Origin of the sequence: Leisingera sp. ANG59 (genome assembly GCF_013317235.1) — a bacterium.
GTDB lineage: Bacteria > Pseudomonadota > Alphaproteobacteria > Rhodobacterales > Rhodobacteraceae > Leisingera.
In genome coordinates this window covers 1-57,239 of sequence record NZ_WLCM01000026.1, presented here as the reverse complement: position 1 = coordinate 57,239, position 57,239 = coordinate 1, and the positions used below count along the sequence as shown (strand labels likewise).

The window sequence follows — 57,239 nt, the reverse complement described above, 5'->3', positions numbered from 1 at the left end:
CTGGTGGAGGTGAACGGCGGGAAACCGGTGTCATGATGCGGTTTCAGGGCAAGGTTGCGCTGGTCACCGGCGGCCGCAGCGGCATCGGTTTGGCGATTGCCAGGCGGCTGCGGGACGAGGGCGCGCGGGTGTTCACCGCGCAGCGCGGCGCGGATGCGGAGTTCGAGGCAATCCCGGCGGATTTCACCGACCCGGACAGCCCCGCGCAGGTGGTGGCGGAGGTTGCCAGCAGGGCAGGGGGGCTGGATGTGCTGGTCAACAACGCCGGCATGATGCAGGAGGCACGCGTCGAGGAGATGACCCTCGCCGACTGGCAGCGTAATCTGACGGTGAACCTGACCGCGCCGTTCCTGATGATCCATGCAGCGCTGCCGCATCTGCGTATTTCCCGCGGCAGCATCGTCAACACCGGCTCTATCGAAGGGCTGGGCAGCAACCCCGGCCACGCCGCCTATTGCGCCTCCAAGGCCGGTCTGCACGGGCTTACCCGCGCGGTGGCGGTGGATCACGGGCACGAGGGCATCCGCTGCAACGCGGTGGCACCGGGCTGGATCGACACCGAACTGAACATGGATTTCATCGAGGGGATGCCGGATCCGGAGGCCTTCCGTCGCGATATTGCCGGCATTCACCCGGTGGCGCGCACCGGCAAGCCGGAAGAGGTGGCGGCGCTGGTGGCTTTCCTGGCGTCAGAGGATGCAGGGTTCATCACCGGCCAAGTCTACACCGTCGACGGCGGGCGGATGGCTAAGCTGAGCCTTCCCTAAATCGAAGGTGGCTGGACATAGAAAGCCCCCCCCTGTTCACCTTTGTAAAAATACTCCGGGGGAGCCGCCGCAGGCGGCGGGGGCAGAGCCCCCAGCCTCTATTCCTTGCCGGACCGCCATTCCTTCCACATCAGGTAGGTATTGGCGCCGAGCGAGGCAAAGGGTTCCGGCGGCAGTTTGGGCGGCATCGGCTGGGCCAGGAAATGGCTGGCAATCTGTGATCCCCCCTGAAGAACAAATTCGGCAATGCCCATGCCCTGCAGCGTGCCGCGGGCAATGCCGAGGCCGTTCTGGCAGCAGGCGGAATAGACGCTCTGGTCCAGCTCTCCGAATGCGGCGGAACCATTGCGGCTGAGGCAGAGCATCCCGGCCCAGCGGTGTTCCATCTTGACGCCTTCCAGATGCGGGAAGCGCTCCCTGAACTTGCGGTCCTGCACCCATCCTGCGTTGCGCAGGCGCATTTCGCTGGTTTCAATGGTGGGGTGGAAACTGGAGCAGGTGCGGACCAGGATGCGGTCGCCATAGGAGCCGGAGATCCGCCGCACGGAGGTGCCCATGGGGTCCGCAGGCGTGACCGACCAGCGCGGCGCGCCCCCCAGGCGTTTGATCTGCTCTGGAGCCAGGCGTTCGGTCATTGAGGCATAGAGGCAGATGTGCATCAGGCGGCGCTGGTAGAAGCCGAAGCTTTCCAGATGGCCGTTGTTGGCCAGAATCACGCTGCCGGTGCTGATGCGGCCCTTTGGGGTGCTGACAACCCAGCCGTTGCCCTGTTTCTCAAACCCGGTGGCAGGGGAGTTTTCGAACACGCTGACCTGCCCGGCCAGATACGCCGACAGGGCGCGGATATAGGCGGCGGGCTGGATCATCACCGTGCCCGGCGCATAGAGACCGGAGGTGTAATGCGGGCTGCCGGTGCGCTCCTGCATTTCCTGCCGGCTGAGCAGCTGATGCGGTTCGCCCAGCCGCTCCAGATGGGCGGCAAAGTCGCGGTTGTGCTTGTCGCCGACCATGGTGGCGGCTGCGTTGATCTTGCCTACGGGGTCGAACATCTCCTGGGGCAGGGCGCAATCCTCGGCCACGCCCTTGGCGAAATCGATGGCCTTGCGGTTGAAGGCAATCGCGGCCTTGTCAGCCTCCAGCCCGGAGCCTGCGTAGTTGTCAGAGGCCAGATCATGCGGCAGGTCGATCATGAAACCGGAATTACGGCCCGCAGAGCTTTCCGCAAAACGGCCGGCCTCCAGCAGGGCCACCTTCAGCGAGGGGTCCAGCTGGTGCAGGCGGCGGGCGGCGGACAGGCCCGCAAATCCGCCGCCGATGATGGTCACATCGGCGGTCAGGTCGTGGTCCATCACCGGCAGCGGGGCCTGCGGCGGCAGGATGGCATTCCATCCCGCCGCGCCGGTCTGCCGGGGCAGGCGTTTGGCAGTGTAGGCGGTCAATCCACGGCCTCGTCTGCGTCGTCGGCCAGGTCGATCCAGATGGTTTTCAGCTGGGTGTACTGGTCGTGGGCATGGACAGAGTTGTCGCGGCCGCCAAAGCCCGACTGCTTGTAGCCGCCGAAGGGGGTGGAGATATCGCCCTCGCCAAAGCTGTTCACCGTTACCGTGCCTGCGCGGATGGCGCGGGCACCGCGGATCGCCCGCTTGGCGTTGGCGGTGAAGATCGAGGCGCAGAGGCCGTACTGGGTGTCATTGGCGATCCGGATGGCCTCGTCAAAGCCGGAAACCTCGATCACCGACAGCACCGGGCCAAAAATCTCCTCGCGCGCCAGCACCGCGTCATTGCCCGGCACTTCGACCACTGTGGCCTCGACAAATGCGCCGTCATGCGTCTTGCCGCCCAGCACCACGTTTTCGGCCTGCTCCAGATAGCCGCAAACCTTGTCGAAATGCGCCTTGGACACCAGCGCGCCCATGCGGGTTTCCGGGTCCAGCGGGTCGCCGACGTTCCAGGCCTTGGCGTGATGCGCGATGCGCTCCAGCAGCTCTGCCTTGACGTCCTTGTGCACGATCAGGCGCGACGAGGCCGAGCAGTTTTCGCCCATGTTCCAGAAAGCGCCGTTAACGATGTGGGCGGCTACGCGGTCCAGGTTCTCGGCGTCGTCCATCACGATTGCCGGGTTCTTGCCGCCCATCTCCAGCACCACTTCCTTGGCGTTGCTTTCCGCCGAATAGGTCAGGAAGCGCTTGCCGGTCACGGTGGAGCCGGTGAAGGAAACCATGTCGATATCCATGTGGCGGCCAATGGGCTCACCTACCTCGGCGCCGCCGCCGGGCACCACGTTCAGCACGCCGCGGGGCAGGCCGGCTTCCATCGCCAGTTCCGCAACACGCAGCGCGGTCAGGGTGGTTTCCGCAGCCGGTTTCACCACCACGGAGCAGCCTGCGGCCAGCGCCGGGCCGATCTTCCACGCGAGCATCAGCAGCGGGAAGTTCCAGGGCAGCACCAGGCCGACCACGCCGATCGGTTCGCGCACCACCATGGCGACGTGATCGTCGGAGGCGGGCGACACCTGATCATAGATCTTGTCGGTCGCCTCGGCGTGCCATTTCAGGCAGTGGATGGTTTCAGGCACGTCGACGGTTTCGCAGTCATAGATGGTCTTGCCGGAATCCAGGCTTTCCATCACCGCCAGTTCATGGGCGTTGCGGGTCATCAGCTTGCACAGCCGGATCAGCACGTCCTTGCGCTCGGAGGGGTGCAGGCGGGACCAGCGGCCGTCGTCGAAAGCTTCGCGCGCCTTTTCGACCGCGACATCTACATCTGCTGCACCGCAGGCAGCGATATCAGCCAGTTTTTCTCCGGTAGCCGGGTTCACGGTTTCAAAGGTCTTGCCGGACGCGGCCGGGCAGAATTTGCCGTCGATGAACGCGCCCGTGGGCAGGTCCAGATTGGCGGCGATGGATTTGTATTCGTCCTGAGTAAGCAGCGACATGGATCAGCCCTCCGCCTGGATATCTGCGATTTTCTGTTTCAGCACCCGCACGACCTGTTCCAGCGCGCGTTTGTCGTCCTTGTTCAGGCCTTTCAGCGGCGCGCGCATGGCGCCGGCCTCGATGCCGTTCATGGTGACACCATGCTTGATGGTCTGGATGAACTTGCCGCCCTGTTCGAGGACGCGCATCAGCGGCATCATTGCCGACATGATGCGGCGGCCCTTGGCAAAGTTGCCCTCGATCACGCAGGCATTGTAGAGCGCGACGTGTTCCTTGGGCAGGAAGTTCGAGCCGCCGCAGACCCAGAAGGGCGCGCCCCAGGCAAAGAACTCCAAAGCTTGGTCATCCATGCCGCAGCCCAGCTGGATATGCGGGTAGTCCCGCGCCAGCAGGTGCACCCGATTGATGTCGCCGGAGCTCTCCTTGATGCCGCAGAAGTTGCGGGAGCGCCCCACCCGGTCGAGGAACTCCTCGCCCATCATGGTGCCGGTGCGGTGCGGGTAGTTGTAGAGCATCACCGGCAGGTCGGCGGCCTTGTCGATCGCCAGCGCATTCAGCGCGTTTTCGCGGTCGGTCGGGACCGAGTAGGGGGGCGAGGCCAGCAGGATGCTGTCGGCCCCAATGTCCTTGGCGCCCTCGGCCAGCGCAATGGAGTCGCTGGTCAGCATGGCACCGGTGCCCACCACCAGTGGCAGGCGGCCCTTGAGCCGTTCATGGGTGAAGCGGGCCAGTGCGATACGCTCTTCCACGGTCTGGGCATAGTTTTCGCCGGTGGAGCCGCCAGAGATCAGGCCATGCACGCCGTTCTCAACCAGGTAGTCGATCACCTCGGCCAGCGCGTCCCAATTGACGCTGCCGTCCTCGAAATGGGGCGTCACCACAGGGGTGTATATCCCCTCAAACCGGAATAGTGGGGTCATCTCGTCCTCATGCAGGGGTTTTGCGCGCCACCGTTCCCAGCGGCACGTCAAGCCCGGCGGGCATGACGAACAGCTCGATCTGGTCGCGCGACAGGTTCCAATGCTCAATCGCCAGCTGGCCCGCCGCCGCCTCGTCGCCGGCTTCGATGGCGGCGATGATGGCGTCGTGCTGGTTGCTGGCCTCATCCAGGTTTTCCGCCATGCGGGCGTCTTGGGGGCGGTAGAAGGTCATGCCGATGCGGGCATGGTCGATCAGCAGCCGCTGAAAGGACGGCAGCAGATAGATGTTGTCGGCCATTTCGCCGGTGATCTCGTGAAAGCGGTTGTTGGCCATCGCCCGATCGGCGCTGGAGCCGGTTCGCAGGGCCGCCTTAAATTCTTCCTGCGCCTCTTTCAGCTCGGCAATCTGGGCGGGTGTCGCGTGTTGGGCAGCCAGCTGCATCACCGCGCCATAGATCATCGGCGCGGCCAGGAAGAAATCGCGCAGGGTCATGTGCGACATCTCGCTGACCCGCGCGCCGCGGTTTTCCCGCAGATCGACATAGCCCTCGCCGGCCAGCTGGCGCAGCACTTCGCGCAGCGGGGTGCGCGACAGGCCCGACTCTTCGGACAGTTTCGCCTCGTCCAGATCGGCGCCGGGGCGCAGCTCCAGCGTCATGATCGCGGTCTTCAGGCGGCTGTAGAGCGCAGCTTTGCGGTTCTTCGAGGCGTCTTTCATTGGTTTGTCTCCTGCCGCGCTGCGGTGAGGGATTCTCTGGCTTGCGGGCTCTATGGCATAAAAATACATATTGTGTACACAGAAAAAATGTGGTGTGTGCAATTTGCGGGCGCTTCACGTCTTGCGGCAGGCAGGGCAGGGGGCATAGCCTGTCCGGGCCGCGAGGGCCGTGCAGCCAGGCCCGCCCAGCGTTTCTTGTCAGGCGGGTGACCCATGACCAAAACCCAGCATTTCGCCTTTCTCCTGGTTGAGGAGTTTTCGCATCTGGCGTTCTCCTGCGCGGTGGAGCCGCTGCGCATCGCCAATCTGGTCAGCGGTCAGGATCTTTTTGATTGGTCTTTCGGATCGGAGAACGGCGAAACCGCGACCTGCTCCAACGGATCGGTGACGCTGGTGCATTACGGGTTCGACGCTGTCCCGAAATGCGACCGTCTGTTTGCCCTGTCGGGGATCCACATGCGCAAACACGTGACCAAGCCGCTGCTGGCAGCATTGCGGCGGGAAAAGGCGCGGGGGGTTGCGGTGGGCGCGCTGTGCTCTGGTGCCTGGGTGCTGGCAGAGGCCGGGTTCCTGAAGGGCATGCAGGCGGCGATCCACTGGGAATACCACGACAGCTTCATGGAGGCGTTCCCGGAGGTGAATCTGGTGCGCAGCGTGTTCGTGGCCGATGAAAGGCATGTGACAGCTTCCGGCGGCACCGCCACGGCAGACCTGATGCTGCATCTGATCGAGCGCGAGCACGGGTATGACCTGGCGGTCGCTGTGGCCGACCAGATGGTCTATAACGCAGTGCGCAATGCCACGGCCGAGCAGCGGGTATCGCTGCAGTCGCGCAACGGCATGCGCAATGCGCATCTGGCCCGTGCCATCCAGATGATGCAAGACCACATCAGCGATCCGATTTCGCCCGTACGCATCGCCGAGGAGATCGGCATCTCCACCCGCCAGCTGGAGCGATTGTTTGGCAAATACCTCAACACCTCGCCCAAGAAGTATTCGATGGAAATGCGGCTGGAGCGCGCCCGGAACCTGTTGATCCAGACAGAGGCTTCGGTGACCGATGTGGCGCTGTCCTGCGGCTTTGACAGCCCCGGCCATTTTTCGCGGGTCTACAAGGCGGCCTTCAACGTGACCCCGATGCTCCAGCGCGGCCGGATTGATTGAGGCGCCCGGAAGCCGGAGCCGGTTCCGGTTATCAAAAATCCGCTCTGGCCTTCAAAGATGTTTTTCCCATATTGGAATGAAGACCGTTCACCCGAGCCTGCAGCCAGGAGCCGCTGATGTCCCGCCGCCACTACAACCTGCCGCCGCTCACCACCCTGGCGGCCTTTGAGGCCGCGGCACGGCATCTGAGCTTCAAGAACGCCGCACAGGAGCTGTCCGTGACCCCTGGGGCGGTCAGCCATCAGGTGAAAGCGCTGGAGGCGGAACTGCAGGCGCCGCTGTTTCAGCGCAAGCACCGGGGCGTGGAGCTGACAGAGGAAGGCGAGGCGCTGTTTGAAACCCTCGCCTCCTCGTTCTCCAAGATCTCGCTCAGCTTGAAAACCATCCGCGACCGCCAGACCGGCGACACCGTGACCATCGGCTCCACCTCTGCCGTCGCCTCCCTGTGGCTGTCACCCTCGGTGGTGCGGTTCTGGCGCCAGCACCCCGACGTGAACGTCAACCAGATCGTAAACGACCGGCCGCTGCGCAGCATGCCGGATGTGGATTTCTACATACGGTACGGGCGCGAGCGCGATACGCGGCTGGAACAGACCGAGCTGTACCGCGACCATCTGGTTCCGGTTGGCAATGCGGAACTGGCGGAGCGGCTCACCGGCTGCCCGCTGGAGGTTCTGGCGCAGGAGCGGCTGCTGCATCTGGACTCCGATGACCGCAGCTGGACCACCTGGGCAGACTGGTTCCAGCAGCTGGGTTATGACGGCCCCATCGCTTCCGGCGTGCGGGTCAACAATTATGCGGTGGCGCTGCAGGCGGCGCAGGACGGGGTGGGGCTGGTACTGGGCTGGCAGCGGCTGTTGAACCCCCTGCTGGCAACCGGCCAGCTGGTGCCGATCGGCCCGCATGTTCTGGCCGCGCCGCACGGCTTCCATCTTGTGGGCCGGCCGGATGCGGAACTGTCGGAATCCGCCCGTTTGCTTCGCAATTGGGTCATTGACGAGGTCAATCGAAGCTCAGGTGAATCCAGCTAATCCCTGCGCGAAAATTCCTGATATTGAGTGAATCTGCTCTCTCCCTTCAATGGCGCAAAACGCGCACATCTTTTTCCTGCCTTGGAGAGACCCAGATGAACAAGCATGACTCGCTTGCCCCGGTGATGGCTCCGGTCAACGTTGCCAACGGCCTGCCGAACGCCCATTACGTCGACCCCGCTGTCTTTGCCGAAGAAAAACGCTCGGTGCTGTTTGCCAACTGGTCCGGCATCGGATTTGGCAAGGACGTGCCGGAGCCGGGCTATGCGAAGCCGGTGAATTTTCTGGGCATGCCGCTGCTGATCGTGCGCGACAAGGACGGCGAGATCGGCGTGTTTCAGAATACCTGCCGCCACCGCGGCATGATCCTGGTCGAGAAGGCCGGCAAGATCCGCGGCGCCATCCGCTGCGCTTATCACAGCTGGTGCTATGGTCTGGACGGCCGCCTGGTCTCCACTCCGCACGTCGGCGGCCCCGGCAACAACAAGCATGAAGACATCAAGCTGGATGAGCTCGGCCTGGTGCGCATCCGCTCCTATGTCTGGCGTGATGTGGTGTTCGTGAACGTTGATGGCTCCGCGCCGGAGTTCGAAGAGGTCCATGCAGGCCTGCTGGAGCGCTGGAAGGAGTTTGAAACCCCGGTGCATCACGGCGGCGAAGACTCCGGCTTCAAGCTAGAGGTGAAGACCAACTGGAAATTGGCGGTCGAGAACTACTGTGAAAGCTACCACCTGCCGTGGGTGCATCCGGGGCTGAACAGCTATTCGCGCCTGGAAGACCACTACAATATCGAGGTGCCGGGCCACTATTCCGGCCAGGGCACCCTGGTCTACCGCCAGATGAAGGGCGAAGACGGCAAGGTGTTCCCGGATTTCGAAGGGCTTTCCAGCAAGTGGGATGAGGGCGGCGAATATGTGGCCGTCTACCCGAACGTCCTCCTGGGTGTGCAGCGCGACCACGCCTTTGCGATCATCCTGGAGCCGGTCGACACCGAAAACACCGTGGAGCACATCGAGCTCTACTACGCGAAGTCCAACGAGGACACGCCGGAGCTGGAAGAGCTGCGCACCGAGAACGCCAAGCTGTGGAAGACCGTGTTCGAGGAAGACGTCTTTGTTGTCGAGGGCATGCAGAAGGGCCGCCATGGCGAGCTGTTCGACGGCGGCCGGTTCTCCCCTGCGATGGACGGGCCGACCCACAATTTCCACGCCTGGGTGGCAGATCAGGTGACCAAAGGCCGCGAGGCATGAGTTCTTTCCTGAAAGACGGGCTGGCCAGGAATTTCCTGGCCGGTGCTTGGGTCGAAGGCGACGGCGGTGCGCGCATCGCGGTTGAGGATCCGGGCAACGGCAGCCATGTGGGTGACTGCGCGCTGGCGGGCGAGGAAACCCTCGCCAAGGCGCTGGACGCGGCGCGGGCGAGTTTCGAGCGCGGCGACCTGGCGGCCATGAAGCCCGCCAAGCGCGGCCAGCTGATGCAGCGCATTGCGGCGGAAATCCGGGGTATCGCGGACGAAGGCGCGGAGCTGCTGTGCCGGGAAAGCGGCAAGAGCCTCAGCGCCGCCTATGACGAATTCGAAGAGGCCGCGCAGTATTTCGAATACTACGGCGGCATGGCCGACAAGATCGAAGGCAAGTCGATCCCGCTTGGCCCGGACTACGCCGACTACACGGTTTATGAGCCCTACGGGGTTTCTGCCCAGATCGTGCCGTGGAATTTCCCGGTGTCGATTGCGGCGCGCTCCTTGGCGCCTGCGTTGGCCGCAGGCAACTCTGTGATCATCAAATCGCCAGAGTTGGACCCGATGGCGCTGGCAATGCTGGGTGTGGCGCTGGAGCGCGCGGAGGTACCGGCAGGCGCGGTTTCGATCCTGAACGGCGTCGGTGCAGAGCTGGGTGCGCGGCTGGTGGAAAGCCCGGCGGTGGACCAGATCGTGTTCACCGGCTCGGTACCGACCGGCCAGGCAATCCTGCGTGCCGCCGCCAACCCGGTGACGCCCGCGCTGATGGAGCTGGGCGGCAAATCCGCAGCGGTGGCCTTTGAGGACGCCAATCTGGACACGCTGATGTCCTCCTTGCAAAGCGGCATCTTCTATAACGCCGGCCAGGTCTGCTCCGCCATGTCGCGGGTGCTGGTGCACCGCTCGATCTATGAGGAAGCCGTCGAACGCGCCGCCGCACTGGCGGGTGGCCTCAGCGTCGGTCACGGGCTGGAAAACCCCGGCCTGACCCCGGTGATCTCGGCGCGTCAGCTGGACGGTATCGAAACTCTGGCAGCCACCGCCCGCCAAAGCGGCGCCCGCGCGGCCTCGGGCGGTGCCCGGCTGGAGCGCGAGGGCTATTTCATGGCACCCACCATCCTGGCGGACGTGGACCCCTCGTCCCGTGTCGCGCAGGAGGAGATCTTTGGCCCCGTCACCTGCTTCACGCCCTTCGATACCGAGGCGGAGGCGATTGCCATGGCCAACGGCACCGAGTTCGGGCTGGTGGCCGGCGTTTTCACCCGCGACCTGGCGCGGGCACACCGGGTGGCGAACCGCTTGCGGGCGGGGCAGGTGTTCGTGAACGAATGGTTCGCGGGCGGCATCTCCACCCCCTTCGGCGGCGTCGGCAAGTCGGGCTTTGGCCGCGAGAAGGGCTTGGAAGCACTTTATAATTATGTGCGCACCAAGAACATTGCGATCTCGCTGAAGGGCTGAGCGATGGAGCGCGTAGACCTCGACCGGGCGCTTCTGCAGGCGCATGAGGAAAAGGACAGCGCAGAGCTGGTCCGGCTTTACACACTGGCCGGTGACATGGCGGAAGAGGCGGGCAATATCGACGCCGCCTGCTTCTACCTGACCCACGCATTCGTATTTGCGCTGGAGGCCGGGCTGCCCGAAGCGAAAGTGCTGAACCGCCGTCTGGCGGAGCGGGGCCGGGCGCATCCGCTGGAGCTCTGACAAAAGTTTCAGGCTGTTGCCCCCGTGGGGGCAATGGTCTGTTTTGGCCGGCAGGGGAGGGCCGGCCAATCTGATTACCGGCACATGCCACGTTCGCTACCGTTCACGCGGCATGTGCCAGAATTTTTGATTTCGCATGTTCTGGGAGCCCAAAACCGGATTCCGTTTGCGGGCAGCATGCTTGGAGGGAGAAAGACTCATGATCCCCAGCAAAATGGCGGCGGTCCTGCTGACCGGCCACGGCGGCATCGACAAACTGAAATACCGCACCGACGTGCCGGTGCCGCAGCCCGGACCGGGTGAGGTGCTGATCCGCGTTGCGGCGGCAGGCATCAACAACACCGACATCAACACACGAATCGGCTGGTATTCCAAGGCAGTGGATGCCGACACCAACGCGGGCGGCGCAACCGGGTTCGACAGCGTCAATGACGATGACGCCAGCTGGTCCGGCAAGCCACTGGAGTTTCCGCGCATCCAAGGAGCAGACGCTTGCGGCCATATCGCTGCGGTGGGAGAGGGGGTCGATGCCTCCCGCATCGGCGAGCGGGTGCTGGTCCGCAACATGCTGCGGACTTACGTCGACTACCGCCCCTATGAATGCTGGACCTTCGGCAGCGAATGCGACGGCGGCTTCGCCCAGTTTGCGGTGGCGCCTGCGCGCGAAACCCATGCGGTGAACTGCGACTGGTCGGATGCGGAACTCGCCTCGATCCCCTGCGCCTATTCCACCGCAGAGAACATGCTGCACCGCGTCGGCCTGGGCGCAGAAACCGTGCTGATCTCCGGCGCGTCGGGCGGCGTTGGCTCTGCCGCTGTGCAACTGGCAAAACGCCGCGGCGCCACTGTAATCGCGCTGTCCTCTGCCGCCAAAGCCGAGGAGGTTCTGGCACTTGGCGCTGACAAGGTTGTCGACCGCAACGCAGATCTGATCAAGGAACTGGGTGAAGGCTCCATCGACGTGGTGGTCGATCTGGTTGCCGGGCCGCAGTGGCCGTCATTTCTGGACGTTTTACGGCGCGGCGGGCGGTACGCCACCGCCGGCGCCATCGCCGGGCCGATCAGCGAGATCGACGTGCGCACGCTCTACCTTAAGGACCTGACCCTGATGGGCTGCACCTTCCAGGAGGACGAAGTGTTCGCCAATCTGATCTCCTACATCGAAGCCGGCGAAATCCGCCCGCTGGTGGCCAAGACCTATCCGCTGAGCGAGATTGCCGCCGCGCAGGAGGATTTCCTGAGCAAGAAGCGCACCGGCAAGCTGGTGCTGATGATCCCGGAGGTTTCCGAATGAAGATCAGGAAGATCGAGCTGTACCAGCTGGATCTGCCCTATTCCGGCGGCGTCTACATGCTGTCGGGCGGGCGGGAGTACCGTAGCTTTGATGCATCTTTTGTGCGCATTACCACCGATACCGGGCTGGAGGGTTGGGGCGAAAGCACCCCGTTCGGCTCCACCTATATCGCGTCGCACGCCTTGGGCACGCGGGCCGGGATTGCCGAGATCGCGCCCTATCTGCTGGGCCGCGACCCGCGGCAGATGGATCGCATCAACGAGGCGATGGATGAGGCTTTGCTGGGCCACAACCACGCCAAGTCGGCAATTGACCTGGCCTGCTGGGACCTGTTCGGCAAGTCGGTGAACATGCCGGTTTGCGAGCTGCTGGGCGGCTCCACCGGGAAACGCCTGCCGGTGATCTCCTCAATCTATGCTGGAACACCGGAGGACATGCGCGCCCGCGTCGCGCAGCACCGCGAGATGGGCTATCTGGGCCATTCGGTGAAGATCGGCGCACTGGATGCCGAGGGCGGCCCGGCGCTTGACGCGGAGCGCATCCGTGCGTCGTTGGCCGACCGGCAGCCGGGCGAGTTCTTTCTGGTTGATGCCAATGGCGGGCTGACGCCGGAAACCGCGCTGCGCATGCTGCGGATGCTGCCGGAGGGGCTGGACTTCGTGCTGGAGGCGCCCTGCAAAACCTGGCGCGAGACCATGTCGCTGCGCAAGCGCTGCAACGTGCCGATCATCCTGGATGAGCTGGTGCAGCAGGATGAGGACATCGCCCTGATGCTGGCAGAAGACGTGGCGGACGGCATCGGCCTCAAGATCTCCAAGGCCGGCGGGCTGACCCACGGGCGGCGGCACCGGGATATGTGCCTGGCCGCGGGCGCGACGGTCAGCGTGCAGGATACCGTTGGGTCTGTGGTCGCGTTCTCCGCCATCGCCCATCTGGGTGCGACGGTGCCTGAGCGCTCCTTGCGCTGCATTCTGGACTGCCGCGATATGGTGACGCTGAAAACAGCGGAATTCGATGCGCCGGTCAAGGGCGGGGGCGTGCTGGTTCCGGATGCGCCGGGGCTGGGCATCACCGTTGACCGGGATCTGATGGGCGAACCGCAGGCCGTCTGGGACGCCTGACTAAGCAGTATTTGGTAGAATCAGTTTCAACCGCTTGTTGAGACTGACAGGCAGACTGGCCCGCCTAGGCGGCGCCTGCGGGAACGGCGTTGCCGTTTCCGCCTGTCCGCTTTGACGGTTTCCCGGAGGCCGTGAGCGCCAACAGTCTGATAAAAGCGCGCAGTGCACAGGAAATTGGGGAACAGGCGGGGCCACAGCCTTGCCAATCGGTGCTGAATTTGATTCGAGTGCGCCGGAAATCAGGACAGGCTGTGCGGATGTGCGGAAAACGGCGTTTTGTGCGTTTTCTTTGCCGCCGCTGCCGGAACGGGGTAAGAACCGCCTCGGGATTCGGCCTTGGAGGGACGTAGCGCAAATATGAAGACATTTAACTTGAGAAAGGGGCTGGATCTGCCGGTGACAGGCGCACCGGAGCAGGTGATCCACGACGGTCCCGCCATCACCTCGGTGGCCGTGCTGGGCCCCGACTATGTGGGCCTCAAGCCCMGCATGCTGGTGCAGGAAGGCGAGGAGGTCCGCCGCGGCACCCCGCTGTTCTGCCACAAGGATGCAGAGACCGCGATGATGGTGGCGCCGATGACCGGCAAGGTCGTGGCGATCAACCGCGGCGCCCGCCGGGTGCTGGAAAGCGTGGTGATCGAAGTTTCGGACGCTGCCGACAAGGGCGCCGACTTCTCTGCCACCGGCAACGCGGACACTGCCGAAGGGCTGGCCGAGAAACTGTGCGCCGCGGGTCTCTGGACCGCCTTCCGCACCCGTCCCTATTCCAAGATGCCGCAGCCGGGGTCCAAGCCCGCCGCGATCTTCGTGACCGCAATGGACAGCGAGCCGCTGGCCGGTGATGCCGCGGTGATCATCAATGATGCGGCTGAGGCGTTTGAGGCGGGCCTCAAGGCCGTTACTCTCCTCACCGATGGCACCACCTTCCTATGCCAGAAGGCAGGCGACAGCATTCCGGGCACCGGCATTGCCGGGGTCGAGGCCGCCGCGTTCTCCGGCCCGCATCCCTCGGGCCTGGCCGGCACCCACATCCATTTCCTGCATCCCGTCCGTGCGGACGATCAGGTCTGGACCGTTTCCTATCAGGACGTGATCGCCATCGGCCGCCTGCTGATGACCGGCCACCTCGATCCCTCCACCGTGGTTGCCATCGCCGGTCCCGCTGCGCGCTCACCCCGTCTGGTCCGCACCGTCATGGGCGCCTCCACCGATGAGCTGACCCGCGGCGAGATTGCCTCGGACGGTCCGGTGCGGGTGATCTCCGGCTCGATCCTGTCGGGCCGCCAGGCTGCCGGTTCGCTGGCGTTCCTTGGCCGCTTCGCCCGCCAGGTTGCCATCATCGAGGAAGACCGCGAGCAGATCCCGCTGGGCTGGATCCGCCCGATGCCCGGCAAATATGCCGTGCAGCCGGTGCTGGGCTCGGCGCTCAGCCGCAAGCTGTTCAACCTCACCAGCAACCTCAATGGCGGCCGCCGGGCGATGGTGCCCACCGGCACCTTTGAGCGGCTGATGCCGCAGGACTACCTGCCGACGCAGCTGCTGCGCGCGCTGCTGGTGATGGACACCGACACCGCACAGGCGCTGGGTGCGCTGGAGCTGGACGAAGAGGACATGGGCCTCGTCGGCTTTGCCTGCCCGGCCAAGTACGAATACGGGCTGGCGCTGCGCGACTGCCTGACCAAGATTGAAAAGGAGGGCTGAGCCGGATGGGATTGCGAAGCTTCTTTGACAGGATCGAGCCGCATTTCGAGAAGGGGGGCAAGTACGAAAAGCTCTTCCCCGTCTACGAGATGGTGGAGTCCTTCCTTTATACCCCGAAAACCGTCACCACCGTGGCGCCGCATGCCCGTTCATACGTCGATATGAAGCGGATCATGACCTATGTGGTGATTGCCACCATCCCCTGCATCCTGTGGGGCATGTGGAACACCGGCTATCAGGCGAACTCCGCTATTGCCGCGCTGGGGGCTGATGCGGCCACCGGCTGGCGGATTGCGCTGCTGCAGATGTTCGGAATTTCGCTGGATGCGGCGAACCCGATGGCCAATATCGCGCACGGGTTCCTGTATTTCCTGCCGATCTACATCGTGACGCTGGTTGCGGGCGGTATCTTCGAAGTCATCTTTGCCACCGTCCGCGGCCACGAGGTCAACGAGGGCTTCCTGGTGACCTCGATGCTCTACACCCTGATCCTGCCGGCATCGACGCCGCTGTGGCAGGTGGCGCTTGGCATCATCTTCGGCGTGGTGATCGGCAAGGAAGTCTTTGGCGGCACCGGCAAGAACTTCTTGAACCCGGCACTGGTGGGCCGTGCGTTCCTGTATTTCGCCTATCCTGCCAACATGTCGGGCGATGCTGTCTGGACTCCGGTTGACGGCTTCTCCGGCGCGACCGCGCTGGGTGTCACCGCCGCCGACGGCATGCAGGCGCTGGCCGCCAAGGGCATCGAATGGTCGGACGCGTTCTTTGGCACCATTCAGGGCAGCTTCGGCGAGACCTCGACGCTGGCCTGCGCCATCGGCCTGGGTTTCCTGCTGTTCACCAAGATCGCCAACTGGCGCCTGATCGTCGGCTGCCTGGCGGGCATGATCGCCTTCTCAGTGCTGCTGAACCTCATCGGCTCCGATACCAACCCGATGTTTGCGATGCCGTGGTACTGGCACCTGGTGCTGGGCGGTTATGCCTTCGGCCTGGTGTTTATGGTGACAGAGCCGGTTTCGGCGTCCCACACCAACGCTGGCCGCTACATCTACGGTGCCCTCATCGGGGTGATGGTGGTGCTGATCCGGGTGCTGAACCCGGCCTTCCCCGAAGGCATGATGCTGGCGATCCTGTTCGGCAACGTCTTTGCACCGCTGATCGACTACTTCGTCGTGCAGGCCAACATCAAACGGAGGGCGCGCCGCCATGGCTGATACCCAAAGCAAGGGCCTGATTGGCCGCTTCCTCGCCGCATCGCCGGATTCCGTCGGCAAGACCATCTTCATCGCTGTTGCCGTCTGCCTGGTGGCTTCGATGATCGTGTCCACCGCCGCGGTGTCCCTGCGCCCGGTGCAGGAGATCAACAAGAAACGCGACAAGCAGCTGAACGTTCTGCAGGTGGCGGGGCTCTATGAGCCCGGCATCAAGGTGGCTGAGGCGTTCGCCGCGTTTGAGCCGCAGGTGCTGGACCTGGAAACCGGCCAGTTCACCGACCAGTTCGACGCTGCCAATTTCGATGATCTGGCCGCCGCGCAGGACCCGGAGCTGAGCCGCGCGCTGGAGAACGACCCGGCGGGCATCGGCCGCCAGTCGCGCTACAAGACCGTGTACCTGCTGCGCGAGGAAAACGGCGATTTGGACAAGGTGATCCTGCCGGTCCACGGCTATGGCCTATGGTCCACCCTTTACGGCTTCATCGCGGTTGAGGAGAACGGCAACGATATCTTCGGCCTGCAGTTCTATCAGCACGGCGAAACCCCGGGCCTGGGCGCCGAGGTGGACAACCCGCGCTGGAAGTCCTTGTGGCGCGGCAAGAAACTGCATGACGAAAGCGGCGAACTGCATATCAGCGTTGCCAAGGCCCAGGGCCCCGCAGGGCCGGAGCATCACATTGATGCGCTGGCAGGTGCGACGCTGACCTCTGTCGGCGTGGACAACCTGGTGAAATTCTGGATGGGCGAAGAGGGCTACGCACCTTTCCTGGCCGCCCTTAAAGCGGGAGAGCTCTGATGGCGCAGACCAAGAAAGACATGCTGGTCGACCCATTGGTCGACAACAACCCGATCACTCTGCAGGTTCTGGGCATCTGCTCGGCACTGGCGGTGACCTCCTCTCTGCAGGTGGCGTTTGTGATGACCCTGGCGGTGACCTTCGTGACCGCGTTCTCGTCGATGTTCATCTCGATCCTGCGGAACCAGATCCCCGGCTCGATCCGGATCATCGTGCAGATGGTGATCATCGCCTCGCTGGTGATCTTGGTGGACCAGGTGCTGAAAGCCTACGCCTTTGAGATCTCCAAGACCCTGTCGGTGTTTGTTGGCCTGATCATCACCAACTGTATCGTGATGGGCCGCGCCGAGGCGTTTGCCATGAGCAATCCGCCGGTGGCCTCCTTCATCGACGGCCTGGGCAACGGCATGGGCTATGGCCTGATCCTGATGCTGGTCGGTGTGATCCGCGAGCTGTTCGGCTCCGGCTCCCTGTTCGGCATGACCATCCTGGAAACCGTGAACAACGGCGGCTGGTATGTGCCCAATGGCATGCTGCTGCTGCCGCCCTCGGCGTTCTTCGTGATCGGCCTGCTGATCTGGGGTTTCCGCACCTGGAAGCCGAACCAGGTCGAAGAGCGTGAATATAAAATCCAGAATGTGGAGGCGCACTGATGGAAGGGCTGATTTCACTCGCCGTTAAGGCCATCTTTGTCGAGAACCTTGCGCTCTCCTTCTTCCTGGGAATGTGCACTTTCATTGCGGTGTCCAAGAAGATTTCCACCGCGCTGGGTCTGGGGATTTCGGTGATGCTGGTGCAGGCCATCACCGTGCCCACCAACAACCTGCTGCTGACCTACCTGCTGAAGCCGGGCGCGCTGGCCTGGGCGGGCTTCCCGGATGTGGACCTGACCTTCCTCGGCCTGATCTCCTATATCGGGGTGATTGCGGCAATGGTGCAGATCCTGGAGATGATCCTCGATAAGTATTTCCCGCCGCTCTACAACGCGTTGGGGGTCTTCCTGCCGCTGATCACAGTGAACTGCGCCATCCTGGGCGGCTCGCTGTTCATGGTGGAACGCGACTACAACTTTGCCGAAGCAACGACTTACGGCCTCTCCTCCGGCTTTGGCTGGGCGCTGGCAATCACCGCGATGGCGGGCGTGCGCGAGAAGCTGAAGTATTCCGACGTGCCGGACGGCCTGCAGGGCCTGGGCATCACCTTCATCACCGCGGGTCTGATGGCGATGGCCTTCATGTCCTTCAGCGGCGTCAAACTGTAAGGGAGCGTCTGAAGTTATGGAAACTTTCTCGCTCGGCGTTGTCCTGTTCACGTTGATCGTGCTGGCGCTGGTAGCCATCATTCTGGCTGCCCGCTCCCGCCTGGTCTCGACCGGCAATGTCAACATCACCATCAACGGTGAAAAAACCATCTCGGTGCCTGCGGGCGGCAAGCTTTTGCAGACGCTGGCAGCCGAAAAACTGTTCGTCCCCTCCGCCTGCGGCGGCGGCGGCACTTGCGCCCAGTGCCGGGTGCGGGTGCATTCCGGCGGCGGCTCGATCCTGCCGACCGAGGAAAGCCACATCACCAAGCGCGAGGCCTCTTGCGGCGACCGGCTTTCCTGCCAGGTGGCGGTCAAGCAGGACATGGAAGTCGAAGTCCCCGAGGAGGTCTTCGGCGTAAAGAAATGGCGCTGCAAGGTGCGCTCCAACGACAACGTGGCGACCTTCATCAAGGCGCTGGTGCTGGAACTGCCCGAAGGCGAGGACGTGAACTTCCGCGCCGGCGGTTACATCCAGATCGAGGCGCCCGCGCACCAGCTGGCCTATACCGACTTCGACATCCAGGAGGAGTACCGCGAGGATTGGGACCGCTTCAATCTGTGGCAGTATAAATCCGTCGTGGATGAGCCGGTCGAGCGCGCCTATTCGATGGCGAACTACCCGGACGAGAAGGGCATCATCATGCTGAACGTCCGCGTCGCCTCGCCCCCGCCGGGGTCCAGCGACATTCCGGCAGGCAAGATGTCGTCCTACATCTTCAACCTGAAGCCGGGTGATGAAGTCACCATCTCGGGCCCGTTCGGCGAGTTCTTCGCCCGCGACACCCAAAAGGAAATGGTCTTCATCGGCGGCGGCGCCGGCATGGCGCCGATGCGCTCCCACATCTTCGACCAGCTGAAACGGCTGGAGAACCGCGACCGCAAGATCAGCTTCTGGTACGGCGCGCGCTCGAAGAAGGAGATGTTCTTTGTCGAGGACTTCGACCAGCTGGCCGAGGAGTTCGACAACTTCGAATGGCACGTCGCCCTGTCCGACGCGCAGCCGGAGGACGACTGGAAAGGCTACACCGGCTTCATCCACAATGTTCTCTATGAGGAATACCTCAAGAACCACCCGGCGCCGGAAGACTGCGAATTCTACATGTGCGGCCCGCCGATCATGAACCAGTCGGTGATCAACATGCTGCTGGATCTGGGCGTGGACCGCGAGGACATTATGCTCGACGACTTCGGCGGCTGAGCCGGAGCGCAAGGCGGAAAATCAAAGGCCCCGGATGGAAACATCCGGGGCCTTTTCTTGTCTTCTGGAGCGGGCCGGGCAGGGGGTGGCATCCGTACACTCCCCGTGCACCCCCTGTGCACCGGCTGCTGCGCCGGCGCGCCTGCAATTACTCTGCCTTCAGTTCGCTGACGATATGGATGGTGAGCAGGCCAGTGGACATTGCGGAGGAGCTGAAGAGTTTTCCTAGCGGATTGCAACAGAGCAGTGGCGGGCCGCCTCCGTGGGATGCCGGAAATTGACAGAGCTGCTCCGAGTTTTGGAGCCTTAGCCATGATGCTGGGCAGATATTCTGCACAGTTGCTATGGTTTTCCAGCAATGTAGCTGACAGATACTTGTTCGGCCCGGGCAAACCCGGACAGCCCGAAAATAGGTTCAATCTGCAACTCGTAAGCGACGGTATTCTCACCGGAACGGAACCGTTTCAAGGTCAACCCGCTGATGACGTTCTGATGGTTGAACCCCTCAATCTCCAGTTCGAAAATCCGATTCAGCGTAAACGTGACAACCGCATGTTTTTCTGAATGAAAGTACCCGTTTTGTACTTTTCCGGTCATGTTCCAGGCATGTATGGACAGTTTGGACCTGCCAGAGCGCTTGAGATGAAAATCAAGAACTTCTGCGTCATGGAAACTAGGAACCCGCCCGAACCATTGCATTAGTTCCGGCCCGCCTTCGATTGTGTCAAAAGCTAAAGCAATGGCGCTTTCATTCATTTCTGAAACACTTGCCTGAGACCCTTCGGCGGGAAGGAAAGCGCAATCACTGCCGGCCTTCCCGCATGCTGATCAGCCGACGATCATCTGCTTCATGCGCAGGGCTTCGTATTCCAGCTCTTTCAGGCGGTAGTTCACCACGTCGCCGACGGTGATCATACCGCAAAGGTGGCCGTCTTTCTCTACCGGCAGGTGGCGGAAGCGGCCCTCGTTCATCACCTTGGCGACGTCGATCAGCAGGTCGTCAGGCGCGCAGGTCTTGACCTCGCGGGTCATGATGTCCTCGACCAGTTGCGGCAGGGTGTGGCCAGGGGTTTCAGCCAGGCGGCGCACGATGTCGCGTTCCGACAGGATGCCCTGAAGCGCGCCGTTCTGGTCGGTGACCACCAGGGCGCCGATGCGTTTCTCCTTCAGTGCCTCCACCGCGTGGCCGAGGGTGTCTTTCGGGCGGATCGAAAAAATCGCGTCGCCCTTGGCCTCCAGAAGTTTCGCAACGGTCGACTGGCCGTGCGACAAATTCGACTCAGCCGACTGGCTGTGGCTTTCCTGCCCGGCCTTGTCGCCCCGGGTGGGAGGCTGGTATGAGAACGGTGCCATGCGCGGGGTCTCCTCCTGTATCCTGCATCAGGTCATACCCCCATCTTAGCGGCGGATTATGATCCGGGAAGAGGCGAAATGACGCGAGCGCTAACAACGGCGGGAAAACAACATGTTCGAAACTCTTTACCTGACCCCCGTGACCGGCGCGCTGACCGTGTTTCTGGTGGTGGTCTGCGGCCACCTGTACCGGCAGAACTGGAAGAGTGAAGCGCCGAATGCGCGGTTCCGGGCCTGGCTCTACGGGGTCCCCGCTGCGGTGGGCCTGCTGGCGCTGGCCTTTCTGCCCTTGAAGTTCTGAGGCCTGCCCCGGCGCTCCGTTTGACTCTGCGGCGGGGCAGGGGCATAGCTTCGCCAGTTTTGCTGCCGGAGGTTGCTGAATGCCCAGCCTGATGCCCAGAAAGTTCCTGATCGCCCTGACCCTGCCCGCGGTTCTGGCCGTGTCCGGCTGCTGGTTCGGCTCTGAGCCGGAAGAGGTGCGGCTGACGGGTGAAACGATGGGCACCACTTATAGCGTGATTGCGATTGGCGAGGATCTGGACGCCGGGGCGCTGGGATCCGCGGTGGAGGGCACCCTGGCGGCGGTCAATGCCAAGATGTCGAACTGGGATCCAGCCTCGGAGGTCTCCACCTTCTCCGCGGAACGCAGCACTGCGCCGGTGCGGGTGTCGCCGGAATTCGCCCATGTTCTGGCGGCGGCCAATGATGTGCACGCCAAGACCGGTGGCAAGTTCGATGTGACCCTCGGCCCGCTGATTGAGCTGTGGGGTTTCGGCCCGCGCAAACCGGAGGACCCGGTGCCCTCGGACGCGGCCATCGCCCAGGCGCTGGCGGGTGTCGGGCAAGCGCGGCTGCTGGTGCTGGATGAAGAGGCTGGCACGCTCAGAAAATCCGCGCCGGAGACCGGCATCAACCTGTCGGCCATCGCCAAGGGCTATGGTGTGGATGCGGTGGCAGAGGCGCTGCAGGGGTTTGGCGTCGAGCATTACATGGTGGAGATCGGCGGCGATCTGGTGACCAGGGGCGAAAACGCCAAGGGCGAGGCCTGGCGCATCGGTATCGAGAAACCGGATGCGGCGGCGCAGACCGTGCAGCTGATCGTGCCGGTCAGCAATCACGGGCTGGCGACCTCCGGCGATTACCGCAACTACTTCGAGCATGAGGGCAAGCGCTATTCCCATATCCTCGATCCGGTGGCCGGGCGGCCGGTGACCCACGCGACCACCTCGGTCACGGTGATTGCGGAAAACGCGATGCTGGCGGATGCCTGGGCCACCGCAATGCTGGTTCTGGGCCGCGAAACCGGGCTGAAGCTTGCGGAGGAGCATAAACTTGCCGTGTTTTTCATCGATCGGGACGTGCAAGCCGGGCCGGATGCCTATATGACAGCGGCAAGCAGCGCGTTCGAGGCGCTGACCGCTAACTGACGCCGCGTACTGAGCGAGACCGCGAGGGACACCACATGAGCACCTTTCTTCTGGCCTTCATCCTGCTGCTGATCGTCACCCTGGGCATGTCGCTGGGGGTCATTCTGATGGGCAAGAAGATCAAGGGCAGCTGCGGCGGCCTGAATGCGATTTCGGGTGCCGACAAATGCGTGGTCTGCTCCAAGGACATCGATCCCGACAGCCCGCTGCGCGACAAGCTGCAGTGCAAGCGCGCCCGCAAGATGGTTGAGCAGATGGAGCGCGAGGCGCAGCAGGCCTGAGCCCGGCTGCGGCTCCCGGTTTCAGCTTATTCTGAAGGTTTCACCGCCACAACGGCGCTGCCCGGGTCCTGATGCGGCGCCCATCCCTTGCCCAGGGAAATCTGCAGGCTTGACCAGGCCAGGGCCAGGTCGCGCCGCGCGGCGATCAGGGCCAGTTCGTTGTCGCGCAGCGCTTCTTCGGTGTTCAGAAGGTCGAACAGGGTGATTTCGCTGGCTTTGAAGGTTTCGCGCGCGAGATCGGCAACCTTGGTACCAAGATTGACGGCGCGGGCCTGGGCGGCGGTGCGCTCCCGGGCAGCGCGCAAGGCGCTTTGCTGCGACTGGACCTCTTCCACCGCGGCCCTGACAGCGGCGCGGTAGTCGTATTCGGTGGCCTTGGCCTCGGCGATGGCGCTTTTGTGGAAGGCGCGCAGCACCGGGCGGTTGAACAGCGGCAGGTTCAGCACCGGCCCGATCTGGTAGAGGGCGCCGGCACCGCGGGTGGCGCGCACCGAGCCGGAGACTTCAAGCGATGGGTAAAGCTCGGCTTCGGTGACGCCGATATCGGCGGCGGCGCTGCGCAGCTGGGCTTCGGCCAGCAGCACATCCGGGCGGTTGCGCAGCAAGGTTGCGGGCACGCCCAGTTCCGGCTGGCTGGCGGGGTAGGGCTGCCCATAGCTGCCCTGCATCATCGCAAAGACCTCTGACGCGTCGCGGTCGAGCAGCGTTGCCAGGGCAAAGACAGAGGATTCGTAGCTGGCGACAAAGCCGGGCAGGTCCGCCTTGGCGCTGGCGACCTGCAGTTTGGTGCGCTCCACGTCCAGCGCCAGCAGGGCCCGGGCGGCCTGCAGTTCTTCCACCGTCGCCAGGATCTGCTGGCGCAGCTGGATCGTCTTGCGGGTTACGGCAGCGCCGCGCTGGAAGAAGCGTGCCTCGATATAGGTGCGGGTGATGGCGTCGATCAGCGCCAGCCGGGTGGTGGCCATCCGGTAGAACGCGGCGTCGCGGTCGGCCACGGCCCGTTCGGAGCGGCGCTGGAACTCGCCGAACAGGTCAAAGACGTAGGTGGCGCCTACCTCAGCCGTGTCGGTGCTGGTGGAGCCGTTCTGGGATTCGCGGCGCGAAAAGATGGAACTGCCGTCCAGATCGCCGCTGACCTGCTGCGGGCGGCCGCTACCGCGGCGCAGGGCCTCTGCCGCAATCAGCCGCTCCTTGGCGGCCTTGAGCCCCAGGTTCTGTTGCAATCCTGCGGTGATCAGCTGGTTCAGGGTGGCATCGTTCAGACCTTGCCACCAGGTCTCCGCCGCGCCTTTGGCGGTGGCATAGCTGCGGGATTGGTAATAGCTGGCGGGCACCGCGAAATCGGGGCGGTGGTAGTCAATGCCGACAACGGTGCAGCTGCACAGGAATGTGCCTGCCAGCAGCAAGGAACGGGCTGTCCAACGGGGTTTGCTCATGGTTTGCCTCAGGGCGCCCTTGTTTGCGGGCTTTCGGGGAGGATAGCCATGGCGGCGGCCATCCGCGAAGCGGTTACGGCGTTGAGAAGAGTCTTTCCCGGCCACTGATGCGCCCATCCCACAGCTGGGGATTGTCGAAAATTGACCTGCCCGGTGGCGGTTTTGGCCTATCCTGCAGGCAAAAAGGCGGGCAGGCTGGCGGGCCAAGGCCCCGTCCTGATCTTTTGGCGGCGGCTGCATGCCCATGGGATGCACCACCGCCCAACCCATGCCGCACATGCGGTGCAACAGTGAGAACAACCTGATGGACCTGCAAAAATTCTATATCGGCGGCGCTTGGGTGACACCGCATTCCAGCCGCGAATTCCCGGTGCTGAACCCGGCCACGGAGGAACAGATCGGCACCATCATCCTGGGCGATGAGGAGGATGTGAATGCTGCGGTGGCAGCAGCCAAGGCGGCCTTCGAGAGCTTTTCGCAGACGTCCCGGGCCGAGCGGATTGCTTTGCTGGAGCGTTTGCTGGAGATCAGCAGGGAGCGGCGCGAGGAACTGGCGCAGGCCATGTCTGCCGAGATGGGGGCGCCGGTTTCGATGGCGCGCGACGCCCAGGCTGATTCGGGGATCGGGCACCTGGAGGGCATTCTAGACGCTCTGAAAACCCAGGAATTGCGGGAGAAATTGCCGAACGGCGATATCCTGGTGCGTGAGCCGATCGGCGTTTGCGGGTTGATCACGCCCTGGAACTGGCCGGTGAACCAGATCGCGCTCAAGGTGCTGCCGGCTTTGGCGACGGGCTGCACCTGCGTGCTGAAACCGTCGGAGCACACGCCGATGTCTGCCGCCGTCTATGCGCAGATGATCCATGACGCGGGTTATCCGGCAGGGGTGTTCAACCTGATCCAGGGCGACGGGCCGACGGTGGGCGCGGGCCTGTCGCGGCACCCGGACGTGGACATGATGTCCTTCACCGGGTCAACACGGGCGGGCATCGCGGTCTCCAAGGACGCTGCAGATACCGTCAAGCGGGTGACGCTGGAGCTGGGCGGCAAGTCCCCGAACCTGGTGTTTGGTGATGCCGATCTGGAGGAGAAGGTCACCGCTTCCGTGTTGGAGTGCATGTATAATACCGGCCAGAGCTGCGACGCGCCGACCCGGATGCTGGTGGAGCGGAGCTGTTACGACCGGGTGCTGGAGATCGCCAAGGCAGCCGCCGAGGGCCAGGCCGTGGGCGACCCGAGCCAGGAAGGCGATCACATCGGCCCGATGTTCGACCGCATCCAGTTCGACCGGGTGCAGAGCATGATCCAGAAGGGCATCGACGAAGGCGCCACCCTGCTGGCGGGCGGGCTTGGCCGGCCCGAGGGGCTGGACAAAGGCTGGTACGTGCGCCCGACGGTGTTTGCCGATGTGACCAACGACATGGCGATTGCCCAGCAGGAGATCTTTGGCCCGGTGCTGGTGATCATCCCGTTCGAGAATGAAGAGGACGCCATCCGCATTGCCAATGACACGCCCTATGGCCTGGCGGCTTATCTTCAGACCGGCGACCCTGAACGGGCCGAGCGTGTCGCCGCCCGCTTGCGTGCGGGCGCCGTGCATATCAACGGCGGCGGCTTCAACTACGGCTCGCCCTTCGGCGGCTACAAGCAGTCCGGCAATGGCCGCGAGGGTGGCATGCTGGGGCTGGAGGATTACCAGGAAGTGAAAACCCTGCATTTCGGCTGAGAGTTCCGGCGTCCGGCTGGGTGAGCTGCCCGGCCGGACGCGTCGCCATCCGGCATTGGCATGCCGTTATCAGGCGGTTTTCATGTCGCTATCCGCAAAGCCGTCCTCCGCAGGCCGCTTCAGGATACGGTCATGACACACGCATTCATTCCAAAACGCATGGACCGCCGCGCAACCGGGTGCGATCTGGTCGCTGCCTGAGTTCCGCCGCCCTTCGCGGGCTTCGACGGTTTCTCAACGGCAGACTTTGGAATGACATATGACAGCATCACAGGCGCTGCGCCTTGCCATTGATATTGGCGGCACATTCACCGACACCGTTCTGGTGGCCGGGCAAGACACTATTCTGGCCTCTACCAAGACCCTGACCACCCACCGGAACCCGGCGGACGGCGCGATGGAGGGCGCGGCGCGGGTGATGGCGCAATCGGGCCGGTCGCTGGGCGAGGTTACCGGCTTTATCCACGGCACCACGCTGGCCACCAACGCGCTGATCGAGCGGCGCGGGGCGACGGTGGCGACGGTCACCACCGAGGGGTTCCGGGATATCCTCGAGATCGCCTATGAGCGGCGCTATTCCCAGTATGACATCAACCTGGAGAAGCCCGATCTGCTGGTGCCGCGCGAACGCGCGCTGACCATCCGCGAACGGATGTCGGCAGAGGGCGGGATGCTGATCCCGATGCAGGACAGCGCGGTTGAGGCGCTGATTGCGGAACTGGACACCAGCGGCGCTGATGCCGTGGCCGTCTGTCTGATGCACGCCTATGCCAACCCGGATCATGAGCGGCGGCTGCGCGATATCCTGGCGGAACGGCGGCCCGGGCTGACGGTCTCGATCTCCTCCGAGGTCAGCCCCGAGGCGCGGGAGTTCGACCGGCTTTGCACCACGGTGGCCAACGCCTATATCCAGCCGCTGATGGAGACCTATCTGGCGCGCTTTGCCGAGCGGTTTGCGGCGGAGGGCGTGACCTGCCCGATCCTGATGATGACCGCGGGCGGCGGCATGTGCACGATCCAGACGGCGGCGCGGTTCCCGATCCGGCTGGTGGAAAGCGGACCCGCCGGCGGCGCCATTCTGGCCGCGCGCATTGCCGCGCGGGCGGGACTCGCGCAGGTGCTGTCCTTTGACGTCGGCGGCACTACCGCCAAGCTCTGCCTGATTGATAATGCCCGGCCGCAGACCTCGCGCCAGTTCGAGATCGCCCGGGCTGCGCGGTTCATCAGGGGGTCGGGGATGCCGGTGCGGATCCCGGTGATCGAGATGATCGAGATTGGCGCCGGCGGCGGCTCTATTGCCGGGGTGGACCGGCTGGGGCGTTTGACCGTGGGGCCGAAATCCGCAGGCTCTGAGCCCGGGCCAGTGGCATTCGGGCGTGGCGGCACCGAGCCGACGGTGACCGACAGTGACATTACCCTGGGCTACATCGTGCCGGACACCTTTGCAGAAGGGCATATCCGGATCGCCCCGGAGGCGTCGAAGGAGGCTCTGGCGCGGGTGATCGGCAGCAGGCTGGAGCTGGACGGGGTGGGCGCGGCGGATGGCGTCAGCCGCATCGTCGACGAGAGCATGGCCAGCGCCGGGCGGATGCATGCGGTGGAATCGGGCAAGGACCTGGGCCCGCGCACGATGATCGCCTTTGGCGGCAACGGCCCGCTGCATGCGACACGGGTGGCGCGTTCAGCTGGCGTTTCGCGTATCGTGATACCGCCGAACCCGGGTGTGGGCTCGGCCGTCGGGTTCCTGTTTGCGCCGGTGTCGTTCGAGATTGTGCGCTCGCGCTATTCGCTGCTGGAGAGCATGGATATGGGCAGCATCAACTGTCTGTTCGCCCAGATGACCGATGAGGCGCAATCGGTGGTGGCGCAGGGCGCGGGCGATGCCGAAACGCAAGTGCAGCGCACCGCTTTCATGCGCTACAGCGGGCAGGGGCATGAGATCGAGATCACTCTGCCGGATCGTGATCTGACGTCGGAGGACCTTGGCCCGCTGACCGCGGCGTTTGAGGCCGAGTACGCCAAGCAGTTCTCGCGCCCGGTGCCGGGCATGAAGATCGAGATCCTGAACTGGGCGGTGCGGGTGGCGACCCCTGATGCAGAACCCGCTGCGGTGCCTGAGACGCCGGAGCTGAAGACCATCACTCCCGCTGCCTTCCGCATGATAACCTGCGACGTGGACGGCACCCCGAAAGAGGCGGCTTTTGTCCCGCGCGACAGCCTGAAATCCGGCGATCGGGTTTCCGGCCCGGCGCTGATCACCGAGCCGCAGACCACCACGCTGGTCTCGGCGGATTTCTCGGCCCATGTGGATGCCATCGGAAACCTTGTCCTGATCCAGGACCGGAAAGGAGCTGCGCAATGACTGCTTCGTCACAATACCTTTCGCCGGCCCGCCTGCAAGTCATGTGGAACCGCCTGCTGGCGGTGGTCGAGGAACAGGGGCAGACCCTGATCCGCGCGGCCTTTTCGCCCATCGTGCGCGAATGCGGCGACATCTCGGCCGGCATCTTCGACGTGCAGGGCCGGATGCTGGCGCAGGCGGTGACCGGCACGCCGGGCCATATCAACACCATGGCCGAGGCGGTGATGCATCTGCGCGAACGCTTCCCGGTTCAAAACATGAAGCCCGGCGACATCTACATGACCAACGACCCCTGGCTGGCGTCGGGGCATCTGAACGACTTCCTGCTGATGATGCCTGCGTTCAAGGAGGGCAAGGTGGTGGGCTTTACCTCCTGCACCTCGCATCTGGTGGACCTGGGCGGCCTCGGCATGGGGCCGGAAGGCTCCGACATCTATGACGAGGGGCTCTTGATCCCGCCCTGCAAGCTGGTGGAGGAAGGCGAGCCCAATGCGCTCTTGATGGACATCATCCGCGCCAACAGCCGCGAGCCCATCGCCAATGAGGGCGACATCTATGCGCTGATCGCCTGCTGCGAAGCGGGGGTGAAGCGGCTCACCGGCATGATGGAGGAATTCGGCATAGATGATCTGGATGCCCTGGGCGCCTATATCATCGAGACCTCCCGCCGCGGCACGCTGGAGGCGATCGCCGAGGTGCCGGAAGGCGTCTATAAGAACGTTCTGAAAATGGACGGCTACGAGAACGAGCTGGAGCTGCACGCGGCGCTGACCGTCACCAAGGACGGCATGCATGTGGATTTCACCGGCACCTCGGGCTGTTCCGGCAAGGGCATCAACGTGCCGCTGAACTATGCCACCGCTTACACGGTGTTTGCCCTGCGCTGCATCGTCGGGCCGGATATCCCGAACAATGCCGGGAGTTTGGAGCCGTTCACCGTTGATGGCCCCAAGGGCTGCATTCTGAACGCGCAGCGCCCGGTGCCGGTGGCGATGCGGCATACGCTGGGGCAGGTGACGCCGGATCTGGTGCTCGGCTGCCTGCACCAGGCGCTGCCGGATCAGGTTCCGGCCGAGGGCGCGTCCTGCATGTTCGACCTGCCGATGCGCCACGCGCCCGAGGTAGCCCGCGACGGCGGCCGCGCGTTTGCCATCGAGCCGGTCCACAACGGCGGCACCGGCGCGCGGCCCCATGCGGACGGGCTGTCGGCGACGGCCTACCCCTCGGGGGTCTATGGCTCGCAAGTCGAGATCACCGAGGCGGTCGCCCCGGTCATCATGTGGCGCCGCGAGCTGCGGCCCGACAGCGGCGGCGCAGGCAAATACCGCGGCGGGCTGGGCCAGCGGATCGAGATGACGGCCTCGAACGGCGCGCCCTTCATCGTGTTCCTGTCGGTGGAGCGGCTGAAGTTCCCGGCATTGGGCCGCATGGGCGGGCGGCCCGGCGCGCCGGGCCGCATCCGTTTCCGCGATGGCGGCCAGGACATCCCCGGCAAGGGCGAGCTCCGGGTGGAGGCAGAGGATTATCTGATCTTTGAAACCCCGGGCGGCGGAGGTTTCGGCGACCCGTCCGAGCGAGACCCCGAAGCGCTGGCGCTGGATCTGAAACGCGGTCTTGTCACTGAAGAAGGCGCTGCTGCCTATGGAGGTGGCAAATGATCCGCGCGGTACCCCATGTTGCCGCCATGGCGCCCTATGCGCTGGCGGATCTGGGCGGCGGGGGGACCATCTCGCTGGCCCAGAACGAAAGCGCCTTTGCTGCCAGCCCCGCCGCGATTGCAGCGGGCAAGGCGGTGCTGGAGCAGATGCCGCTCTATCCGGAGCCGGAGTGGCCGGAATTGCGAGCAGCTGTCGCCGAAGTGCACAGTCTGGACCCGGTCAAGGTCCTGTGCGGGGCCGGGTCGATGGAGCTGATCGGCTGCCTGATCCGCGCCTTTGCCGGGCCGGGAGACCACGTGCTGGGCACCGACTACGGCTATGCCTTCGTGGCGTCTGCGTCGGCGCAGGTTCAAGCGGATTACGTCAAGGCGAGGGAGCGGGAGCTGACGGTTTCGGTGGATGATGTCCTCGCTGCCGTCACGCCTGAGACCCGCATCGTTTTCGTCTGCAACCCGGGCAACCCGACGGGGACGCTTATCCCTAACAGCGACCTCCTGCGCCTGCGCCAAGGGCTGCCGGCAGATGTGCTGCTGGTGGTGGATCAGGCCTATGCCGAGTTTGCCGATGCGGACAACGATCCGGCAGAAATCTTCGCGCTGGTGGAGCGCGGCGGTACGGTGGTGATGCGCACGCTTTCCAAGGCCTATGGCCTTGCGGGCGCGCGGGCAGGGTGGGGGTACTTCCCGCCGGAGATCGCCGGGGAAGTGCGCAAGCTCTTGAACCCCAACAATATCTCCATCCCGTCGCAAGCGATGGCAGCGGCGGCGATGCGGGACCAGGCGCATATGCTGGACGTGGTGGCCCAAACGGCGGCCATCCGCGACGGCTTTGCCGGGGGCTGCCGCGCTTTGGGGCTCACAGTGCCGCAGAGCCATACCAACTTCGTGCTGATCTGCTTTGCCTCACCCGAACAGGCGCAAGCCGCAGATGCGGCGTTGCGGGAGCAGCAACTGCTGATGCGCGGCATGGGCGGCTATGGCCTGGGCGATTGCCTGCGCGCTACCATTTGCAGCCAGGACGTGATGGATCGCGCGCTGGCGGTGTTGAAAGGAGTGCTTACATGATCCATGAGTCCCGCAAACGCGCGAAAATCGGTGTGCTGGTGCCTTTCACCAACACCAACCTCGAGGCGGACATGATGCTAATGCGCTGCCCGGGCACCACGGTGCATTTCCAGCGCATGGGCGGCTATGACGTGGACGAGATCCCCGGTTCCGACCAGATGGCGGGGCTTGGCGCCTCGGATATCAGCCATGACCTGAGGATGATCTCGGGCGTTCGGCCCGACGTGGTGCTTTATGGCTGCACCTCGGCCACGCTGACCCACGGGCCAGGCTTTGATGCGGATCTGGCGGCACAGATCAAGGCGGCGTCCGGCGCGGTTTCCCTCACTGCTGCCGGTTCGCTGGTGGCGGGCATCAAGGCCATCATCGCCGCGAAGGTTGGGTTCTCCTCTCCCTACCTGGGGGAGATCAACACCCAGGCGATGGACTTCCTGGCCGCCAACGGCATCGAAACCGTCAGATGCGCCGACATCGGCCGCGAACTGGGCAACTACGGCCAGGGCGAGCTCACCCCGGACGAAGTTTTCAATCTCGCCTGCCAGGCCGATCATACGGAGGCAGAAGCCATCGTGCTCAGCTGCACCGACATGCGCGCGGTTGAGGCGGTGGAGCGGATCGAGGCGCATCTGGGCAAGCCGGTGGTCACCTCCAACCAGGCGATGATGTTCTGCCTGATGCGGGCACTTGGCCTGCCGCGCCATGACGCGCTGCCGGGCCGGTTGTTCGACTGTCTCTAATGTGATGAACCAGGGCATCGAAATGCGCCCTGGTTCCTTCTTCTTTGCGAAAATACTCCGGGGAGTGCGAGGGGCTGGCCCCTCGCACCTGTCCTTTCAAGGCTCGTTCGAACCGATTTCTTCCTTCCGCTTGGCCACATAGGCCTCCAGCTTTTCGCGGATTTCCGGGTCCATCGCCGGTTCCTCGTAATCCCGCAGCGCCTGCTGCCAGAGGCCGGTCGCGCGCTGCAGCGCGTCCTTGGCGCCGGCCGCTTCCCAGTTCTCGTAATTCTGCCAGTCCGACAGCATCGGGCGGTAGAACGCGGTCTCGTAGCGCGCCATCGTGTGCTCAGCGCCAAAAAAATGGCCGCCCGTGGGCACCGACTGGATGGCGTCAAAGCCCAGCTCATCGGTGTCGAACTTCATCGGCTTCAGGAATTCGATCATGTTCTGGATGATCTCCACGTCCAGGATGAATTTCTCATAAGACGCGGTCAGACCGCCCTCTAGCCAGCCGGCCGCGTGATAGACGATATTGGCGCCCCCCAGCACCGCGCCCCAGGTGGCCATCATGGTTTCATAAGCCGCCTGCAAGTCCACCGCGTTGGAGGCATTTGCATTGGAGGTCCGGTAGGGGATGCCATAGCGCCGCGCCAGCTGGCCGCCGACGATATTGGCCTTGGCGTTTTCCGGCGTGCCAAAGGCAGGCGCGCCGGAGCGCATGTCGACGTTGGAGGTGAAGGAGCCGTACATCACCGGCGTACCGGGGTTCACCAGCTGGGTCAGCACCACGCCGAACAGCGCCTCGGCGTTCTGCTGGGCAAGGGCTGCGGGCAGGGTCACCGGGGTCATCGCCCCCATCAGGGTGAAGGGCGTCACCGTCACCGGCTGGCCATATTCGGCCATCGCAATCAGCCCGTCGCCCATCGCGTCGTCGAACAGCCGCGGGGAGTTCACCGAGATGATGGTGATCACACCCGGATCGCCTTTCAGCTGCTCAGGCGTCTGGCCGCGGGAGATTGCCATCATGTTTATCCCGTCCAGCGCCCGGCCGCGGCCGATGGCTGAACAGTGAAAGGTCAGATCCGAGTAGGTCAGGTTGGCCTGGTAGGTGTCCAGATGGCGGTTGTTGGCGGGCAGCTCCAGCGGTGCGGTCACCTGGTTGCCGATCAGGTGGATGGCGTTGAAGTGATGCGCCAGCTTGATGAAGTTCTGGTAGTCGGTCAGGTTGCCCTGCCGCCGCCCGTTGATGCAGTCGTGCACGTTGGGCGGGCCGGCCACCAGGCCGAAGGTCACGTTGTTGCCGCCCAGGGTGATCCGCTTGGCGCGGTTGCGGGCGGTCAGGGTGAATTCTGACGGCACCGTTTCCAGCGCCGCAGCGACGAAGCTTTCGTCGATGCGGATGGTCTTGGTATCCCGGTCGACGATGGCGCCGGCGGCCTCGAATATGCACATCACGTTCTCGCCCATCACTCGGATGCCGGCCTCCGACAGGATCCGCATCGAGGTGGCGTGCAGCTGGTCCATCTGCTCGGGGTTCAAGAGCTCAAACGCCGGATAGGTGTTTTTCACCTGTTGCCAGGGGAGCTGGTCGATACTGCCGCCGGAGCGGGAGGATTTTCCGCGGCGCCCGCCGCCGCGTCTGTCGCGTGCCATGTGTCTGTCTTTCTGGTCAGGTTGGTGGCTTAGTTTTCGGGCGCGTCATAGATGAGACGGCCAAGATCGGAGAATTTGCTGCCGTTACTGGTAAAGCCCAGCACCGCGTCGCGGATTTCAGCTGCGCGGGTCTCGCCCAAGGAAGGCGCGGCGAATTCCATGAACTTCCGCACGATGTCGTCCTGCGAAAACGGCGCTTCGGGGCCTCCGCGGGCGTGGACGTCGCCGGTCTCAAACACGCGCCCGTCGGTCAGCGTGACCACCACATCGGCCACCCGGCAGGCCGGGAAGCGGGCCGAATGGCGCGCGGCCTCTGCCACGGTGATGCGGTCATGGATCGAGGCCACCAGCGGGTCCGCCAGGCCCGGACCGGAGATGTGTTCGACCCCGATCCGCCCGTATGCGGCCTGGATGGCAACAGCAAAGCCCAACGAATACTGCGCCTGGCTGGTGGTGTAGGGGATGCCCGGATAGAGACAGGCGCTTTCGTGGAAGGTGTTGATGTGGATCTTGGCGATCTGCTCGTGGCTCAGCCCGTGTTCCAGCATCACCTGGCGCACGGCGTCGATCGGGGCATGGGCCCAGCGGCAGATCGGGTATGGCTTCACGTACTGGTGCTCCATCTGCCAGAAACTGCCGAGGTCCTCCCAGTGTTCTGCCACCCGGTCTTCCTCGATAGTGATGGCGGGGGCGCCGGTGAAGCCCTTTTCCGCCAGGATGGCCGAAGACATGCCGACCATCGCGCCCCAGCCGGAGCCGTCATGCAGCATCGAGGGGTTGGCGATCTCGCGCATCATCTGGCTGCGGGGGCCGTGGAATTCGGCGATTCCCAGCGCCTGACGCAGCTGGTCACGGCTGAGGCCGCGCATGCGGGCCGCCATGGCTGCCACCCCCAGCGCGTTCCAGGCGCCCGAAGTGTGGTAGTCGCTGACGGTTGCATGCAGCGACAGCGCCGCGCGGCCTGCCAGCTCATAGCCCAGGGTGGTGATGGCCAGCGCCTCGGGCCCTGAGAAATCCGGCACCGTTTCCGCCAAGGCCGCAATCGCAGGGATCACCACCACGCCGATGTGGCCTTTGGTCGGGTAGTAGCCGTCGTGGCCGTCAAGATTGTCCGTGGCGGTGGCGGCGGCATAGGCGGCGCCCGCGACGCTGACCCGGCGGCCGTCGAACATCATGCGCGCGGCCAAACCCTCCTCGCCGCAGCCATAAAGCGCCACGGCGGTATCGCGGGCGATGCGCCCGGCCTCCATCGGGGTGGCGCCGATAGTGATGCCCAGCGTGTCCAGGAACATCAGCGCCGCGGCCTCGCGGGTGGTTTCCGGCAGGTCTTCGGGGTGCAGTCCGAAGGTGAAGTCAGCGACGCGGTTGAATGTGGCTGTCATGTCAGGCGGTCCATCTGAGGTCATTGACCAAAGGCTAGGGGCATTGGTGCCGGGTGACCCGCAATTAAACCGGGGTCATAGGCCCCCTTTATTTCGCGAATTGCGTGCTAGACGTCGGTTTCCGACCACTTCGGGGCGCTAACCCTTGGGAATTGCGGCGCATTCCAAAGCATGTGAACATGGCCCGAAACCGCCAGCGGATTGATTGATGAAGAATCTCCCCCACCTGACCTTCCTGCGTTCTTTTGAGGCCGCCGCGCGCTATCTCAGCTTTACCTCGGCAGCGGACGAGCTGAACTGCACCCAGTCGGCGGTGTCCAACCACGTCCGCAGCCTGGAGGAGTTTATCGGCCGCCCGCTGTTCGTGCGCCATCCGCGGTCGCTGTCGCTGACCGATGTGGGCGAGGCCTATCTGCCCTCGGTCCGTCATGCGCTGCAGGAGATTGATTCAGCCACCCAGCTCTTGATCTCGCAAAGCCACAAGCGGGAGGTAGTGATCTCCTGCCCGGTCAGCCTGGCGGAACGCTGGCTGTTGAAGGTGATCGAGGGGTTTTCCGCGGCGCATCCGGATATCGATCTGACTATCCACAGCACCATCTGGGTGGATGTGGAGACCAATGTTTCGGACATTTCCATCACCATCAACCATGTCGATGACGTGATGGGACCGGCGGTCAAGCTGTGGGACGAGAAGCTGGCGCTGGTCTGTGCGCCAGACTTCCAGGTCGCGGGCGAGGTGCTGACCCGGCCGGAACAGCTGGTGCAGGCGAAGCTGATCCACATCCTGGGACGGCCGATATACTGGGAGAAGATAGCCAAGCATTACGGGCTGACCGGCATCGAGCTGAAGGGGGGCTTGCAGACCAATTCTTCCAACATGGGGCTGGAGTTTGCTGCAAACGGGCTGGGCTGCGCAGTGCTGCCGAAAACACTAGTCCGTTCCCATGTAGCAGACGGGCGGCTGGTGGAGCCTTTCGATTTCGATCTGGATTGCCCCTGGACCTACTTCGCCACCTTCAAGGACAAGGCGGCGACGCCCTCGGTCAAGCATTTMAAGAGCTGGCTGTTGAAGGCCGCGGAAGTGATGCAGCCGTAGCCGGACCTTGGGGACTGCGGCAGCATTGAATTCTTGCGGCTCTTCGCGTATATACGGGTATATATACGCGAGGCCTGCCAATGATTGAGACCAAGATCAGGAAAGTCGGAAACTCCGCCGTCATCACGCTGACGACGGAGATGCTGACGATGCTGGACGCCAAGGAAGGCGACACGCTGTTTGTGGTGCGCGGCGATGACGGCAGCCTCAAGGTGATGGCGCATGACCCCTCGGTGGCCGAGGCGCTGGCCGCAGCTGAGGTGGTGATGGATGAGAACCGCGACCTGCTGCAGGCGCTGGCGTGAGCACATACACCTGGGTGCCGCTGGCGGCGGTGACCATTTTCCATGATCGGCAGATTTCGCGCCATGGCGGTGCAGCGGGGATGCGCGACAAGGCTTTGCTGGAAATGGGCTGCGCCCGCGCGATGAACCTGGCCGCCTATTCCGATGCCGGCGTGGCAGAGGTCGCCGCCGCCTACGCTTTCGGCATTGCCAAGGCGCATGCTTTTGTTGACGGCAACAAGCGCACGGCCTTTGTGACTGCCGTGACCTTCCTGCGTCTGAACGGCTATCAGTTCCGCCCGGACCCGATTGAAGGCGTGCGGATGATGGAGGATCTGGCCACGGGGGATGTGGATGAGGCGGCCTTTGCAAACTGGCTGACCGCGGGGATGCAGCCGCTGTAAAAAAGGCCGCCCCGAAGGGCGGCCCTTGTCCTTTGATCAGGCCCGCAGCCGTGCACCCGAAGGATCGAAGGCCGCGGCTTCCAGGATCCGCGCCTTGTGCGGTTTGCCGAGGATATAGACCTCGACCTCATCCCCCGGCTTGGCAACCTCGGGGTTGGCATATCCCAGCGCCAGCGATTTGCCGACTGAGTAGCCATAGGCGCCCGAGGTGACACGGCCCACAGGTTTGCCTTCGGGCGTGAAGACCGGCTCGCCGCCCGAGGCATCGGCATCGTTCACCGCGTCGATCTCGAAGGCTGACAGAACTTCGCGCGGGGCGTTGTCCTTGATCTTGAGATAGGCGTCCTTGTTGAGGAAGTCCTTGTCCAGCTTGATGAGACCGGCGAGGCCAACCTCTTGCGGCCAGTATTCCTGGCTGTATTCGCGGCCCCAGGAGCCATAGCCTTTCTCGATCCGCAGGGAGCCAAGCGCACGGCCGCCAACGGGGCCGCCGCCGAACTCTGCGGCCGCTGCCAGCAGGGCGGAGTACAGCTTGACCTGATCACCTTCAGCGCAGTGCAGTTCCCAGCCCAGATCGCCGGTGAAGGAGACGCGGATCGCCAGGCATTCCACGCCTGCCACCTCGATGGTGCGCGAGCGCATGAAGCGGAAGTTCTCGTTCGACAGATCCGCATTGGTCATCCGCTGCAGCATGTCGCGCGATTTCGGGCCTGCGACGTTGAAGCCCGCGATGCGGTTGGTGGCGACCTCAAAGGTGGTGCCTTCCGGCAGTTCCACCATGTTGAAGAACCGCTGGTGATAGCGTTCCGCCATGCCGGAGCCGACCATCATGTATTCATCATCCGCCACCTTGGTGATGGTGAAGTCACCAGCCACGCCGCCGCGTACGGAAATCAGGGGGGTCAGGCAGGAGCGTCCCACCTCGGTTGGCACCTTATTGGCGACCAGCTTGTCCAGCCACTCAAACGCGCCCGGACCCTTGATCACGTAGTTGGCGAAGTTGGAGATGTCGATCACGCCGACGTTCTCGCGCAGCATGTTGACCTCGCGGCCCACCGGCTCCCACCAGTTCTGGCGGGTGAAGCTGTTGGTGTCCTGGGTGCCGGGAGTGCCGGAGAACCACAGGGGATGCTCCCAGCCGCAGTTGAGGCCAAAGACGCAGCCCATTTCCTTTTGCAGCTCATATGCCGGGCGCACACGGGCCGGGCGGCCGGCGCTGCGTTCCTCGTTCGGGAAGTGGATGGCAAAGCGGTGGGCGTACTGGTCCTCGACGCGGGCCTTGGTGAATTTCTTGTCGGCCCAGTCGCCGAAGCGCGCGAGATCCCAGGCGAACATGTCGTATTGCGGCTCGCCCTCGATCATCCACTGCGCCGCCAGCAGGCCGAGGCCGCCGGACTGGGAGAAGCCGGGAATGATGCCGGTGCAGCAGAAATAGTTTTTCAGCTCCGGCACCGGGCCCCAGATGGCGTTGGAATCCGGCGACCAGATCATCGGGCCGTTGATGACGCGTTTGACGCCTGCGGTCTCGGCGCAAGGAACACGTTCGGTTGCGCGGATCACGTTTTCCATGATCCGGTCCAGATCGTCGGGGAACAGCTCATGGGCAAAATCCCAGGGCGTGCCTTCTTCGGCCCAGAACCGCATGTCTTTCTCGTAGGCGCCGATCAGGAAGCCGTTGCCCTCCTGGCGGAAGTAATATTCGCCGTCGCGGTCCGCGATCGAGGGCAGGCGGCGGCCAAGGTTAGCAACCTCGTCGATGGTTTCGGTGACGAAATACTGGTGCTCGGTCGGCTGCAGCGGCAGGGTGAGGCCCGCCATCGCCGCCACTTCGCGGCCCCAGAGGCCGCCTGCGTTGACCACCCACTGGGTGTGGATGTCGCCCTTTTCGGTCTTCACGATCCAGCTGCCGTCGGGCTGCTGTTCGGTGCCGATCACCGGACAGAAGCGTTCGATCTGCGCGCCCATGGCGCGGGCGCCGGCGGCATAGGCCATGGTCACGCCGGAGGGGTCGACGTTGCCGCCATCGGGTTCGAACATGATGCAGCGGATGTCGTCGAATTGGGCCAGCGGGTGCAGTTCCTTGGCCTGCTCGCGGCTGACCTCAAAGAAGTTCAGGCCGTAGTATTTCGCCTTGGCCTCCTGCAGGCGCAGCTGGTGCTCGCGTTCCTCGGTCTTGGCAAGGTACAGGGAACCGGGCTGGAACACGCCGCAGCCCTGGCCGGTTTCCTTCTCTAGCTCCTTATAGAGGTTCATCGTGTAGTGCTGGATGCGGGTCACGTTGTTGTTGTCGTGCAACCCGTGAATGTTGGCCGCCGCGTGCCAGGTGGAGCCCGCGGTCAGCTCATCGCGTTCCAGCAGAACCACGTCTGTCCAGCCGAGTTTCGCCAGGTGGTAGAGGATCGAGCAGCCGACCAGTCCGCCGCCGATGACAACTGCCTGTGCATGGGTTTTCATGCGTCATGTTCCCTTGCCTGCGTGCCTGAAACAGCGCGCCCTGCAGGCCGGGGCGGGCCGCTGTGTCCTTCCCGGCGACCCTAGCGGCGGAGGCAGGGGATGACCCGTGAAGAATTCAAACCCAAAGGCCACGGATTTGTTGGGTCATTGGCAGGCGGACGGAACACCCTGCTTCTAATGGTACCGCCCGGCCGACAGGCCGGGCAGCGCCCGGCCCGCCCCCCACGGGGCGGGCGCTTCGCTTCCACCCCGTCGGGCCGGTCGCTGCCCTCAGCACTGACTTGCTACCAGATTGAGCGACCTTAACCCGTGATCTCTTTCATCACGCCGAGGAACTTCGCCACTTCGCCGACGCTGTTGTAGTGGCACATGGAAACGCGGACACAGCTGTCCATGCCAAGCGGCGTCAGGATATTGCCGGAGTAATGGTCCGCCTTGCGCAGATGGGTGCGGATACCCTGCTCGTTCAGGCGTTTGACCACATCCACCGAAGACACGCCGGCCACGGCCAGCGACACCAGCCCCTCGCGCGCGGGGTTGTCGGCGCCGCCCAGAATGGTGACACCCTCCATCTCTGCCAGGCCGGGCAGGTTGCCGGTACCGCGGATCATCGCATCGGTCAAGGCTTTCTCGTGGGTGTGGATAGCCTCGCCCGCCGCCACAAATTTTGCGCGCCGGTCCGTGGCATCGCTCACCTCTCCGCCGAGCCATTCGAGGTAATCTGCAACATCGGACAGGGTGGCATAGCTGCCGGTGTCGCGGGTGCCCATTTCCCAGTTTTCCGCAGGCCCGTCGATCAGCGCATTATGCGGCAGGGCAGTCAGCCGGTCCGAAATCCAGGCGAGACCATAGCCGTGACGCGAGAACATCTTGTAAGGCGAGATCACATAGCCATCGACGCCGTAGGCGGTCAGGTCGATACGGCCGTGGGCGGCGTGCTGGATGCCGTCCACGATGATGAAGCACTCCGGCGCGACCTCGCGGATGGCGGCAGCGCAGGCGGCGACGTCCACACCCATGCCGGTGACCGGCGAGGTATGGACGACTGTGGCCACCACCGTATCCGGCGTGACTGCCTTGGCGTAAGCCTCAGCGGTGATTGTGCCGCTGGCGTCGTCATGCGGGATCAGCACGTGTTTCTGACTTGCCACCCCGGCCCAGCGGGCGCAGGCGGAGCGGGTGGCCGGGTGCTCCAGCGTCGAGCCCAGCACGGTGCCGCCCTCAGCGGTGCCGAGGCAGGCGTTCATGATCAGGCGGAACAAGAGCTCGGTGCCGCTTTCGCCGGCAAAGAACTGGCCGCCGGGCGCGTTCATCATGATGCGCATGTCATCCTTGGCCTTGGTGATCACCCGCACCAGCTCATGGCTGCCGGGGTTGTCGCGGCCCTGGTTGTCGGGGATCGCTGCATAGCGGGCGGAGGTCTCTGCCACCGCGTTCAGCGTCAGAGCGCCGCCGGCGTTCTCAAAAAACACGCGTGGCCCCTGCTGGGGGCATTCGTCCACCTGGGCAAAGCGGGCGCGGATCTGGTCAAGGAGGGCGTCAGTGATCTGGGGCATGGCAAGTCCAACCGGAAGGCGTTTGATTTGCCGTCACAGTAGGGGGATTGCCCGGCAGGGAGATACAAAAAAATCCGGGGCTGAGGGGCGGAAATCTCTGTAGGGAATCGCCCGGCGGGACGCCGGGCAGCGCCCGTCCGCCCTCGGACGGGCGCTGCCCTCACCGCTTCAGGTGATAAACCCTGAAAACGGCACCCGCAGCGCGGCCCTATGCACCATCTCCGACAGCGTGATGATGTCGAACACCGGCCGGTTCAGCTCTGCCTGAAGGGCATGGGCATAGGGCGGCAGGTCGGTGCATTCCAGAACGATTGGGCCTATCTCCGGGTTGCGGGCAATCATGCCCTTGGCGGCGGACAGAAGCTCGGCCTCCACCTTGGCCAGATCCATCGCCGTGCGCTCGTTGCGCAGGATGACGGTGGAGAACTCCTCTGCATCGTCCAGCCCCTGCACCACGATGGGTGTGTTCTCCGCGCCAACACCTTGCAGATGCGCATCGGTCAGGCTGCCGGCGGAGGCGGTGATCACCCCCACCGTGCGCCCGGTCATCTGATGCGCCAGCGGCACCTGGATCAGCGAGGAGACAAACACCGGCACATTCACCGCCGCCGCGATCTCCTTCTGGAAAATCGCCAGAAACCCGCAGGAGCCGGTGATCGCCCGCACCCCCTTGGCCTCCAGCCTTTTGGCAGCGTTGATCAGCCGGTCCTTCATCTCGCCGGTGGGGTTCGCCAGCAGTTTCGGCACGGTGATCCCGTCCACCATTTCATAGAGCGTGGTGAACTGCAGGCTGGAGGGGTTCTTGATATGGCCGGGCGGCTTGGGGAAATAGCTTTCCAGCGCCAGCACGCCGATGGAGACGCCGCAGATATTCTGCCCGCCGGGGTGGATGGTCATGCCTTGATCCTTTCGTAACGCCGCGCCCGGAACGGCGAGAGGTCTTCGTTCAGAGGAGTTTTGCTGACGATATCCGCCACCAGCCGCCCGGTTTTCGGGGCCATCATCAGCCCGTAATGGCTGTGGCCGAAGGCGGCGATCAGATCCGGGAAGCCCTCGACCTCGCCAATGCAGGGCAGGCTGTCGGGCAGGCTGGGGCGCTGGCCGGACCAGGTGTCCAAGTCGTCTGCCCGCAGGTCCGGCAGCAGCGCCTTGGCCAGTTTCACCAGACCGTCGAGGCGTTTGCGGTTCACCGGCTGATCGAGGCCCGCAAACTCGGCGGTTCCCGCCACCCGCAGCCCTTCCTCCATCGAGGAGGCCACGAATTTCATGTCCATATCCATGATCGAGTTGTTGAGCGCGACGCCAGGGTTTCGAAACGACACGTGGTAGCCGCGTTCGGATTCCATCGGGATACTGATGCCCAGCGGCTTCAGCAGCTCGCCGGACCAGACTCCCATCGCCAGAACCAGCTTGGGCGTCCATTCCCGGCCGGCCTCGGTGGTATAGGTCCAGCCGCTGGTCTCCGATGGCAGAATGCCCCGCACCGTCCGGGTCAGGATCTCGCCGCCCATCGCCTGGAACTTCTCCGCCAGAACGGTGCCGATCCGGCCCGGGGAGGTCGCCCGGGCCTGGCCCTTGATCAGGATCGCGGCCTGGAAATCCGGCGTCAGCGCCGGTTCCAGATCGCGCAGCTCTGTCGCGCCAACACGTTCCATGTCAGCGCCGCGTTCGCCGCGCATCCGGTAATCCACCGAGTTCAGATCAGCGGCATCCGCGTTGCGGAAGGCATGGACGTAATAGCTGTCCTGCACCAGATCCTCATGCCCGGTGCCCGCTAGGTGCTGGCGGTACAGCTCCACGCAGTTGCGGTTTAGCGTGTCCATCGCGTCGGAGATCTGCCGGATCCGCCCCGCGCGCCCTTCCGACAGGAACCGCAGACCCCAAGGGGCGACTTTGGGCAGGTAGGCAGGTTTGACCGTCACCGGCCCCAGCGGATCCAGCAGCCAGCCCGGCACCTTCTTCCACAGTCCTGGCATGGATTGCGGCACCACCGACCAGGGGGAGATGATGCCAGCATTGCCGTAAGACGTCGCCTGGCCTGGCGCATCCCGGTCGATAAGCCGGACCCGAAGGCCCCGCTCGGCCAGGGAGAGGGCCGAGCAGATGCCGACGATCCCGGCCCCCAGGACCGTGACATCGGGGGAGGCGGGGCCGCTCATTGCGCGGCCCCGGCCGGAAGTTTGCGCTGCTGGCCCAGTTGCTGCACCAGCACCGGTGCCATCACCACAAGTGCCGCGATGTCGGAGCCGCCGGAGGGCGCCACCAGCAGCAGCCCGCCGATGGCCATCAGCAGCCGCCAGATGCCGCTGAGCGGGGCCAGGAAGTAGGCCGAGACAGCCGTCGCGATGGCAAAGACGCCAGCCGCGCAGGTCAGGGTGACCTGAGTGAAGCTGAGCAGCGTGAAATGCTCCGGCAGCACGATCAGCATGGTCGGCGCGTAGACAAACACCATCGGCACCATCAGCTTGCCCAGCCCCAGGGTGAAGGCATTGAGACCTGTGCGGAACGGGTTGGAGCCCGCAATCCCTGCCGCCGCATAGGCCGAGGCGCAGACCGGCGGGGTGATCTCGGAAATCACACCGTAGTAGAGCACGAACATATGGGTGGCGAGCGGCGGCACGCCGAGCTGGCTGAGGGCAGGCGTCGCAACCGCCACCAGCATGATGTAGAGCGCAGTGGTGGGCAGGCCGGCGCCCATCAGGATGCAGGCCATGGCGATCAGCACCAGCGACAGGAATTGCTGGATCGACGGCTGGCTGAACGCCTCGATGGAGGTCCAGTCCAGGAAGGGTGCAATCGCTGCCGCCATATCCGCCGCACCGCCGGTGACCATGAAGCCAAGACGGAAGCCGACGCCGGTGGTGTTGATCACACCGACCACGATGCCCACCGCGGCCGAAGCTGCGCCCACGGCCAGCGCGTATTGCACACCGACGTGGAAGCTGTCGAACAGGTCGCGGAAGTTCTGCCGCTCATTGCGGTGCAGGCATCCGATGATGGTCAGCGCCGCCAGCATCCCGGCCATCACCGGAGTGTACCCCTCGCCGGAGTAGGGCGAGGCCTTCCACAAGATAAAGCCGAGCAGGGCAAAGGGAATCAGCAGTGTGGCCGGTTTGTCAAAGGCGCAGAAGCCGACAACGATACACAGGCTGAGACCGATAAAGGCAGCCATGTTGGGCGAGTACCCGGAGAACAGCACCAAGAGGAGCGCGATCAGCGGAATGATCGTGTACCAGCCGTCCTTCCAGACCTGCAGGAACTTGGGCAGCTGGTCCTTGGGATAGGCGGTCAGGCCCAGTTTCTTGGCGGTGAAATGCACAATCGAGATCACCCCGATATAATGCATCAGCGCCGGCACGATCGCGGCAATCACGATGGTGGTATAAGGCACTTCCAGATACTCGGCCATCAGGAAGGAGGCCGCCCCCATGATCGGCGGAGTTATCTGCCCGCCGGCCGAGGCCGCTGCCTCAACCCCGCCTGCGAAATGACCGGGGTAGCCCAGTTTCTTCATGTTGGGGATCGTGAGCGAGCCGGTAGAAACCGTGTTCGCAATCGACGAGCCGGAAATCGTGCCGAAGAAAGCGGATGAGACCACCGACACCTTGGCCGGACCGCCGGTATAACGGCCTGCCAGCAGCATGGCGTTATCGACAAAGAACTGCCCCAGCCCCATCCGCTGCGCCACCACGCCGAACAGCACAAAGTGGAACACAACGGTGGAAACCACCCACAGCGTCACGCCAAAGATGCCCTCGGACGGGAAGTACATGTTGTTGACGAACTGCTGCCAGTTGACGCCCGGATGCTTGAGGATTTGCGCGGGCATGTAGGGGCCGAACAGCGCATAGATCATGAACACAAGGATGATCAGCGGCAGCACAAAGCCGATGGTGCGCCGCGCAATCTCCAGAACCGTCAGGATCAGAACCGAACCGAAGAACACGTCCAAGCTGGAAGGATTACCCTGCCGCAGCGCCTGTTCGGCGATGTCAAAGCCGAACATGTCAAAGCCGCGCCAGCTGACCCATAGGAACAGCGCCGCCGCCATGCTGAGACCAGTGAGCGCCCAGTCATAGAGCGGGACGTTTCCGGGGCGCAGCGGATTGGGGCCGCGCCATTCCAGGCTGCGGGCTGATTTGATCAGCGGAAAGCCCACAAAGATGAACAGGAACAGGCCCGCAAGGTGAATACCCATATGCACATGGTCCACCGGGGTGCCGAAACCAGCCGTCCACAGGTGGTAGAGGGCAAAGGCGATACTGGCCCAATAGATGACGCCAGTCAGCCTGGGTCCGTTGTCGCGCGTGTTCAGAGCAGAGTCATACTGCTTCTCCAGCTCCTCTAGCGCCTTGTTGTCGAGATGGGTGTCCATGGACATCGGGGTCTCCAGTCCGGGGGCCGTGCCGGCGCGCGCCATTCACCCGCATTGCGGACAGGGGCGCCGGGAAACAAAAACGGCAGCAAAGCGCACCCTGCTGCCGCAGTTCAGGGGAGGTTTACTTGAGCATGCCGATTTCGCGGTAGAAACGTTCAGCCCCCGGATGCAGCGGCACACCGATGCCCTCGACGCCGTCCAGCGCAGTTTCCAGGGTGATCGCCTTGCCCTTGGGGTGGCCGTTGTCCAAGAGCTTGCGGGCTGTATCGGACCACATTGCCTTGGTGATCTGATAGATCAGCTCTTCGTCCATGTTGGCGTTGGTGACCAGCATGCCGGAGACCGCCACGGTGTTCACGTCATAGTCCACACCCGGGTAGGTGCCTGCCGGAATGGTCGAGGGGATGTAGTAGGGCACGGTGGTGTTGGCCATCTTAACCTCTTCCGCCGACCAGTTGTGCAGCTCCATGCCCTTGGTGTTGTCGAGCTGGATCATCGCCGCGACGGGCGTGCCCGCGGCATAGAAATAGGCGTCCAGCTGGCCGTCGGCGATGCGCTCGGCGGACTGTGCGTTGTTCAGTTCAGCCTCGTCGATGTTGCCGCGGTTGACGCCGTGGTCGCCCAGGATCAGCTCCACCGCGATCTGGGTGCCGGAACCGGCCTGGGCGATGCCGACGCGCTTGCCTTTGAGGTCCGCAAGGCTCTCCAGCTTGTGGCCCTCGGGCAGCACCAGGTGCAGGTCTTCCGGGAACAAGTTGGCAATCACCCGCAGGTCGGGCTTGGCGTTGCCCTCGAACTTGCCCTTGCCGTGATAGGCGAAATGCAGGGTTGCGGCGCCGGACAGGCCCGCTTCCATCTGGCCTGCCTGGATCGCGTTCACGTTATGCGCCGATGCGTTGGTCGACTGGGCCATCGCCACCAGGCCCGGCACGCCGCAGTTGCCGCCCTCGTCACAGGAGCGCGAGCCCGGCGGGTTGGAAATCGCATTGGCGATGATGCCGCCGATCGGGAAATAGGTGCCGCCCGCACCGCCGGTTCCGATGCGGAAAAAGGTCATGTCCTGCGCCGCCGCGGCGCCGGTCAGCATGGTGCAGGCCAGCGCGGCCCCGGTCAGTTTCTTGAAAATTCCCATTGTCTTTTCCCTTGGTTTTGGCTGCGGCCTCGCCCGGCAGCTCTCTCCTCCGATTTTTGCATCATGATAAAGGAAAAGCATAAGTACAAATTTAAAATTGTACTGTATATATAGATCAGATTTATGTTTCCTTGCGCCAGGGGGCCTTTGATGAACTCTCACCAGCTTGCGGTCTTTCACGAGGTCATGAAGACCGGATCGGTCAGCCAGGCGGCGCGAAACCTGCACCGCACCCAGCCCGCCATCAGCGCCGCCATCAAGACGCTGGAGGAAGAGCTGGGCCTGCCGCTGTTCCTGCGCGAGGGCCGCCGCCTGGTACCGGTGCCCGAAGCGCAGTATCTGATGGAGGAGGCGACCGAGATCCTGTCGCGGATGGAGACCGCGCAGCAGAACCTGGCCAATATGCGCGACCGGGTGCAGGGCTCGATCCGCATCGTAGCGATGCCGGGGCCATCGACCTTTCTGCTGCCGGAGTTCATCAGCCGTTTCGTGGCCGGCAAGCCCGAGCTGCGGGTGACGCTGGCCACCCGGTCGTCGCCGCAGGTGCGCAGTCTGGTGGCGGCCAACAGTTTCGACATCGGCTTCTGCGACATGACCCGGTTCCGCGGCGACCGCAAGTTGTATACGGCGGAGGAGCTGCCCAGCAATTGCCTCTGCGCCGTGCCGGCCAACCACCCGCTGGCGGAGCGTGAGGTGATCACGGCGGCCGATCTGAACGGCCTGCCGATGGGCGCGCTGCAGCCGGATCACAATACCTATCAGGCCACCTCGCAGGTGTTTCTGGCCGCGGGCGCCGAGTTCAACCTGCGCTATGACGCGCAGTACTTTCTGCCGCTGTTCCACTTCATCGCCGCGGGCCAGGCCTGTGCTGTGGTTGATGTGCTCAGCGCCGAAAGCTATCGCCGCAGCAACGCGGGCGAAGAGCGAATCCGGTTCCTGCCGTTTGAGCCGCAGATCCCTTTTGGCTATTCGATCCTCACCCCCAGCGAGMGGCCGCTGTCGCAGCTGGCCGCCAGTTTTGCCGAGGCCTGGCGAAAGTATGTGACTGAAATCCTCACGAAATCTGCAAGGTAGAAGGGCTTTGGGCGGGTCTTTTCAGAAAACTGAAATTCGGTCTTCACTTCCATCTACAGAATTGTATACAGTTTGGAGCACGAATCCCGGACGTCTTCCGGGAGAGGTTTCACGACGGCTTCAGGGGGCACCCATGAAAAACACGATGAACGGCGCTGAGGCGATGGTGCGCTCCTTGGAGGCGCACGGCGTCACCCATATCTTCGGTCTCTGCGGCGACACCACGCTGCCCTTTTATGATGCGATGAACCGGCTGGAGCATGGCATCACCCACATCCTGACCCGCGACGAGCGCAGCGCGGCCTATATGGCCGATGGATTCTCCCGCGTGACCGGCCGGGTGGGGGTGTGCGAGGGGCCGTCCGGCGGCGGCGCCACCTACATCCTGCCGGGCCTCATTGAAGCCAACGAAAGCTCCTATGCGGTGCTGTCGATCACCACCGACATTTCCGTGGGGTCCTATGGGAAATACCCGCTGACCGAGGTCAATCAGGAGGTCCTGATGGGGCCGCTGACCAAGTTCAACACGGTGATCAAGCGCGCTGATCACATCCCGCGAATGGTGCGCCAGGCGTTCCGGGCAATGACCACCGGCCGCTCCGGCTCCGCGCATCTGGGGCTGCCTTATGACATCCAGTATGACGATGTGCCGGCGGATGACATCTGGGGCGACTCCAAGCATCAGAGCTACCCTGCTTACCGTGCGGCGCCCGAACCCGGCGCGGCGGAGGCCGCGGTCGAGGCCATCCTTACGGCCAAATCACCGCTGATCGTCTGCGGCGGCGGTGTGGTGATCTCCGGCGCTATGGAGGAGCTGGGCAAGCTCGCCTCCCGCCTGGACCTTGCCGTGGGCACCTCGATCTCCGGCAAAGGATCGCTGGCCGACACCCACCCGCAGTCGCTGGGCGTGGTGGGCTCCAACGGCGGCACCGATGAGACCTGGGAAATGATGGAGGGTGCCGATCTGGTCGTCTTCATGGGCTGCCGCGCCGGGTCCACAACCACCTCGCGCTGGGAAGCGCCGAAGCCTGGCCAGCGGATCGTGCATTTCGACAACGACCCGATGGTGATCGGCGCCAACTACCCGACCGAGGTCGGCGTGGTGGCTGACCTGAAACTGGCGCTGCAGGCGGTGAACGCCTATCTGGACAGCCGCGAGGGTGATCTGCCGTCCTTCGGCGGTGCCGCCAAAGTGGCCGATATCAAGCAGCGCAAGTTCGCCAAGTTCGAGGAACTGGCAAACAGCAAGACAGATCAGGTCCTGCCGGAGCAGATCATCCACGCGCTGAACCGGAACCTGCCCGACGACGCCATCGTGGTTTCCGATCCCGGTACCAGCTGCCCCTATTACAACGCCTATTCGCAGCAGAAGCACCCGGGCCGCCAGTACATTACCAACCGCGCCCATGGGGCGCTGGGGTATGCGCTGTCGGCAGCACTTGGCGCCTGGTTCGGGCGTCCGTCCAGCAAGGTGGTGGGGATGATGGGCGACGGCTCCTTCAACTTCACCTGCGGCGAGCTGGAGACCGTGGTGCGCTGCAACGCGCCGATCACCTATGTGGTGTTCTCCAACGCGAACTTCGGCTGGATCAAGGCGAGCCAGCGGGATGACTGCGATAAGCGCTACTATAATGTGGACTTCAACCGCACCAACCACGCGGCGGTGGCCGAGGCCTTTGGGGTCAAGACCTGGCGGGTAGAGCGGCCTGAGGACCTGGACCAGGCGATCAAGGAAGCCTTTGCCCATGACGGCCCGACCCTGATCGACGTGGTCTGCCAGGCGCTGGAAGAATCCGCCGCGCCGGTGCGCCGCTGGATGGGGTAAATACTCTCTATACTGTACCGCCCGGCGGCAACGCCGGGCAGCGCCCGTCCGCCCCCATGGGCGGGCGCTTCGCTTCCGCCCGCGGACGGGTGCTGCCCTCAGCGTTCGGTTTCGAAACGCTCTAAACCTGTTGCTCCCGATTTTCTTTTCTTTCTGAGCCGGTTATCAATCCTGAAACCCCCAGTTTCAGGAAAGGCGCCCCATGGACAAACCAACCGCACCCAAGGCCGGAGCCATGCTGCACCTGCGCGGCAACACGCTGTCCGAGGGCGACCCGGTGGCGCTGCCGCTGACCCACAGCTCGATGTACCACCTGCCGGGCGACTGGAGCGGCGGACCCAGCTATGGCCGCGCCGACAACGCCACCTGGGAGCATCTGGAGCACGTGCTAGGCTACCTCGAGGATGCGCCGGTGCTGGCTTACCCCTCCGGCATGGCGGCGATCTCGGCGTCGTTGTTTGCCACGGTCAAGGCAGGTTCCCGCATCCTGATCCCCTCGGATGGTTACTACGTGACCCGCCGCCTCAGCGAACGGTTCCTGCAGAACCTCGGCGTGCAGGTCGAGCAGCGCCCAACCAGCCGCTTTGCCGAAGGCGGATTTGAGGGTTTTAACGTTGTTTTTGCGGAAACCCCGTCCAACCCCGGCCTGGACCTGTGCGACCTCCGCGCCATTGCTGAGGCGGTTCACGCCGCTGGCGGGCTGCTGATTGTCGACAACACCACCATGACCCCGCTGGGCCAGCGCCCGCTGGAGCTGGGTGCCGATGTCGTGGTGGCCTCTGACACCAAGGCGCCGGGCGGCCATTCCGACGTGCTGATGGGGCATCTGGCGACCCGCAATTCGGATGTGCTGCAGGCCGCGCGCGAATGGCGCCAGTTCGGCGGCGGCATCCCCGGCCCGCAGGAGGCTTGGCTCGCGCACCGTGGGCTGGAAACATTGGACGTGCGTTTTGACCGCATGTGCAGCACCGCTGAGGTGCTGGCCGAACGGCTGGCAGCGCATCCGCTGGTGCAGGCGATCCGCTTTCCGGGGCTGAAATCCGACCCCTCGTTTGAGCTGGCGAAACAGCAGATGTCCCGGTTCGGTTTCCTGATCTCGATCACGCTGGACAGTGCGGAACAGGCCGATTCCTTCATCAACACCTGCCCGCTGATCCGCTCTGCGACGTCTTTCGGCGGTATCCACACCTCGGCGGAGCGCCGCGCCCGCTGGGGCGACGCGGTGGCGCCGGGGTTTATCCGCATCTCCGTTGGCATCGAACCGGCTGAGGAACTGTGGAGTGCAATGGCCGCAGCGTTGGACGCGCTGCGAGGGTAGGGGCTCCGCCTTGGCCGCAGCGAGTCCGGGCAGGGAAAACCGCCTTAGGTTAGCGCCTGGTAAAGCGCCATGAGCCAATTGCAGAAGGATTTGACCTCCTCCCGCTGGCCCGCCCTGTCGTTGATCACGATGTAATGCGAGCGCCGTTTCGGCAGCTTGTAGGCCGTCGGAACCACCACCAGCCCCTGCTCAATGTATTGCCGGGCAAAGCTTTCCAGCACCATCGTCACCCCGTGGCCTGCCGCCACGGTTTGCAGCGCCAGCAAGGATGAATCCGCCTTGAGCCAGTCCGCGGGCGTTTGCAGGTTCAGCCTATGCAGCTCTGACAGGCGGCCCCAGTCGGTTTCCGAGCCGAAAATCTGCACCACGTCGGATCCGGCCAGATCATGGATCGATGGGCTGCCGCCCAGATCGTGCAGGTATCCGGGGCTGCACACAGGCACCGCGTTCTCGTGGCCCAGATGCAGGACCTCGCTCTCCTGCCAGTCGCCGCCATAGCGGATGTCGATGTCCAGGCCTTCTTCGTCAAACCGGTTGGCCCAGACCGACGTGGTCAGTTGCACCAAAATATCCGGGTGCGCCGCCTGAAAGCGGCCAAGCTGGGGCGCGATGACTAGCGCCGCGCAGGAGATTGAGGCCCGCACCCTGACCACCCGCTTGCGTTTCTTGCCGAACAGGCCGGCGGTGGCCCGCTGCATGTCGATGAAGGATTTGCGGATCGGCTGGGCATAGGCCTGGCCGGTGTCGGTCAGCGCGACACCGCGGGGCAGCCGTTTGAACAGCTGGGCATTCAAGTGCTTTTCCAGCAGGCGGATCTGCTGGCTGATGGCAGCAGGCGTAAGGCCCAGCTCCTCCGCCGCGGCGGAGAAACTGTTCAGCCGTGCGGCCGCCTCGAAGGCCTTGAGCCAAGTTACATGGGGCAGGTCGGTCATGGCACATGCTTTAAGCACAGTTAGGCCATAGGGGCAAAACACATTGTTTGATTTATGTCATGCGCGCTGCGCAGTCTGAGGGGAAACCAACGGACCGGACGTGCCATGGCGCAGACATTCGACTTCATCATCGTGGGGGCCGGTTCGGCCGGCTGTGTGCTCGCCGAACGGCTGACTGCCAATGGCCGCCACAAGGTGCTGCTGATCGAAGCCGGCGGCAGCGACCGGCGGTTCTGGATCAAGATACCGGTCGGCTATGGCTTCACCTTTTCGGACCCGAAGGTGAACTGGCGTTACTCCGCCGCGGCAGATCCCGGGCTGAACGGGCGCGAGGCCTACTGGCCGCGGGGCAAGGTGCTGGGCGGCTCCAGCTCCATCAACGCAATGGCCTATGTGCGCGGGCTGCCGCATGATTTCGACGACTGGGAGGCCGCAGGCGCAACCGGCTGGGGCTGGGAGAACGTGCGCCGCAGCTATGAGGCGCTGGAAACAAACGACGAATGGCACCAAGGCCGCCGCCGCCTGCGCGGGACGGGGCCGGTGCGCGTTACCGACCTCAGCGAGCGGATGCATTCCTTTGCCAGGAACTTTCTCGCCGCCGGGCAGGACATGGGCTGGCCGTTCCTGCCGGACATGAACGCGGCGGCGGAGGAAGGCGCCAACACGCTGCCCGGCGAGGGCATGGGTTATGTCCGCAGCACGGTGAAGGACGGGCGGCGCTGGTCCTCGGCAGATGCGTTCCTTCGGCCTGCGATGAAGCGCGGAAACCTGACGGTGATCAGCGGCGCGCTGGTAGAGAAAGTGCTGACCAAGGGCGGGCGGGCCGCCGGCGTGGCCTTCCGGGTGAAAGGCCAGCCGCAAACCGCCATGGCCGCGCGCGAGGTGATCCTAAGCGCCGGCGCGGTGAACTCTCCGCAGCTCTTGCAGCTGTCGGGGATCGGCCCCGCGGCGCTGCTGCAGCGGCATGGGATCGAGGTGGCGCACGATCTGCCGCAAGTGGGGCAGGGGCTGCAGGACCATCTGGCGGTCTCGCACTTTTTCTGGGCCAACACCGCGACACTKAACGACAGGCTGGGCAGCTTTGCCGGGCAGATGAAGGCCGGGCTGCAATATGTGCTGATCCGCAAGGGGCCGCTGAGCGTGCCGGTCAATCAGTGCAGCGGCTTTGTCCGCTCAGCGGGCGCAGCGCTGCCGGATGTGCAGGTCTACTGCAACCCTGCGTCTTATTCGACGCAGGCAAACGGAAAGCCGCAGATCGACAAGGACAATGGCTTCCTGCTGTGCGTGCAGCCGAGCCGCCCGGTCAGCCGCGGGCAGGTCAATATCCAGTCCGCTGACCCTGGCCAGGCGCCGCTGATCGAGCCGAACTCGCTGTCGGCAGAGGAAGACAAGGCAACCGCCATCCGCGCCAGCCATCTGCTGCAGGCGCTGGCTGCCACCCCCGCCATGAAACGGGTCACGCAGGAGCGGCGGGCGCCGGATATCGTTGGGATGGACGACGTTGCGCTGCTGGAGAACTTCCGTGAACGCGCGGGCAGCGTGTTTCATGCCTCCTGCACGTGCCGGATGGGGCATAATGCAGCCGACTCAGTGTTGGATGCGCGGCTCAGGGTGCATGGGGTGGCAGGTTTGCGGGTGATTGATGCCTCATCTTTCCCGAATGTGACCTCAGGCAATACCAATGCCCCCACCATGATGCTGGCCGCCCGCGGCGCGGAAATGGTTCTGGAAGATAATGAAAACAGGCCCTTGGCGGCTGAATGACAGGGAAATTCAGATGAAGCTCGACAAGATTGAAACCTTTGTGTTCGGCAACCCGCCGCCGCGCCACGGCGGGCGCTACTTCATCTTTGTGCGCCTGACCACCGCCTGCGGCATCACCGGCGTGGGCGAGATATACAACGCGACCTTCGGCCCGGACCTGTGCTGCGCCATGGCAGAGGAGATGTTTGCCCGCCAGTTCGAAGGCTGCGATCCGCATCATATCGAGAAACTGTGGCGCAAGTCCTATGGCGCAGGCTACACGCTGCGGCCCGATGTGACGGTAATGGGAGTGCTGAGCGGTCTGGAAATGGCCTGCTGGGATATAATCGGCAAGGCGGCGGGCAAACCGGTTTATGAGCTGATGGGCGGCCAGGTGCATGCGCGGCTTCGCAGCTATACCTACCTCTATCCGCCGGAAGGCGACGTCTACCCGGACCCGGACACGCCCAACGTCTACAACGACCCGGACATCGCGGCGGAGGTGGCGCTGAAGCGGGTGGAGCAGGGCTTCACCGCGGTGAAATTCGACCCCGCCGGGCCGTACACGATCTATGACGGGCATCAGCCGCGGCTGGAGGATCTGGAGCGCAGCGAGATGTTCGTGAAGCGCATCCGCGAGGCGGTCGGCACCCGCGCGGACCTGCTGTTCGGCACCCACGGCCAGTTCACCGTCTCCGGCGCCAAGCGGATGGCGCGGCGGCTGGAACCCTATGAGCCCTTGTGGTTTGAGGAGCCGGTGCCGCCGGAAAACCCCGCCGATATGGCGGAGGTGGCGCGGTTCACCTCGGTTCCCATTTCGACGGGAGAGCGGCTGTGCACCAAGCATGAGTTCGCCCGCGTGCTGGAGGCCGGGGCGGCCTCGATCCTGCAGATGGATCTGGGGCGGGTCGGCGGCCTCTTGGAGGCCAAAAAGATCGCATCCATGGCAGAGACCCGGCAGGCCCAGATCGCGCCGCATCTTTATTGCGGGCCTGTGGTGGCGGCGGCGAACATCCAGATCTCCGCCTGCAGCCCGAACTTCCTGATCCTCGAGTCGATCGGTACTTTCGAAGGCCCCTATATGTCCTGCCTCAAATCCGCGATCACCTGGGAGGATGGCTATGTAATCCCTTCCAGGGAGCCAGGCCTGGGGGTGGAACTGGATGATGCAGCCATCGCCGCCAGCCCCTACACCGGCAGCGAGTTGCACCTGGAGCTGGCGCAGGAACCAGTGGTGCAATAGCCCTGCGCCAGCGATCCCGGCTTCTCAGATCATGCTGAAATAGCTGCGGTAGAAGCCGGGCAGGCTCCACTCCATTTCGGACAGCGGGCCTGGCACGAACCGGTGCGAGTTCACGCCCTCCTGGTTGTGGCGGATGATCCGCTCGTCATCGAGCGAGGTGACATGCCACAGCCAGGTGAGCGCTTCCTTGTCATAGTCGCGGTCCTGCTCCGCGTCGCCGCGCACAAACCAGGCGATCTGGATGTCGGTCTCCTGAAGGCCGCGGGGCACGAAACGGTAGGCCACCAGATGGTCCGCATAGATCAGGAAGTAATTCAGAGTGCCGATGGCCAGATCGGTGGCACCGCCGTCATGGCCGCTGAGCTGCCCGAGCGGCGGCGCCAGCGGTTCGCCGTCCCTGCTGCCGGTCTGGTAGCCGGTGAACAGCGGATAGCGGCGCCAGTAGACATCCGCGCCGGGCGCCTGTGCGTTGGGACCGGTCAGGTCCAGCTCCTCCACCGGCAGGCCGATGGCGGCGGAGCGTTCACGCAGATCTGCGCCGTATTTCGCCACATCCGCCGGATCCTTGAGCGAGTGGCTGCGGGAATACTCCTGATGCGAGGGAGCGCAGTGGTAGCATTCCAGGTAGTTTTCCAGCGCCAGCTTCCAGTTGGCAGGCACCGGATAGGAGGCCTCATGCGCCAGTTTCAGGTTTTCCAGTCCCATCGGCGCCGACAGCGGCGCCAGGCGGTCCAGGCTTTTCGCCAGCGGCGGCGGGTTTTCATCGGCGCAGATGAAGATCAGCCCCTGGAAAATCTGCACCTGCACCGGGAACAGCCCGTAATCCGAAGGGTCGAAATCCGGCCCCATGGCGCGGCCGCCGCGCAGCCGCCCGTCCAGCCCGAAGGTCCAGGCGTGGTAGGGGCAGGAGAACACCCGCGCGGTGCCCTGTTTTTCCAAACACACGCGGGAGCCGCGGTGGCGGCAGACATTCATATGGGCGCGCACGTCGCCCTCGCGGTCGCGCACGACGATCACCGACTCCGGCCCGTAGTCGAACAGGAAATAGTTGCCGGGTTCCGGGACTTGGCTGACGTGGCCGACCCAGATCCAGTTGCGGTTCCAGAACATCTTGATGTCGTGGTCATAGACCGCTTCAGAGGTATAAAAATGGCGGTCCAGCGCAAAACCCTCGCGGTGGCTCTCCATCAGCTCACGCATCACTTGCAGGTCGTCTTTGGGCATCATGCGCCTCCCATGTCTTCGAGGGAAATCAGTTCGCGGCGGAACCAGTCGGCATCCGCCGCCGCCGGGTCGCGTTCGAAATTGCGGGCCGCCAGGTGGCCGGCAAAGACCGCATCGGCAATCAGGCCGGGGGAGGCGGCATCGCCGACCAGCTCCAGCGTGGTGAAACTGTCCGCGTGGTTTTCTTTCAGCTCATCGAACAGCGCGGTGTCGCGCTGGCGGGAAGTGACCATCAGCAGGCTGGCGCAATCCACACGGCGGGTGCGGCTGGTGTAGACGCAGGACAGGTCTGCGCCGGTGGCATCCGCTGATTGCAGCGAATGCAGCGGAATGATCTCTACACCCGCCTGCAGCAGTTCCGCCTGCACCCGGTGCTGTTCCAGCGTCAGATCGGTGAAGGCCGAGGCGATGGCGCCCGGCGTCACCAGCACCACCTTGCGGCCTGCGGCGGCCAGTTGGCTGGCCAGCACCCCGCCGATGTAGCCCTGATCGTCGTCATACAGCAGCACCGGGCCATTGTCCGGCGGCAGGGAGCCTTCCATCACGTCGTCAGGGGTGAACACGGGCATGTCCTTGATCTCCAGGGGCAGCGGAGAGGTGCGCCCGCGCCCGTCCCGGTGCCAGGTGCTGCCGGTCGCAAGGAAGACATTGGGAATGCCAAGTTCTGCGACATCAGCGGCGCCAAGTTTGCTGCCGGTGAACATCTGAACATTGCCGCGCTGCTGCAGGTCCCAGAGGCGGTTGTCGGCAACCCGTTTCCAGGCGGACAGGCCCTTCAGCTTGCTTTCCTTCAACACCCTCCCGCCGAATTCCTCTGCCGCTTCGGCCAGTGTCACATGATAGCCGCGCTTAGCCAGCTGCATGGCGCATTCCAGCCCGGCGGGACCGGAACCGACCACCAGCGCAGCCTCTTCCTGCTGCTTGGGGGCGATCTGCTCGGGATGCCATTTGCGCCGCCATTCCTCGCCCATCGTGGGGTTCTGGGTGCAGCGGATGGGGGCTCCCAGATTGTCGGCAGAGACACAGATATTGCAGCCGATACATTCGCGGATCTCCTCGATCCGGCCTTCCTGGATCTTCTTGGGCAGGAACGGATCAGCGATCGAGGGGCGGGCAGCACCGATAAGGTCCAGCACGCCTTTGGAGACCAGCGAGGCCATCAAGTCAGGGGAGGTGAAGCGGCCAACCCCGACCACCGGCTTGTTCGTCACCTGCTTCACGAAATCGGTGTAGGGGATCTGATAGCCGTCTTCGGGCTGGAAGCGGGTGGTCTGGCTGTCATTGCTCCAGTCGGCGACATTCACGTCCCAAAGGTCCGGCAGATCCGCCAGCATCTCCACCACCGCGCGGCCTTCCTCGCTGGCCTGCATGCCATCTGCGCCCATCATCTGGTCAACGGCAAAGCGGAAGGCCACTGCGCAGTGGCCGTCCAGCACCTCGCGGGTGTCTTCCAGCAGTTCGCGGGTCAGGCGGACCCGGTTTTCCAGCGAGCCGCCGTATTCATCGCTGCGGGTGTTGTACTGGGGCAGCAGGAAATGATGCGGAAGCGTCATCTGGTGGCCTGCGTAGACATAGACGATGTCAAAGCCTGCCTCCTTTGCACGCAGGGCCGCGTCGCGGTGCCAGCGTCGCAGGTCGCGGATGTCCTGCTTGTCCATGGCGCGGGCCTGTTTCGGGTAGACCGCATCAATCGGGCGGTCGCCAACCCCCAGCGCCGGGGCGCGGGTCAGGTGGTTGGTGGCGTGATGGCCGTTATGGGCCAGCTGGATTGCTGCCAGCGACCCCTTGGCGTGGACTTGTTCCGTCATCAGCTGCAGCGCCGGGATGTCATGCTTGTCCCACAACCGGTGTTCCGCATAGGGGCCAAGGTCGGAGGTCGGATGAATCTCGGTCTCCTGGGTCGAGACCACGGACCAGCCGCCCTCCGCCTTCATCGCGCGCACCGCCGCCTCCGCCTGCGGACGGACGTGGCCCAGCCCGGTGCAATGCGGCACCTGGAAAAAGCGGTTGCGGGTCGTGACGGGGCCGATCTTCACCGGCTCGAACAGAATGGAATACCCATTTGCGCCTGGCATGCTGGCACATCCTTTTATGTCTTGGTTTTGGACTTGGAGGGCGGCGGGCGTTCTGGCCCGCCGCTTTCGGGGATCAGAAGCCTGCCTTGATGCGCTCGAATTCCTTGAGCATCCGGCCTTCCAGCTCCGGGTTGACCGCGTCGAAGAACAGGCTGCCCTCGAAGAACGTGTCGACATCGGCAAAGCCGTAGGTCTCGATCAGGCTCTGATCGGCGGATTTGAAGGCCTCGGCATTGGCATGGGCATAGCCCCAGTTCTCGAGGATTTGAAGGCCTCGGCATTGGCATGGGCATAGCCCCAGTTCTCGATGATGTATTTGCCGCTTGGCTCGGAACT

49 protein-coding genes and 1 pseudogene (1 of these 50 running past the window's edge) are annotated in these 57,239 nt (G+C 64.1%); 31 read left to right on the top strand and 19 right to left on the bottom strand.

Features of this window, described 5'->3' with window-relative positions; genetic code table 11:
* Positions 1-36 carry the 3' end of an SDR family NAD(P)-dependent oxidoreductase gene (locus tag GKC28_RS18760; RefSeq protein ID WP_174148528.1) on the top strand. Its footprint begins 699 nt before the window's first position, so the window shows 36 of its 735 coding nt (coding positions 700-735); its start codon lies beyond the left edge, outside the window; its stop codon occupies positions 34-36.
* On the top strand, positions 33-767 hold the full coding sequence (locus GKC28_RS18755) for an SDR family NAD(P)-dependent oxidoreductase (RefSeq protein WP_174148527.1): 735 nt from the start codon (positions 33-35) through the stop codon (positions 765-767). Before GKC28_RS18760 ends, GKC28_RS18755 begins: the two co-directional genes overlap by 4 nt.
* A 98-nt stretch (positions 768-865) precedes the next feature.
* Here the strand turns inward: GKC28_RS18755 and GKC28_RS18750 are convergent, their stop codons facing one another.
* Genes GKC28_RS18750 through GKC28_RS18735 form a run of 4 tightly spaced genes read right to left on the bottom strand, consistent with a single transcriptional unit; the run spans position 866 to position 5,341 of the window.
* A complete protein-coding gene (locus GKC28_RS18750; RefSeq protein ID WP_174148526.1) occupies positions 866-2,206 on the bottom strand; it encodes an FAD-binding oxidoreductase in 1,341 nt (446 codons plus the stop codon).
* On the bottom strand, positions 2,203-3,702 hold the full coding sequence (locus GKC28_RS18745; protein ID WP_174148525.1) for an aldehyde dehydrogenase: 1,500 nt from the start codon (positions 3,700-3,702) through the stop codon (positions 2,203-2,205). Before GKC28_RS18745 ends, GKC28_RS18750 begins: the two co-directional genes overlap by 4 nt.
* A 3-nt stretch (positions 3,703-3,705) precedes the next feature.
* Positions 3,706-4,623, bottom strand: a complete 918-nt coding sequence (locus tag GKC28_RS18740) for a dihydrodipicolinate synthase family protein (protein WP_174148524.1) — start codon at positions 4,621-4,623, stop codon at positions 3,706-3,708.
* Between the two features lie 7 nt (positions 4,624-4,630).
* Positions 4,631-5,341 (bottom strand): GntR family transcriptional regulator, encoded by a 711-nt coding sequence (locus GKC28_RS18735; protein ID WP_174148523.1) that lies wholly within the window; start codon positions 5,339-5,341, stop codon positions 4,631-4,633.
* Between the two features lie 213 nt (positions 5,342-5,554).
* On the opposite strand from GKC28_RS18735, the gene GKC28_RS18730 reads away from it, so the two are divergent.
* From GKC28_RS18730 to nqrF, 13 genes are all read left to right on the top strand, one after another.
* Positions 5,555-6,505 (top strand): GlxA family transcriptional regulator, encoded by a 951-nt coding sequence (locus GKC28_RS18730; RefSeq protein ID WP_174148522.1) that lies wholly within the window; start codon positions 5,555-5,557, stop codon positions 6,503-6,505.
* Positions 6,506-6,621: 116 nt separating this feature from the next.
* Positions 6,622-7,536, top strand: coding sequence for a LysR substrate-binding domain-containing protein (locus GKC28_RS18725; RefSeq protein WP_174148521.1), 915 nt, complete (start codon positions 6,622-6,624; stop codon positions 7,534-7,536).
* 95 nt (positions 7,537-7,631) lie between these two features.
* A complete protein-coding gene (locus GKC28_RS18720; protein WP_174148520.1) occupies positions 7,632-8,786 on the top strand; it encodes an aromatic ring-hydroxylating dioxygenase subunit alpha in 1,155 nt (384 codons plus the stop codon).
* Positions 8,783-10,234, top strand: coding sequence for an aldehyde dehydrogenase family protein (locus GKC28_RS18715; protein ID WP_174148519.1), 1,452 nt, complete (start codon positions 8,783-8,785; stop codon positions 10,232-10,234). The genes GKC28_RS18720 and GKC28_RS18715 overlap by 4 nt, the downstream gene beginning before the upstream one ends.
* A gap of 3 nt (positions 10,235-10,237) precedes the next feature.
* Positions 10,238-10,477 carry a hypothetical protein gene (locus tag GKC28_RS18710; RefSeq protein ID WP_174148518.1) on the top strand — a complete coding sequence of 80 codons (240 nt, stop codon included), beginning with the start codon at positions 10,238-10,240 and terminating at the stop codon, positions 10,475-10,477.
* 199 nt (positions 10,478-10,676) lie between these two features.
* On the top strand, positions 10,677-11,771 hold the full coding sequence (locus GKC28_RS18705) for an alcohol dehydrogenase family protein (protein ID WP_217434142.1): 1,095 nt from the start codon (positions 10,677-10,679) through the stop codon (positions 11,769-11,771).
* Positions 11,768-12,892, top strand: coding sequence for a mandelate racemase/muconate lactonizing enzyme family protein (locus GKC28_RS18700; RefSeq protein WP_174148517.1), 1,125 nt, complete (start codon positions 11,768-11,770; stop codon positions 12,890-12,892). The genes GKC28_RS18705 and GKC28_RS18700 overlap by 4 nt, the downstream gene beginning before the upstream one ends.
* 357 nt (positions 12,893-13,249) lie before the next feature.
* The gene (locus tag GKC28_RS18695) at positions 13,250-14,593 is read left to right on the top strand and encodes a Na(+)-translocating NADH-quinone reductase subunit A (protein ID WP_174148516.1); all 1,344 of its coding nucleotides are present in this window, start codon (positions 13,250-13,252) and stop codon (positions 14,591-14,593) included.
* A gap of 5 nt (positions 14,594-14,598) precedes the next feature.
* On the top strand, positions 14,599-15,807 hold the full coding sequence (locus GKC28_RS18690; RefSeq protein ID WP_174148515.1) for an NADH:ubiquinone reductase (Na(+)-transporting) subunit B: 1,209 nt from the start codon (positions 14,599-14,601) through the stop codon (positions 15,805-15,807).
* Positions 15,800-16,603, top strand: a complete 804-nt coding sequence (locus GKC28_RS18685; protein WP_174148514.1) for a Na(+)-translocating NADH-quinone reductase subunit C — start codon at positions 15,800-15,802, stop codon at positions 16,601-16,603. The genes GKC28_RS18690 and GKC28_RS18685 overlap by 8 nt, the downstream gene beginning before the upstream one ends.
* On the top strand, positions 16,603-17,256 hold the full coding sequence (locus tag GKC28_RS18680) for an NADH:ubiquinone reductase (Na(+)-transporting) subunit D (RefSeq protein ID WP_174148513.1): 654 nt from the start codon (positions 16,603-16,605) through the stop codon (positions 17,254-17,256). The genes GKC28_RS18685 and GKC28_RS18680 overlap by 1 nt, the downstream gene beginning before the upstream one ends.
* Positions 17,256-17,864 carry an NADH:ubiquinone reductase (Na(+)-transporting) subunit E gene (gene nqrE, locus GKC28_RS18675; RefSeq protein ID WP_019296950.1) on the top strand — a complete coding sequence of 203 codons (609 nt, stop codon included), beginning with the start codon at positions 17,256-17,258 and terminating at the stop codon, positions 17,862-17,864. Before GKC28_RS18680 ends, nqrE begins: the two co-directional genes overlap by 1 nt.
* 16 nt (positions 17,865-17,880) lie before the next feature.
* A complete protein-coding gene (gene nqrF / locus GKC28_RS18670; RefSeq protein ID WP_174148512.1) occupies positions 17,881-19,104 on the top strand; it encodes an NADH:ubiquinone reductase (Na(+)-transporting) subunit F in 1,224 nt (407 codons plus the stop codon).
* Between the two features lie 342 nt (positions 19,105-19,446).
* On the opposite strand, the gene GKC28_RS18665 is transcribed toward nqrF, so the two are convergent.
* Positions 19,447-19,860 (bottom strand): Imm50 family immunity protein, encoded by a 414-nt coding sequence (locus GKC28_RS18665; protein ID WP_174148511.1) that lies wholly within the window; start codon positions 19,858-19,860, stop codon positions 19,447-19,449.
* 72 nt (positions 19,861-19,932) lie between these two features.
* On the bottom strand, positions 19,933-20,457 hold the full coding sequence (locus GKC28_RS18660) for a CBS domain-containing protein (protein ID WP_174148510.1): 525 nt from the start codon (positions 20,455-20,457) through the stop codon (positions 19,933-19,935).
* 112 nt (positions 20,458-20,569) lie between these two features.
* Between GKC28_RS18660 and GKC28_RS18655 the strand changes: the two genes are divergently transcribed.
* The 3 genes from GKC28_RS18655 (at position 20,570) to nqrM (ending at position 22,165) form a co-directional block, all read left to right on the top strand.
* The gene (locus GKC28_RS18655; RefSeq protein WP_174148509.1) at positions 20,570-20,758 is read left to right on the top strand and encodes a hypothetical protein; all 189 of its coding nucleotides are present in this window, start codon (positions 20,570-20,572) and stop codon (positions 20,756-20,758) included.
* A 79-nt stretch (positions 20,759-20,837) separates the two neighbouring features.
* On the top strand, positions 20,838-21,884 hold the full coding sequence (locus GKC28_RS18650) for an FAD:protein FMN transferase (protein ID WP_174148508.1): 1,047 nt from the start codon (positions 20,838-20,840) through the stop codon (positions 21,882-21,884).
* Between the two features lie 35 nt (positions 21,885-21,919).
* Complete coding sequence (gene nqrM, locus GKC28_RS18645) at positions 21,920-22,165, top strand: (Na+)-NQR maturation NqrM (protein WP_019296967.1); 246 nt, start codon at positions 21,920-21,922, stop codon at positions 22,163-22,165.
* A gap of 26 nt (positions 22,166-22,191) precedes the next feature.
* Here nqrM and GKC28_RS18640 read toward each other — a convergent pair whose 3' ends face one another.
* Positions 22,192-23,601: an efflux transporter outer membrane subunit gene (locus GKC28_RS18640; protein ID WP_174148507.1), complete on the bottom strand. Its 1,410-nt coding sequence runs from the start codon at positions 23,599-23,601 to the stop codon at positions 22,192-22,194.
* A gap of 304 nt (positions 23,602-23,905) precedes the next feature.
* On the opposite strand from GKC28_RS18640, the gene GKC28_RS18635 reads away from it, so the two are divergent.
* The 5 genes from GKC28_RS18635 (at position 23,906) to GKC28_RS18615 (ending at position 31,148) form a co-directional block, all read left to right on the top strand.
* On the top strand, positions 23,906-25,327 hold the full coding sequence (locus GKC28_RS18635; protein ID WP_174148506.1) for an aldehyde dehydrogenase family protein: 1,422 nt from the start codon (positions 23,906-23,908) through the stop codon (positions 25,325-25,327).
* 259 nt (positions 25,328-25,586) lie between these two features.
* On the top strand, positions 25,587-27,689 hold the full coding sequence (locus GKC28_RS18630) for a hydantoinase/oxoprolinase family protein (protein ID WP_174148505.1): 2,103 nt from the start codon (positions 25,587-25,589) through the stop codon (positions 27,687-27,689).
* Positions 27,686-29,347 carry a hydantoinase B/oxoprolinase family protein gene (locus GKC28_RS18625; protein ID WP_174148504.1) on the top strand — a complete coding sequence of 554 codons (1,662 nt, stop codon included), beginning with the start codon at positions 27,686-27,688 and terminating at the stop codon, positions 29,345-29,347. The genes GKC28_RS18630 and GKC28_RS18625 overlap by 4 nt, the downstream gene beginning before the upstream one ends.
* Complete coding sequence (locus tag GKC28_RS18620; RefSeq protein ID WP_174148503.1) at positions 29,344-30,411, top strand: histidinol-phosphate transaminase; 1,068 nt, start codon at positions 29,344-29,346, stop codon at positions 30,409-30,411. The genes GKC28_RS18625 and GKC28_RS18620 overlap by 4 nt, the downstream gene beginning before the upstream one ends.
* Entirely contained in the window at positions 30,408-31,148 is a 741-nt protein-coding gene (locus GKC28_RS18615) for an Asp/Glu racemase (RefSeq protein WP_217434141.1), read from the top strand. Before GKC28_RS18620 ends, GKC28_RS18615 begins: the two co-directional genes overlap by 4 nt.
* A gap of 96 nt (positions 31,149-31,244) precedes the next feature.
* On the opposite strand, the gene GKC28_RS18610 is transcribed toward GKC28_RS18615, so the two are convergent.
* On the bottom strand, positions 31,245-32,783 hold the full coding sequence (locus GKC28_RS18610; RefSeq protein WP_174148502.1) for a trimethylamine methyltransferase family protein: 1,539 nt from the start codon (positions 32,781-32,783) through the stop codon (positions 31,245-31,247).
* 29 nt (positions 32,784-32,812) lie between these two features.
* On the bottom strand, positions 32,813-34,165 hold the full coding sequence (locus GKC28_RS18605; protein ID WP_174148501.1) for an MmgE/PrpD family protein: 1,353 nt from the start codon (positions 34,163-34,165) through the stop codon (positions 32,813-32,815).
* A 208-nt stretch (positions 34,166-34,373) separates the two neighbouring features.
* Here GKC28_RS18605 and GKC28_RS18600 point away from each other — a divergent pair, with 208 nt between their 5' ends.
* The 3 genes from GKC28_RS18600 (at position 34,374) to GKC28_RS18590 (ending at position 35,949) form a co-directional block, all read left to right on the top strand.
* Positions 34,374-35,261: a LysR substrate-binding domain-containing protein gene (locus tag GKC28_RS18600; protein WP_174148500.1), complete on the top strand. Its 888-nt coding sequence runs from the start codon at positions 34,374-34,376 to the stop codon at positions 35,259-35,261.
* 80 nt (positions 35,262-35,341) lie between these two features.
* A complete protein-coding gene (locus GKC28_RS18595) occupies positions 35,342-35,566 on the top strand; it encodes a transcriptional regulator/antitoxin MazE (protein ID WP_174148499.1) in 225 nt (74 codons plus the stop codon).
* Positions 35,563-35,949, top strand: a complete 387-nt coding sequence (locus GKC28_RS18590) for a type II toxin-antitoxin system death-on-curing family toxin (protein WP_174148498.1) — start codon at positions 35,563-35,565, stop codon at positions 35,947-35,949. Before GKC28_RS18595 ends, GKC28_RS18590 begins: the two co-directional genes overlap by 4 nt.
* Positions 35,950-35,985: 36 nt before the next feature.
* On the opposite strand, the gene GKC28_RS18585 is transcribed toward GKC28_RS18590, so the two are convergent.
* The 6 genes from GKC28_RS18585 to GKC28_RS18560 form a co-directional block, all read right to left on the bottom strand.
* Positions 35,986-38,403: an FAD-dependent oxidoreductase gene (locus GKC28_RS18585; RefSeq protein WP_174148497.1), complete on the bottom strand. Its 2,418-nt coding sequence runs from the start codon at positions 38,401-38,403 to the stop codon at positions 35,986-35,988.
* A 302-nt stretch (positions 38,404-38,705) separates the two neighbouring features.
* Positions 38,706-39,959 carry an aminotransferase class V-fold PLP-dependent enzyme gene (locus GKC28_RS18580; protein WP_174148496.1) on the bottom strand — a complete coding sequence of 418 codons (1,254 nt, stop codon included), beginning with the start codon at positions 39,957-39,959 and terminating at the stop codon, positions 38,706-38,708.
* A 168-nt stretch (positions 39,960-40,127) separates the two neighbouring features.
* On the bottom strand, positions 40,128-40,856 hold the full coding sequence (locus tag GKC28_RS18575) for an aspartate/glutamate racemase family protein (RefSeq protein ID WP_174148495.1): 729 nt from the start codon (positions 40,854-40,856) through the stop codon (positions 40,128-40,130).
* Positions 40,853-42,118, bottom strand: a complete 1,266-nt coding sequence (locus GKC28_RS18570) for an FAD-binding oxidoreductase (protein ID WP_174148494.1) — start codon at positions 42,116-42,118, stop codon at positions 40,853-40,855. The genes GKC28_RS18575 and GKC28_RS18570 overlap by 4 nt, the downstream gene beginning before the upstream one ends.
* A complete protein-coding gene (locus tag GKC28_RS18565) occupies positions 42,115-44,340 on the bottom strand; it encodes a TRAP transporter permease (RefSeq protein WP_174148493.1) in 2,226 nt (741 codons plus the stop codon). The genes GKC28_RS18570 and GKC28_RS18565 overlap by 4 nt, the downstream gene beginning before the upstream one ends.
* Positions 44,341-44,458: 118 nt before the next feature.
* Entirely contained in the window at positions 44,459-45,469 is a 1,011-nt protein-coding gene (locus tag GKC28_RS18560) for a TAXI family TRAP transporter solute-binding subunit (RefSeq protein WP_174148492.1), read from the bottom strand.
* A 150-nt stretch (positions 45,470-45,619) separates the two neighbouring features.
* Between GKC28_RS18560 and GKC28_RS18555 the strand changes: the two genes are divergently transcribed.
* From GKC28_RS18555 to GKC28_RS18545, 3 genes are all read left to right on the top strand, one after another.
* The gene (locus GKC28_RS18555; RefSeq protein ID WP_174148491.1) at positions 45,620-46,543 is read left to right on the top strand and encodes a LysR family transcriptional regulator; all 924 of its coding nucleotides are present in this window, start codon (positions 45,620-45,622) and stop codon (positions 46,541-46,543) included.
* Positions 46,544-46,676: 133 nt separating this feature from the next.
* On the top strand, positions 46,677-48,368 hold the full coding sequence (locus GKC28_RS18550) for a thiamine pyrophosphate-binding protein (protein WP_174148490.1): 1,692 nt from the start codon (positions 46,677-46,679) through the stop codon (positions 48,366-48,368).
* A gap of 202 nt (positions 48,369-48,570) precedes the next feature.
* Entirely contained in the window at positions 48,571-49,686 is a 1,116-nt protein-coding gene (locus tag GKC28_RS18545) for a cystathionine gamma-lyase (RefSeq protein WP_174148489.1), read from the top strand.
* A gap of 44 nt (positions 49,687-49,730) precedes the next feature.
* Here the strand turns inward: GKC28_RS18545 and GKC28_RS18540 are convergent, their stop codons facing one another.
* Positions 49,731-50,618, bottom strand: a complete 888-nt coding sequence (locus GKC28_RS18540) for a LysR substrate-binding domain-containing protein (protein ID WP_174148488.1) — start codon at positions 50,616-50,618, stop codon at positions 49,731-49,733.
* A gap of 105 nt (positions 50,619-50,723) precedes the next feature.
* On the opposite strand from GKC28_RS18540, the gene GKC28_RS18535 reads away from it, so the two are divergent.
* Both GKC28_RS18535 and GKC28_RS18530 read left to right on the top strand, forming a co-directional pair.
* A complete protein-coding gene (locus GKC28_RS18535) occupies positions 50,724-52,382 on the top strand; it encodes a GMC family oxidoreductase (RefSeq protein WP_174148487.1) in 1,659 nt (552 codons plus the stop codon).
* A gap of 13 nt (positions 52,383-52,395) precedes the next feature.
* A complete protein-coding gene (locus GKC28_RS18530; RefSeq protein ID WP_174148486.1) occupies positions 52,396-53,604 on the top strand; it encodes a mandelate racemase/muconate lactonizing enzyme family protein in 1,209 nt (402 codons plus the stop codon).
* Between the two features lie 24 nt (positions 53,605-53,628).
* Here GKC28_RS18530 and GKC28_RS18525 read toward each other — a convergent pair whose 3' ends face one another.
* The 3 genes and pseudogenes from GKC28_RS18525 to GKC28_RS18515 all read right to left on the bottom strand — a co-directional run.
* Positions 53,629-54,828, bottom strand: a complete 1,200-nt coding sequence (locus tag GKC28_RS18525) for an aromatic ring-hydroxylating dioxygenase subunit alpha (protein ID WP_174148485.1) — start codon at positions 54,826-54,828, stop codon at positions 53,629-53,631.
* Positions 54,828-56,903, bottom strand: coding sequence for an FAD-dependent oxidoreductase (locus GKC28_RS18520; RefSeq protein WP_174148484.1), 2,076 nt, complete (start codon positions 56,901-56,903; stop codon positions 54,828-54,830). The genes GKC28_RS18525 and GKC28_RS18520 overlap by 1 nt, the downstream gene beginning before the upstream one ends.
* Positions 56,904-56,976: 73 nt before the next feature.
* A pseudogene (locus tag GKC28_RS18515) lies at positions 56,977-57,239 on the bottom strand (hypothetical protein); the annotation flags it as partial.

Coding starts and splice junctions, on each gene's coding strand:
- GKC28_RS18755 (WP_174148527.1), top strand. CDS start 33: ATGATGCGGTTTCAGGGCAAGGTTGCGCTGGTCACCGGCGGCCGCAGC.
- GKC28_RS18745 (WP_174148525.1), bottom strand. CDS start 3,702: ATGTCGCTGCTTACTCAGGACGAATACAAATCCATCGCCGCCAATCTG.
- GKC28_RS18740 (WP_174148524.1), bottom strand. CDS start 4,623: ATGACCCCACTATTCCGGTTTGAGGGGATATACACCCCTGTGGTGACG.
- GKC28_RS18735 (WP_174148523.1), bottom strand. CDS start 5,341: ATGAAAGACGCCTCGAAGAACCGCAAAGCTGCGCTCTACAGCCGCCTG.
- GKC28_RS18730 (WP_174148522.1), top strand. CDS start 5,555: ATGACCAAAACCCAGCATTTCGCCTTTCTCCTGGTTGAGGAGTTTTCG.
- GKC28_RS18725 (WP_174148521.1), top strand. CDS start 6,622: ATGTCCCGCCGCCACTACAACCTGCCGCCGCTCACCACCCTGGCGGCC.
- GKC28_RS18720 (WP_174148520.1), top strand. CDS start 7,632: ATGAACAAGCATGACTCGCTTGCCCCGGTGATGGCTCCGGTCAACGTT.
- GKC28_RS18715 (WP_174148519.1), top strand. CDS start 8,783: ATGAGTTCTTTCCTGAAAGACGGGCTGGCCAGGAATTTCCTGGCCGGT.
- GKC28_RS18710 (WP_174148518.1), top strand. CDS start 10,238: ATGGAGCGCGTAGACCTCGACCGGGCGCTTCTGCAGGCGCATGAGGAA.
- GKC28_RS18705 (WP_217434142.1), top strand. CDS start 10,677: ATGATCCCCAGCAAAATGGCGGCGGTCCTGCTGACCGGCCACGGCGGC.
- GKC28_RS18700 (WP_174148517.1), top strand. CDS start 11,768: ATGAAGATCAGGAAGATCGAGCTGTACCAGCTGGATCTGCCCTATTCC.
- GKC28_RS18690 (WP_174148515.1), top strand. CDS start 14,599: ATGGGATTGCGAAGCTTCTTTGACAGGATCGAGCCGCATTTCGAGAAG.
- GKC28_RS18685 (WP_174148514.1), top strand. CDS start 15,800: ATGGCTGATACCCAAAGCAAGGGCCTGATTGGCCGCTTCCTCGCCGCA.
- GKC28_RS18680 (WP_174148513.1), top strand. CDS start 16,603: ATGGCGCAGACCAAGAAAGACATGCTGGTCGACCCATTGGTCGACAAC.
- nqrE (WP_019296950.1), top strand. CDS start 17,256: ATGGAAGGGCTGATTTCACTCGCCGTTAAGGCCATCTTTGTCGAGAAC.
- nqrF (WP_174148512.1), top strand. CDS start 17,881: ATGGAAACTTTCTCGCTCGGCGTTGTCCTGTTCACGTTGATCGTGCTG.
- GKC28_RS18665 (WP_174148511.1), bottom strand. CDS start 19,860: ATGAATGAAAGCGCCATTGCTTTAGCTTTTGACACAATCGAAGGCGGG.
- GKC28_RS18660 (WP_174148510.1), bottom strand. CDS start 20,457: ATGGCACCGTTCTCATACCAGCCTCCCACCCGGGGCGACAAGGCCGGG.
- GKC28_RS18655 (WP_174148509.1), top strand. CDS start 20,570: ATGTTCGAAACTCTTTACCTGACCCCCGTGACCGGCGCGCTGACCGTG.
- GKC28_RS18650 (WP_174148508.1), top strand. CDS start 20,838: ATGCCCAGCCTGATGCCCAGAAAGTTCCTGATCGCCCTGACCCTGCCC.
- nqrM (WP_019296967.1), top strand. CDS start 21,920: ATGAGCACCTTTCTTCTGGCCTTCATCCTGCTGCTGATCGTCACCCTG.
- GKC28_RS18640 (WP_174148507.1), bottom strand. CDS start 23,601: ATGAGCAAACCCCGTTGGACAGCCCGTTCCTTGCTGCTGGCAGGCACA.
- GKC28_RS18635 (WP_174148506.1), top strand. CDS start 23,906: ATGGACCTGCAAAAATTCTATATCGGCGGCGCTTGGGTGACACCGCAT.
- GKC28_RS18630 (WP_174148505.1), top strand. CDS start 25,587: ATGACAGCATCACAGGCGCTGCGCCTTGCCATTGATATTGGCGGCACA.
- GKC28_RS18625 (WP_174148504.1), top strand. CDS start 27,686: ATGACTGCTTCGTCACAATACCTTTCGCCGGCCCGCCTGCAAGTCATG.
- GKC28_RS18620 (WP_174148503.1), top strand. CDS start 29,344: ATGATCCGCGCGGTACCCCATGTTGCCGCCATGGCGCCCTATGCGCTG.
- GKC28_RS18615 (WP_217434141.1), top strand. CDS start 30,408: ATGATCCATGAGTCCCGCAAACGCGCGAAAATCGGTGTGCTGGTGCCT.
- GKC28_RS18610 (WP_174148502.1), bottom strand. CDS start 32,783: ATGGCACGCGACAGACGCGGCGGCGGGCGCCGCGGAAAATCCTCCCGC.
- GKC28_RS18605 (WP_174148501.1), bottom strand. CDS start 34,165: ATGACAGCCACATTCAACCGCGTCGCTGACTTCACCTTCGGACTGCAC.
- GKC28_RS18595 (WP_174148499.1), top strand. CDS start 35,342: ATGATTGAGACCAAGATCAGGAAAGTCGGAAACTCCGCCGTCATCACG.
- GKC28_RS18585 (WP_174148497.1), bottom strand. CDS start 38,403: ATGAAAACCCATGCACAGGCAGTTGTCATCGGCGGCGGACTGGTCGGC.
- GKC28_RS18580 (WP_174148496.1), bottom strand. CDS start 39,959: ATGCCCCAGATCACTGACGCCCTCCTTGACCAGATCCGCGCCCGCTTT.
- GKC28_RS18575 (WP_174148495.1), bottom strand. CDS start 40,856: ATGACCATCCACCCCGGCGGGCAGAATATCTGCGGCGTCTCCATCGGC.
- GKC28_RS18570 (WP_174148494.1), bottom strand. CDS start 42,118: ATGAGCGGCCCCGCCTCCCCCGATGTCACGGTCCTGGGGGCCGGGATC.
- GKC28_RS18565 (WP_174148493.1), bottom strand. CDS start 44,340: ATGTCCATGGACACCCATCTCGACAACAAGGCGCTAGAGGAGCTGGAG.
- GKC28_RS18560 (WP_174148492.1), bottom strand. CDS start 45,469: ATGGGAATTTTCAAGAAACTGACCGGGGCCGCGCTGGCCTGCACCATG.
- GKC28_RS18550 (WP_174148490.1), top strand. CDS start 46,677: ATGAAAAACACGATGAACGGCGCTGAGGCGATGGTGCGCTCCTTGGAG.
- GKC28_RS18545 (WP_174148489.1), top strand. CDS start 48,571: ATGGACAAACCAACCGCACCCAAGGCCGGAGCCATGCTGCACCTGCGC.
- GKC28_RS18540 (WP_174148488.1), bottom strand. CDS start 50,618: ATGACCGACCTGCCCCATGTAACTTGGCTCAAGGCCTTCGAGGCGGCC.
- GKC28_RS18530 (WP_174148486.1), top strand. CDS start 52,396: ATGAAGCTCGACAAGATTGAAACCTTTGTGTTCGGCAACCCGCCGCCG.
- GKC28_RS18525 (WP_174148485.1), bottom strand. CDS start 54,828: ATGCCCAAAGACGACCTGCAAGTGATGCGTGAGCTGATGGAGAGCCAC.
- GKC28_RS18520 (WP_174148484.1), bottom strand. CDS start 56,903: ATGCCAGGCGCAAATGGGTATTCCATTCTGTTCGAGCCGGTGAAGATC.